Below are 51,056 nucleotides of genomic sequence, written 5' to 3'. Positions count from 1 at the left end.
AATCACTTCATAAACCTGACTTACTTTAGTGTGAGACTCTTGATACTTTCGCTATCTGATCCGAGGATCAGCTCGCTGCCATCAAGCGCCCACACTTATCGGCTGTTAATTTTTAAAGAGCATTTCTGCGAGAAACCTTCTGTTTCTCAGCAGCGCTGCGTTTTCAGCAGCAGAGAAGCGAGATTATGAGGTGTTTTTTTCAACTCGTCAACAACTTATTTAACTAATTCGTTGCGACGGTTGGGATTCAACTCAATGTGCGCCGAGATCGCTAAAACCAATCTCAATAGCACCGCTTCCCTTCTTTCTTCCCGCGCCGTGTTTCCGTTAGCGCGAAAGAGGCGTGATTCTATGCACCCGCCCTCGTCTCTGCAACCCTTTTGTGAAAATTTTTTTACAAGCGGTGCCGCGGGCCCGTTGAGCCGCCCCCGATCCTTATAGAAGCGACTCGGCAGAAGCTGCCTCGGTAGCCCGTGAACAGCCTCGCCGCATGCAACGCGCCATCCTCCGTCGTTCAGCGCCCCACCATCGCCCTCACCACTCCATCCCTCCGGATCAACCCGTGATACAGCGCAGCCGCAAAGTGCGCGACGAACGTAGCGAAGAACAGGTAAGCCAGCAGCCGATGCGCGACCCGGAGCCAGGCAAACGCCACCGGATCCGCCGAAACCAGTGCCGGCAACTGCACACCGCCGCCCAGCGTCACCGGATACCCGCCAGCCGACAGCATCGCCCAGCCGATCAGCGGCATCGCGACCATGAGCGTATACAGCACGAGATGCGACCCATGCGCGGCCACCTTCTGCCAGACGGGCAGATCCGCGGGCAACGCCGGCGGCTTCGACACGAAGCGCACCACGATCCGCACACAAACCAGTACCAGCACCGCAACCCCCAGCGGCTTATGCAAAGCCACCAGGAAATCATGCCGCCCGGAAACGGACGCCACCATTCCCACCCCGATAAACAGCATCGTGAGAATCATCGCGGCCATCACCCAATGCAGCACCCTCGCCGGCAAGCTAAACGTCGTCGTCGCCTTCATCACCGTCCCTCCGCACTCAACCGCGCCGCGCCGGCCACGCTGGCCTCTTCACTCGTCCTGCGCAGATACGAATCCGCATACGCCGCCGACCGCGCCGCCAGCAACGGATCCCCCGATACCTGAATCCCCTGCGGCAACACCGTCGGGTCGTAATTCACATCGCGGCACGGCCCGCTGTCCTGCGGCTCCACGCGATCGAGCACGAGCGTGCCTGCGTCGATCGTCGTGCGCTGCGCGGGCCAGACCTTCGTCGCGTCGTCCACCGGATCGCCGGGCGCCGCCAGCGTGACCAGCAGCTTCCACTTCTGCGCACCGTCCGCGATGCGACGCGTCAGGTCCTGCTGCAACACGTTCGGATCCGCGGCCGTCGCGACGTCGCCGGCGCCGGCCGTCTGCTCCGGTACGACGCGCCACCGCACCGCCTGACGCTTGCCCGCTGCGTCGACGAAGTAGAACGCGTTCAGCCCGTAATAACTTTCGGTGACGTAGCTCGCGCTCGGCTTCGCACCCTTCACCCACTCGCGGAATGCAGCCGTCTCCGGATGCGCGCCGAAAAACGCCTTCACCTTCGCCGGATCGGGCTTGCCCGTGGCCGGATCCGGCCGGGTCGCGAGCAACTGCGCGTAGAACGCCTTCGGCGTCGCCACCGGAAACACGGGCATCGCGTTCATCCCGGTCCGCCATTGCTGGCCGTCCGGCGCGGTGAGTTTCAGCGCAAGGCTGCGGATCGGCACGCTGCTGTCGGGCGCATACGGATTCCCGCCGGGCAGCGCGAACCGCCCGACCACCGGTGTGCGCACCGCCTTGAAGAACGGCGCGACCGAATATGCGCTCGCGGCGCCGTTGCTTTCGAAGTAACCGGTCACGCACACGCCCTTCGCGTGATTGCGCCGGAAACCCGGATGCGCGCCGCCGCCGGCCGTCTGCAGCGCGTCGACGATTCGGTGCGGGGTCAGCCGCGTCGGCGCGAGCCAGCCGCCGACATACCCGAACGCCACGGTCACGCCGGCCACCGCGCCGCCGATCACGGCCCAGCGCCACCACCCGCGCCCGGGTTCGCGCGGCGGCGAAGAAGAGGAAGATTGCTTCATGGATGCACTCCCGATCGTCAGATCATTGTCGAACAGGCATAGGACGCCGCACGCGCCGCTTTATTCCATGAAGAAATTTTTCGTATGCTGACGGAATAAGCGGCGCCGACCGGCGTCCTACGCGCAATCTCCACGCTTATCGGCTAGCGCCCGGCCATGCCCCCAAACGCCCCCGACGACGACGCGTTGCGCGAACTCATCCCCAGGCTGCGACGCTTCGCGCTCTGGCTGGCGCGCGACGTTCATGCGGCAGACGATCTCGTCCAGTCGACGCTCGAGCGCGCGCTGTCGCGCTGGACGAGCCGCCGCGACGACGCGTCGCTGCGCAGCTGGCTCTTCACGATCCTTTACCGGCAGTTTCTCGACGGCAAGCGCAGCGCGAAGCGTTACGCGTGGATGCTCGGCCGCATTCGCGACGACGACGAGCTGCACTGGCCGTCCGCCGAACGCGAGGTCGCCGCGCGTGCGACGCTCGAAGCGTTCGGCCGCCTGTCCGACGAGCAGCGCAGCCTGCTGCTGCTCGTCGCGGTCGAGGGCTTCACGTATCAGGAAGTCGCCGACCTGCTCGACGTGCCGATCGGCACCGTGATGTCGCGACTCTCCCGCGCGCGTCAGGCGCTGCGCCAGCTCAGCGACGGCGAGCTTCCCGCTCCTTCTCTCCGGTTGATGAAATGAACGACCTCCGTCCCGACGAACACGATCTCCAGGCCTATGTCGACGGCCAGCTCGACGACAATGCGCGTGCCGCGGTCGAGCGATATCTCGCGCTGCATCCGGAGAGTGCGGAACAGGTGAAGCGCTGGCAGCAGGACGCGCAGCGGTTGCGGGCCGCGCTCGAGAGTGTGCGGATGCCGGGCGAGAATCCTGAACTCGATCCGGCGGCGATTCGTGCGCGGCGTGCGGAGCGCTCGCGGATGCGGTTCGCGATCGCGGCTTCGTTCGTGTTCTGTATCGGGCTCGGGACGTTCGGCGGGTGGCAGGCGCGCGGGTGGAACGCGCCGCCGCCGATCGCGCCGATGAGCGATGCGCTCGAGGCTTATCGGATGATGGTGGTCGACCAGGTCGCGAAGGTGGATTTCCGGCCGACGAGTGCGGGCGATTTGCAGGGGTGGCTCACCAGACGCGTGGGCGCTTCGGCGAAGCTGCCGGATTTGAGTGCGGCGGGGTTCAGGCCGGTTGGGGGGCGGTTGTTTACGACGGACAGCGGGGCCACGGCCGCGATGGTGCTCTATGAGGACAATGCCGGGCGGACGCTCAGCTTCTATCTCCGGCCAGCGGAATCGAAACATCGGCTGCTGCCGGCCGGGCAACGCGTGGATGGGTCATTGCTAGCGCGGTATGGGTCGGTGAACGGGATTAACTTTGCGGTGGTCGGGCCGGCGGTCAATCTGGGCGAACAAGCCGTTGTGCGGGCGCTCGATCGGCAGATTTGACTGGTACGATGCGCGGCTTCGCAGGCCCGGCATTGCTGATGCGCCGTCTGACCATCTGATTATGCGGGCGGCCAATCATCGGTGCGCTTACTCCCCATTCGAGCGCACAGAGTTTGGAGTCGATTCGGCGTCGGTTATCCACATCCAGGGCTGCTGCGTTCGATTGCGCTCATCGATGCGGCGCACAGAGTTTCGAGTAAATTTGCCGGCGGGATATCCACACCCTGACCGTTACAGCGATCAATTGTCCGCCTGTTGATCGAGTCAATTCTTCAAAACGCTCGAAGCCATGTCACAAGGGCCTCGTGGCGCGATGAAATCATCCGTCTACGGAGCGCTCACCCTTTCGTCGCACAGCATTTTGATTGATTCTGGTGCGGAATTATCAACAATCTTTTCAACATAAGGCGGGGCTCGAACAAGCGAACACGTCGAGTCTGCGCGTAGCGTGACGCGCGCCACGCACACCGGCCGCGAGTGTGCCACCGCGTTTTCGATCTGGTTTGCGGCGTTTGTCCGCATCCATTGCCTGGCTCACACGATCTGATGGTCCTGTATATACGTCAGTAGTTCGGTAGCTTCGTCCGCCCCGCCACCAACAAATGTCCGTGCCGCTCGCAGAAACACTCGTCGTGCCATCCGTAATGCGGATCGGTGCAGACCGAGTGCCGCACATGCGGCGGCAACGTGAGTGCGTGCAGATGGAGACCGTCACGCAATGCCGCGAACACGCAGCCCTTCGTCGGCCAGTCGGCACGTACGGGAAACTCCGGCAAAACATTGCCAAGCCGCAACTCGCCACGAACGATCGCATCGAGGTCTTCGCACAACCGTGCCGACTGCATGAATGTCATGATCGATTCACTCTGCTTACATCCGTTCGATCACGCAGTGACTGGTACCGTGCCACGCGATCGAACAATATTGCCCTTGGGTATTACCGATCTCGCGGTAACTCGACGAGCGCTTATTGGCCGGCGTGTTTATTGAAGGTGCACTTCGCCAAACCGCACCTCCAAACTCAAATCCCCTTGCCTGGGATCGTAGCGAAACTCCGCCACGCCCCATGAACACGGCTCGAGTCGCGCTTCTGTGGGATGCGCGCTCACCACAGCCAGTCCCGACGCCTTCGCGATCGACCGAACGATCTTCGACTCTGTGATGCTCGCGTTGAAGAAGCGAATCGCATCGAACAGGATCGTCACGCTCGTCAGGCGCGCTTCGACCATGTCGATCAGGCATTCGCCCGTATGTCCCCCGAAGGTGATCTTCTGCGATATGCGATAGCGCACCGCACCGTTCTCCAACCGCTCCACCGGCGAACACAAGCGCCGGACGCCTTCGCTCAATCGCTCGTCATCGCCGACCTCGATACGCACGCGGTCGGCGTGGACCACGCCGCTTTGCCAGTCAACCCGGATCGCCAATGTCATGTCGACAACTCGTCGCATCGTGAATGCCCGCGATTCTACAGACCTGACCGTTCTCACATTGACTGCAGGCCTCACAGCCCGCCGATTTGGTTGTCCTGCTCGCTGCACGCAGTGCATCGCCTGCCCGGATCACAGTCGCCGGACTGTGCTTATCCAATGGTGTTAACAGAGTTCGTATACATACGTAGTGATAGTTAACAAGCACGCGGCCTCACAGTGGATAACCACCGTAACGTCCTGAATTTTCAGCGCTAAGCGGAATGCATAACCATAGGCAATGCACACTCGAAGCTCTGTGCAGCACAGAACAACTTTTCGTCGATTCACAGCCGCGCCGACATATCCTCAATCGTTCCACTGTGAATCCAGAGGCTTGCCGGATGGTTATCCATAGAGCGCTGTGGATAAGTTGCGCCGCAATTCCGCCCTCTATCGAACCACGGCGATCAGGTACAGGCCGCCGAGGATCATCGCGACGCCGCCCCATTGCGCATACGACACGCGCTCGCTGAAGAACACGATTCCGGCCAGAAAGACGAGCACGAACGTGAGTGCGGTAAACGGATAGACGACCGTGAGCCCGGCCTTGCTCAACGCGAAGATCCAGAGCACCGTGCCCGCGCCGTAGCAGAGCAACCCGAGCGCGACCCACGCATTGATGAATTCAGCTAACGCGTGGCGTCCGTCGGCGCCGAGCTTGAACGCGATCTGACCGGTTGCCGCGAGGAATACGCCAGCCAGAATGAGAACGTAGACGGAGAGTTTCACCTGTCTCCCTCGTTGCGCTTTAATCGGTTTGCGACCATGCGGCTCTTCAAGATGGCGATCCAGGTCTTCGCGCGCACCGGCAGCCAGCGCAGCACGAACTTGCGGGCCTTGTAGCCGCGCGGCGATACGTCCGGCACGCCCGAACGGCGGTCGATGCGGTGTTGTCTGATGGCGTCCGGCAGCCGCTCCACTTCGTCGGCGGCAACGAAAAAGAGGAGGTTGTAGCGGTACCACGGCTCGATGCGCGTATCCGCCGCAATCAGCGGCCGTACGAAATCGAACAGCTGGTAGCCGTGGCGTGCGAACAGGTCGCGCCAGAATTCGTAGCGCTGCTCGTTGATGTGGTTTTCGCCGCCCTGGCCGGGCACGGCGGCAGAAAACAGCACGTGTTTGCCATGCCGGACGAGATTGTCGACGAGTACCTCGCTGGATGCCTTCGGTACGTGCTCGCCGACTTCAAGGCACTGGACGAGATCGAACGCTCGCCCGAGATCGAAGCGCTTCGAGATATCGGCCGGCACGAAGCGGGCGGGGTCGAACATCAGCACCGAACGATCCACATAGTCGCCATCGATGCCGGTGAAGTCCTGCACGCCGAACTCGCGATGCACACTGAGCCATGCTCCGGCGCCGCAACCGACGTCGAGAATGCTCGCCGGTCTCAGCACTGCATTGACGCTTGGCAGTACGCCGCGCGCGGACCGTACCGATCCTTCGCGCTGGTACCGGTAGAACGTCTCGTCATACGGCCGCGGCGCGTCGTCCGCTATGAATCCAGGTGACATCGCAATCTCCCGATGGCGCGATCGGTGCATGTCGCGTGGCGCGATGCAACGCAACGCACCTCATGTGACGGCAGTGCAATCAATCGCTCCGACAAGCCTGCTTCTCATACACCGACCATTCGCCCGCTGTCTTCACGCGCACGACGCGACAGTCCGGATTGGCGAAAAACGCGTCCGGCAGCGGTGTCTCGGCACGGACGAAAAAATACCGGTACAAGCGCCCCTGGTGCCGCTGCCAGTTGAAATGCCGGTATAGCGGCAACGGCGAGACGTCGGACGGCCCGACGCCGGGCAACTGGTCGAGCCGAAAACGGACGATCTGCGGCGGGAACCGCGCGGCATTGAAATCGACGAATCCGCCGTGCTCGGCCTGATACCAGACCGGAAAGTTCTCGTAGACAAACGGGTTGTCCGCGGCCACGCTCTCCCGGTCGACGATGATCCCGAGGCCGCGCTGCGCCGGTTCGATCGCGTTGGCGACCACGTCGAAATCTGCGCTCTCGTGGGCGAAGCGCACCGCACGCACGCCTTGCTGCGCGACGAAGCCGGCGCAGATCCCGGCAAGGATCAGTTGCGTCGTCAGCACGAGCCACGGCGTACCCGCTCGACCCGATTCGGCCCGCACGGGCGCCCGGAACATCAATGCATAGAACGGCAACAGGAACAGCGCGAAGCGCGGAAACAGGAAGAACGTGTTGATCGCGAACAGCGGCACACCGAACCAGACGAGGGTCACAACGAGCGCCGGTACATAGGCGGTGACGTGTCGGTTTGCCTTCGACGCCATCAGGAATGGTGCGGCGACGATCAGCAGAAAGGCCAGCAGTGAACCGTTGTCGGCGGTGATACCCCACGGATAGAACACGGCGGCAAGTATTCGGGCCAGTGGATTGATGGTCCAGATCACGGTGAACGGATACATCCGCGCCAGATCGACGTCACGATGCAACAGCGCGTACAGCACCGTGACAAGCACGAGCACCGCATACGGCCACGCGGCGAGCAATGCGCGCGAAAACGTGCGGGGCCGGCGCACGAGCAGGAATAATCCGCCGATCGCGTTCGCGAACACGAAGATGAGCCCGTGCGAGAAAAACAGCGCAAGATTCACGAGCGCGAGCACGACGCCGCGGCGAAAGGTTTGCCGCTCGGCATAGTCGAGCGCGAGCGCGAGGAAGACCATCGCGACCGGCGTGGCGACGAGGTACGAATAAAGGCCGAATTCATACGCGAAGCCGAAGAACCCGGGCACGCACAGCCAGTCGAGGCGTGGGTCCGTACCGAGACGCCGGCGCAGCGCGACGTACGCGGCGACGAAACCGTAGAACGACAGCGTCAGCATGACCTTGAATGCGGCAGTGACAGGCATTACGAACGACAGTGCGGCCGCCGCGCCATAGCCGAGCAGGTAGGGCGTAAACAGATTGATCCGCAGCAATGGCGCCCATGGCGACTGGCCGCGCAGCATGTCGTGCAGCGTGGCGACCTGCGCCGCATGTTGCGGAAGATCGACCATCGGCGGGTGCGGCGCGAGCCAGAACAGCAGCCCGGCCGCCGCGACCGTCGCAATGAACAACGCGCGCAACGCGCGATCGGCTGCGCGATACGGCCACGCGCGCGGCAGGCGGCCGCTTACCGTGCTGTCATCCATTGCACGAGCCCCCGCGTGAGACCGCCGCCGGCCTCGTGCCGGATCGTTGCGCTACAGGACCGATTGCCCGTCATAGCGTCTTCTCGACGATGAAACGCGGGCGTTGCTTCGTCTCCGAATAGATCTTGGCGACATAGCCGCCGATCACGCCGAGGAACAGCAACTGCAGGCCGCCGAGAAAGTACATCGGGATCACGGTGGACGCCCAACCGGGCACCGAGCGGTCGGTGAAGAGCCGGATCGACAGCGCCCAGACGCCGCACACGGTCGAGGCCAGCGCAAGCATGGCGCCAACGTACGCGCTCCATTGCAGCGGCTTCGTCGAAAACGACGCGACGCCGTCCGACGCGAGCAGGATCATCCTCGCCAACGGATATTTGCTCTCGCCGGCGAAGCGCGGTTGCCGGTCGTAGTGGACGATCGCGGTACGGAAGCCCAGCAGCGGCACGATGCCGCGCAGGAACAGATTGACCTCGCGGAAGCCGCGCAACTCCTCGATCGCCCGGCGGCTCATCAGGCGGAAGTCCGCGTGATCCGGCAAGATATCGACGCCGAAGCGGCGCAGCAGCCGGTAGTAGCCGCGCGCGCTGACGCGCTTGAAGAAGCCATCGCTGTCGCGCCGCTGCCGCACGCCGAATACGATCTCGGCGCCGGAGCGGTATTCGCCCAGCATGCGCGGGATTGCGTCGAGGTCGTCCTGGAGATCGGCGTCGAGACTGATCAGCACGTCGCCGTTCACTTTCATGAGACCGGCCAGCAACGCATTCTGGTGTCCGTGGTTACGCGACAGCTTGAGACCATGGATACGCGGATCGGCGGCATGGAAGCCTTCGATGAGCGACCAGGTCCGGTCGTGCGAACCGTCGTCGACGAACGTCACACCGCTTGCGCCGTCAATGATGCCGTCGCGGCTAAGCCGGTCAAGCAGGATCGTGAGCCGGTGTACGGTTTCCGGCAACACGGCTTCTTCGTTGAAGCAGGGAATCACGAGATTGAGCGCGACCATACCCACCCCGATATCGTTACGCGTACGTTGCGATCTACGTCGTCACGAGGCGCTACTGATCCGTGCATTGTGGCGGGCGGTTCGTGCATCACGCGCGCCTGTTCCCCGTGACCGGAACGGGCCGGTTCCTGCTCTTGATTGTCGTTCGCAACCCCGGCCCCGGATTCGCGACGAATCCATTATGACGGAACGAGCTCCGGCTCGGTGAGGCGTCGCAGTGAGGATGAACCCGGATGCGATTGCGGTTTGCCTCGAGCGCCGGACAATCCCCCAAAGCGTCATCCCCGTTTCAAAAAATTTTCCCGAAGGGGCTTGTGCTCCTCCAAAACCCTCTCTATAATTCGCGGCTTCTTAGGCTCGTAGCTCAGTTGGTTAGAGCACCACCTTGACATGGTGGGGGTCGTTGGTTCGAATCCAATCGAGCCTACCAACGAACAAAATGAAGGGGTCCGGCAGCGCGAATTGCCTACAGGCAATCCGGCTCGCCAAACATACAAACGCCACGCGGCAACTTCGCGTGGCGTTTTTCTTTTTGCGGCCGAAACTGCGCATGCATGTGCAAGATGCATCGTGCGATCCACGCGCCACAAGAGCAGGGCAATCGACAAGGCAAGCCGGCGCAACGCGCCCACCCGCGCACCCTCAATGCAGATGCTTCAATTTGTCAGGATTGCGCACGACATAGATCGCGACGATCTTCCCATCGTCGATCTCGAGCGCGGTCGTCTGCAACTCGCCGTCGGCCTCCAGCGTGACGAACCCCGGCAGCCCGTTGATGAACCCCGCACGCACGAGTTTCGATGCATGCGTGGTGAACAGCTCGGCCAGGTATTCGTGCACCTTCATCACACGTTCGAAGCCGAACACCGGCTTGCCCGCGGCCGTGCGCTTGCCGCCGCCGTCCGAATGCAGGCTCACGTCCTCGGCGAGCATCGCGCCGAGCGCGCGCATGTCGCCGCTGCGGGACGCCGCGAAGAACGCCTCGGCAAGCTCGATCCCGCGCTGCTTCTCGACATGGAACCGCGGCCGCGCCTCGCGCACATGCGTGCGTGCACGCGCGGCAAGCTGCCGGCATGCGGCCGGCTCGCGCTGGATCGTCGTCGCAATCTCGTCGAACTCGAGGCCGAACACGTCGTGCAGCAGGAACGCCGCGCGCTCCAGCGGCGACAGCCGTTCGAGCGCGAGCATCAGCGGCAGCGTGACGTCCTCCTGTTCATCTTCTTCGACGACCGGCTCGGGCAGCCACGGGCCAATATAGGTCTCACGCTGGTGCCGCGCGGACTTCAGCTGATCGAGGCACATGCGCATCACCATGCGGCGCAGGAACGCCTCGGGCACGCGCACCTCGGTGCGATCGACGTCCATCCAGTGGATGAACGCCTCCTGCACCACGTCCTCGGCGTCCGCGACGGAACCGAGCATCCGGTACGCGACGCGAATCAGCGTGCGACGCAGCGGGTCGAAGCTCGCCGCTGCATCGGCCCGGTCTTCGGCACTGCCCGTGGCCGGATCGACGCTCGTCATCAGGCCACCATCTTCGCGGCCGCGGCCTTCGCTTCGGCGGGATCGACCCACAGCCCGAAGCCGACGGCAAGCCGGTTCCAGCCGTTGATCACGTTGATCATCAGCGTGAGTTTCACCTGTTCCTCCTGGCTGAAGTGGTCGTTCAGCGCCGCATACGCGGCTTCGTGCGCGCCGTGGCCCTCCGACAGCCGCGTGAGCGCGTCGGTCCAGCCGAGCGCCGCGCGTTCGCGGTCGGTGTAGCAGGGCGCTTCGCGCCAGGCGGCCAGCAGGTTGATGCGCTGCTCGGTCTCGCCTTGCTCGCGCGCCTCGACGGTGTGCATGTTAAGGCAGTTCGCACACGCGTTGATCTGCGATGCGCGGATCTTGACCAGCTCGATCAGCGTCGGCTCAAGGCTCCCGGCAGCAGCGACCGACACGGTCATCCAGCTCTTCATCAGCGCGGGGGCGGCGGCAAACGGATTGAGTTTCGCAGTCATGGTTCCTTCTCCTTTCGTGTGGGTTCCGGTGATATGACGAGCGAGCACCCCGCGCGTGTGACATCGACGCAAAAATTTTTCAAAGACCGGGCGCTTGCGGAGTTCGAACGTGGCGCCGATGCCCGCGACACCCGCGCGCGGATCGGCATCCGACATCGCCCGCATGACGCCGTTGCTCCAGCGAAGCTGCGCCATCGAGCTTTCATCCGCGCCGCATGGCTGTCATGAGGCGTCGGTAGCGCGCATGCGCAGGCATGCACATTGCGTTAGAGTGGCCGAGCCCCGTGATGACGGGCGTTGACGGTTCGTCATGCCGCCGAGCCGGACGGGGCAAATGCTTTCATTTTTCTTTCGCCTTTGTTTCGCCCGAAATCCGATTCGCGACGTTCACATTTCTGGCCCATACTTGTTCTGCACGGGCAGAAGAAGTGATGCCGCATCAGCGGCCCGGCGCGCGCGCCGGCTGCCCGACGACGCAGCAATGAAGGTCGCACGTCAGCCGCGCGCATTCGAGCGCAAGGCTTTCCTTTTTCCGGCAACGCAACGCAGCGAATCGCGACGTGAACGGTAAACCGATGAGCCTCCTTGCATCCCAGCTTCAGCGCCGTTACGAGGACGTGCGCGCCCATAGCATCGCGTTGACCGCGACGCTATCCGCCGAAGACCAGGCCGTGCAGTCGATGCCCGACGCGAGTCCGGTGAAATGGCATCTCGCGCATACGACATGGTTCTTCGAAACCGTCGTGCTGATGCGCCGCGTGCCCGGCTACGCGCCGTTCGACGCGGCCTTCCAGTTCCTCTTCAATTCCTATTACGAAGCGCTCGGTCCGCGCCATCCGCGGCCGCAGCGCGGGCTGCTCACGCGTCCGTCGCTCGATGACGTGCATGCATACCGGCAGTACGTCGACAAAGCGATGCTGCGTGCGCTCGATGATGCCGATCCGGCGTTGCTCGCCGCGATCGCACCCGAGATCGAGCTGGGCCTGCATCACGAGCAGCAGCATCAGGAACTGATCGTCACGGACATGCTGCATGCGTTCTCGTGCAACCCGCTCAAGCCTGCCTTCCGGCCGCGCAACGCTGCTGCCACGCACGCCGCGCTGGCCGCGGGCGACGCCGGCCCGTTGCGCTGGCTGCATCAGCCGGGCGGGCTCGTCGAGATCGGTCACGACGGCGACGCGTTCTCGTTCGACAACGAACGGCCGCGCCATACGGCGCTCGTGCGACCGTGCGAGATCGCGAACCGTCTCGTGACGAATGCGGAATTCGCGGCCTTCATCGCTGACGGCGGCTACGAACGCCCCGAATACTGGCTGTCCGACGGCTGGGCAACGGTGCAGCGGGAAGGGTGGTCGGCGCCCCCGTACTGGATTCCCGACGACGACGGCGATGCAAAGGCCGTACATGCATGGCGCGCGTTCGGCCTGCATGGCGTGGAGCCGCTCGCGCCCGATGCGCCCGTCTGTCATGTGAGCTTTTACGAAGCGGCCGCCTACGCGGAATGGGCCGGCGCACGCTTGCCGACCGAGTTCGAATGGGAAGCCGCGTTCGGCACGGACGGCATGCAGCAGATGCTCGGGCACGTTTGGCAGTGGACGCGTTCGTCCTACGAGCCGTACCCGGGCTTTCGGCCGCTCGCCGGCGTGGCTGCCGAATACAACGGCAAGTTCATGGTCGGCCAGCAGGTCCTGCGTGGCAGCAGCATCGCGACGCCGCCGGGGCACGAACGGCCGACGTACCGCAATTTCTTTCCGCCGGCCGCGCGCTGGCAATTCACGGGGGTGCGACTTGCGCGAGACGTCTGATCTGACGGCCACGAGCGGTGGCCTGCAACCCGCCCGCGATTCGCGGCCGAGCGCGTTCGAGCGCGACCTGATCGACGGACTGTCGCGCACGCCGCGCAGCATTTCGCCGAAATACTTCTACGATGCGGCCGGCTCCGCGCTGTTCGACCGCATCTGCGAGCTCCCCGAGTACTACCCGACGCGTACCGAGCTCGGCATCCTGCGCGATCGCGCGGCGGAAATCGTGCGGCGCGTCGGCCCGCATGCGGACATCGTCGAATTCGGCGCGGGTTCGCTCGAGAAGATTCGCGTGCTGCTCGATGCATGCGCGGACAACTACGCGAACGCGCCGGCGCGCTACGTGCCGATCGACATCTCGGCCGACTACCTGCACGACGCCGCGGCGCGGCTGCGTGCCGCGTATCCGTGGCTCGACGTCGCGCCGATCGCGGCCGACTACACGAAGGCCGAACAACTGGCCGAGCTGACCGAAACGCCGCGCCGTCGCATCGGCTTCTTCCCAGGCTCGACGATCGGCAACTTCTCGCCGGAGGAAGCCGACGCGTTCCTGCGCGACGCCGCGCGGCTGTTGCGCGGCGGCGGCCTGCTGGTCGGCGCGGATCTCGTGAAGGACGAACGCACGCTGCACGACGCGTACAACGACGCGCAGGGCGTGACCGCGCAGTTCAACCTGAACCTGCTCGCCCGCGCGAATGCGGAACTCGGCGCGAACTTCGATCTCGACGCGTTCTCGCACTGCGCGTTCTACGATCGCGAGCGGCAGCGCATCGAGATGCATCTCGTCAGCGATATCGCGCAGACGGTGCACGTGCGCGGCCATGCGTTCCGCTTCGACGCCGGCGAGCGCATCCACACGGAGAACTCGCACAAGTTCACGATCGACGGCTTCCATGCGATCGCACGGCGTGCGGGCTTCGAGCCCGACACAGTGTGGACCGACGCGGACAACCTGTTCAGCGTGCACTGGCTGCGCAGCGTTGACGATATCCGCGCTTGACGTCGTTGGGTCGTTGCGGACCGCTCGCACGGCGTGCCGGCGGTGCGCGTGCTGCCCGCGTCGCCGCCACGCGAACCGGCAAAAATTCCCGCCTTCACCGATTCGACGCGCCTTTGCAACGGCGTGTCGAATCACGCGTCATTCTTGTTCCGTAAGGCTCCGCGGCCATCCGTAATCGCCCGTTACCGCTCTCGCAGACCGGTTTCACCTGTGTCGGCGCAGGGTGCCTAGACTCCGAACCGTATTCACATGAAGCACGACACGTGCAGGGAGTCGCGAGATGAGCAAGAAACTTATTCTCGGTGCAGTTCTCGGTGTAGCGGCGCTGGCAGCTTCGGGCGTCGCATCGGCCCACGTCGACCTGTCGGTCGGTATCGGCGTGCCGGGCGCCTATGCGGCGCCAGCGCCGGTCTATGTGGCGCCGCCGCCGCCGGTCGTGTACGCGCCGGTGGGTTACCGTGACGACGACTGGCGTGCGCGCGAATGGCGCGAACACGAATGGCGCCGCCGTGAATGGCGTGAGCACGAGTGGCGTGAGCGCCGCTGGCATGACCGCGACGGCTGGCGCGGCGGCTGGAACTGAACCCGCCAACCGGTTCACGAGAGCCCGATCACGACGACACGAGGAGCTGATCGCATGACGCCCGTTTGATGACGGCCGGCCGCATGGTTCGCCCATGCGGCCGACACCGGGCCACTGATGTGACGAATGGGCGCCGCGCGTATCGTTACGATCATTTACAACGTCGAGCACCGCGGAAACTGCGCGTTCGTAGAATGCAATCACTCGAACGCGCTCCAGGGAGCCAACAATGAAAACCCAACGATATCTGTCCGTGCTGGCGGCCGCGCTGCTCGCACTCGGCGCCGTTTCCGCGCATGCGGCGGCCGGCGGCAATGGTGGTGGCAACGGCGGCGGTCATGGCGCGGGCGGCTCCGGCGGCAACGCGGGCGGCATGTCCGGCAGCCACATGAGCGGCGAAGCGCTCGGCAACTCGAACGGCTTCCGCTCGGGCGACCGCGACAAGGGCCTCGCGCGAGCCGCCGATCGCTCCGACACGATCGCCGATCGTGCGGGTACGCAGCCGGGCCACGCTCGCGGCCAAACGCACGGCCATACCACGCATGCATCGACGTCCACGCATCACGCGCATCGCAAGGCATTCGGCCACACGCTGTGAGCGCAGCGCGACACGGCATGGAAGGGCGCTTCGGCGCCCTTTTTCATGCCGGCTGCGCCCAGCATCGACCCCGATTTGCAACCAGCCGTAACCATGCGCACGAATGCGCGAGGATACACATCGCTTTCATGGGAATGACCAGCGGATCGGCACCCGCAAGCGATGAGCATCGCAGCAGCGTCGTCGCCCCACCCATGAAAAAAGGGCGGCTCATCGCCGCCCTTCGTTTCAGCGTCCCGCGCCCGCCAGCGGCGCGACGGTCGCAGCCGGCTCGAACAACGCATCCGCCTGCCTGACGCGCACGAATCGCGCGGCATCGTCCCCATCCACCAGCGCACGGAAATGCGCTTCACCGCACGCGAGCTTCGCACGCTCGTGCTCGCTCGTCACGTCGCCATCGGCATTCGGCGTATCGACGACGAAATACAGCCGCTCGCCGCCATCCTGCTCCGCGAGCACCGCCCAGTCCGGGTGATAGCTGCCGAGCGGCGTCGGCACGCGGAACCACGCGGGCAGCTTCGCATACAGCTTGACGCCGTCGTGCGCCTCCAGCGCATCGGCGAACGCGCGCTCCGCGTCGGTCTCGCACACGACGGCCTCGTGGATCGACTTGCGCGCATCGGGACGCAGGTTGCGCAGATAGCCGGTTAGCGCCTCGCTCTCGAACGATTCGAGCGCATGCACGTTGCGTTCACCGAGCCTGCGGTAGGCGATGCCCGCGACCAGCGCAAGCCGCTTGCAGCGATTGATCGCATCGGCGGCCAGCGCGATGAACTGCTGCGGATTCACGCGGAAATCGTCGAGCCGGCCGCTGTCGGCCAGGATCGTCGCGAGCGAGCGGCGCGTGAGCTGCGTGCGGTCCTGCAGCTCGGTGAGCAGGTCGGGCAGCGGCAGCTCGCCTTCGTCGATCAGCACCGTGCCCGCGCCGGCCACTTCGACCGCCTCGATGCCGGCCTTGCCGATGTCGATCTCGGCCTTGCGCCACTGCAGCCGGGCGCGCGCGATCTCAGGCGCGTCGCGCAGCGCGGCCGTGCAGTCGCGCACGAGCTTCGCGTTGTCGAACGCGACGCTGTACACGGTGCGGTGGCGGATACGGTCCCACAGTGCGCGGAAGTCGTCGCCGAACACGACCGCCTTGCCTGACGCGTCGCGCCGCAACGCGATCGCGCGCCGCTCGTCCGCATTGCGGACGGCGAAGCGGCCCGACAGCTTGCGCAGCGTCGCGACGATCGGCGCGCGCAGCGTCTCGAACACTTCGGGCAGCACGAGCGCGCTCTGGCGCAGCGCATCCTTCAGCCGGTCGAGCACCTTGCCCTGCGCGTCGACGTAACCCTGCTCGTGCAGATGCGCCCACAGCACGCGCGACAGCTCGATGCCGAGCGCATGCGCGGGCCCGTCGCCTTCCTGCACCGGCAGCGCCGCGAACTGGTGTTCGTCGACGATCCCGAAGCGGATCCCCGTATCGGCCTCGATTTCCTTCTGCAGGTTCTCGGCAAACGACTCGTAGCGCTCGGTCGCGATCACGGTCAGCGTGTTCACGCCCGGGTCGCGCACGCGCTCGCCGTCCTGGTCGACGGCGAGGCGCAGCCCGCGGCCGAGCGTCTGGCGACGCTCGCGTTCGGTCTGGATGTCGCGCAGCGTGCAGATCTGGAACACGTTCGGGTTGTCCCAGCCTTCCTTCAGCGCCGAGTGCGAGAAGATGAACTTCAGCGGCGTGTCGAACGACAGCAGCGCTTCCTTCTCGCGCATGATGAGGCCGTACGCGCGCTCCGCGTTCTCGCGTGCGACGGCGCTGCTCTCGCTCGTGTCGGTCCAGCCGCCTTTGCGGTCGATCGAGAAGTAACCGTTGTGCGCGCGCTCGACCTCGAGCGCGACGTCGACGCCGTCGAACAGCGCACGGTAAGCCGGCACGCGGGCCGCGCGCGCATATTCCTCTTCGAAGATCAGCGCGTAGTCGCCCTTCACGGGCATCCCGTTCTCGTCGTAGCGGCGATAGCGTTCGACCGAATCGACGAAGAACAGCGACAGCACCTTCACGCCGCGCTCGGCCAGGCGCAATTCCTTGTCGAGATGCTCGCGGATCGTGCGGCGGATCATCTCGCGCTGCACGGCGAGCGTGTCGATGTCGCCGAACGCCTCGCCGAGCGACAGGAACGCCTCGCCTTCCGGATGGCGCAGCTCGACGTACTCCGCGCCCTTCACCGCATGGACTTCGCCGACGCGCAGCCCCGCATACAGTGCGCGCTTCGTCAGGCGCTCGAGATCGTCGCCGTCGGTCGCCGACACGATCTGGCGTTTCACGCCGGCCGCGGTCGCGACGTCCAGCTCGATGCGCGCGCTGATCGCGCCGCGCCGGTTCGACACGCCGACGAGCCGCACGTACGGCTTGTTGTGCGCATCCTCGACGATCGCCGACGCGATCTCGATCTGCTTGACGAGCTTGCGCTCGTACGCATCGACCGCATCGAGCCGGTACACCATGTGATGACGGTCGACGTGCGTGGCCGAATAGCGCAGCGTGCAGAGCGGCGCCATCGCGGCGAGCGCTTCGCGCCCGCGCCCCTCGAGCCCGCCGTCGACGCTCTGCGGCTCGTCGACGATCACGATGGGCCGCGTCGCGCGGATCAGGTCGATCGGCTTCTCGCCGCCGGTCTTCTCGCTGTCCTTGTAGAGGTTGTTGATCTCCTTCTTGTTGATCGCGGCAACCGTCATCACCATGATCTGGATCGCCGCGCTCGCCGCGAAGTGGCGCACCTGGCCGAGCTTCGCGGAGTCGTACAGGAAGTAGTCGTACGGCACGCCCGCATACAGCGCGCGGAAATGGTCCTCGGTGATCGACAGCGTCTTGTGCACGCCTTCCTTGATCGCGATCGACGGCACGACGATCACGAACTTCGTGAAGCCGTAGCGGCGGTTCAGCTCGAAGATCGTGCGCAGGTACACGTAGGTCTTGCCGGTGCCGGTCTCCATCTCGACGGTGAAGTCGCGCGAGCCGGGCTGGCCGGACGGCGGCAGGCCGCCGCGCAGCTGCACGTCGGCGAGATTGCGCGCGAGCGCGTCGTCGGTCAGCGACAGCCGGTTGCCGACGCCTTGCTCCGACACCGCGAAGCCGAGCGAGCCTTGCGCGGCGGCCGTCGTGCCGGGCGCGGCGTTCGCGAGCACGCTGAAGTCGCCGCGATACGATTCCTGGCCGCGAAACAGGTCGCAGACGGCGTCGATCGCCTCGCGCTGGTAGTCGAGATCCGCTTCGAAATGCAGCCGCATCACAGGCTCCGCACGCGCTTCACGCCGTGCTGCTCGAGCAGCGCGGCGAGATTGAGCTTCGCGACGTCGTCGACGAAGCCGCTGTCGCGGAACAGGCACGTGACGTCGCGCGTCGCACCGGTCGCATCGAGCAGCTCGACGATGCCGTCGGAGAGCGGGCCCGCGTCGTCGCGCGAAATGCGCGCATCGAAGCACGCGACGATCGAGCGGCCGATCAGGTGCACGGTCTTGCCGGCGATCGGGTGATGCTCGACCGGCGTGCACAGATCGAGGCCGAGCTTCAGCGTCAGCTCGGCGAGCAGGTCGTCCTCGCTGCGGCCGGTCTTCACGTGCTCGACGGACGCGAACAGCGCGTGGTCGAAGTCGTCGCGGCGCGGATCCCATTCGATCACGTTGGTCGTGTCGAGCCGGTACACGCGGAAACCGAGGTCGCCATAGCTTTCCGGATAGTCGCGCGCGACCTGCTGCGCGGCGCGGCGCAGGCGCTCCTTCGTGATCTCGGCGAGCGTCGTCGGCTTCTTCAGCTTCGCGCAGAAATCGGCGGCCGCGAGCTGCGTCTTGTCGCGCCGGTCGAGCGTCTCAGGCAGCTGCACGAGGATGTAGCGGCGCGCGCCGCCGTCGGTCGCGTTCACCTGCATCACCGCGTGGCCGGTCGAGCCGGAGCCCGCGAAGCAGTCGAGCACGATGTCGTCGCCGCGCGTGCACCAGCCGATCACGGCCGCCGCGAAATCGACCGGCTTCGGCTGGTCGAACGGGATGCCGAGCGTCTTCAGCAGCGCGTCGTCGGAGCCGGCGAACGGGAGCACCGACGGCACGTTCTCGTACATGTTCTCGTCGAGGTAGTAGATCCGTTGCGGCTGCGTGGTTTCATCCGGGCCGAATTCAATCTGGCCGCGCTCGATCAGCGCCTGCATCGTCGCGGGCGGATTGCGCCAGCCGCGCGCCGGCATCGCGCACGGCTTGCCGGTGACCGGATGGATCAGCGGCGTGAAATACTCTTCCGGCGCCTTCTTCTTGTTCGGCCACGCCATCGACACGAGGCGGTACACGCGCCCGTCGGCCGACAGCCGGTCGTACATCACCTCGCCGCCGGACAGGTTGGTCTGCGCCTTCATCCACGCGCGGTACGCCTTCTGCGCGTCCTTCGCGTTGCCGCTGCGATACACCGCGTCGTGCGCGGCGTCGAGCATGCGCTGCGCGTTGCGCTTCGGGCGCTTCAGCGGCGCCTGTTCGAGCAGCGTCTCGGCGTTGCGCGCGAACAGCACCAGCGATTCGTGCTGGTACGCGACGCCGCGCGCATCGCCCTTCGGATTGCGCTTGTCCCACACGGCCACGCCGAGCTCGTTCTCCTCGCCGAAGATCTCGCGCAGCATCAGCACGAGCGCATGCACCTCATGCTCGTCGATGTGCACGGCGATCAGCCCTTCGTCGGACAGCAGCGCATGCGCGAGCTTCAGGCGCGGATACATCATGTTCAGCCAGTCGGTGTGGAACCGGCCGTTCGCCTCGGTATTGGTGCTGCGCTTCACGCCGCCGTCGGTCTGGCCCGTCATCGCCAGGTAGTGGCGGATGCTGTCGCTGAAGTCGTCCGGATAGACGAAATCGCTGCCGGTGTTGTACGGCGGGTCGATGTAGACGAGCTTCACCTTGCCCGCGTAGCTCTTGTGCAGCAGCTTCATCACGTCGAGGTTGTCGCCCTCGATCACGAGATGGCGCGTGTCGTCCCACGCGACGCTGTCGTCGGGGCAGGGACGCAACGTGCCTGTCGACGGCGTGAGCGCGGCCTGGCGCGCGCTGCGCTTGCCGTGCCAGTGAAAGCCGTAGCGTTCGTCGGCGGCGCCGACGGTGCGCTCGCCGACCAGCGCCTTCAGCACGTCGACGTCGACCGACGCGCCGTCCGGGCCTTCGGTCACGAGTTCGGGGAACAGCGCCTTCAGGCGCGCGACGTTGTCGGCGGTGAAATCCGTCGACATCGCCTGCGGGCTCGCCGCATCGAGTTTCTGCATCGTTTTTTCCATCGGAGCCCGGCCGCGTGCGCCAGGGCGTCGGGCGCACTCGCGGCACCGGCGGCAATGGCCGCCCGGGCAAACCCGAAACGCTAGCGAGTCGGTCGGCGCAGGTCAAGCACCGATGCGAGGCGAGCGTGCGCGCATCGGCCGCGATCGCCCGCCACACGGGCCGCAAGCGGCTTCGGACCGGTTGTCGCGGCGGTGGCCGGCGGGCGTCTGACGGGGGCTGCCCGCGCGGGCCGAAAACGAGGGCCAAAAACGAGGGCCATAAACGACGAAAAAAGGGCACGGTCGGCGCAGTGCGCCGGCGTGCCCGCATGGAGAATCCCGGGTGGAGGGTACGGCGGGGCCCGACGGCCCCGGCCGGACGGTCGTCCCGAGGTCAGAAGCGCGTGCGGATACCCGACGTGAGTTCCAGCTGATTTTTCGCGCCGAACGTCGACGACACCGTGTAGCCGCCGTGCAGGCGCATGTAGTCGCCGGCCAGGTACAGTTCGGTGCGCTTGCTCAGGTGGTAGAACACCGACCCGTAGATCGTCTCCTTGAAGCCGTTGCCGACGCCGTTGGTCAGGCTGAACGCGCCGAGGTTCGCGTTCGGCGTGAAGCCGTCCGCGTTGTACGCGGCGTTCTTGACCCGCATCTGCTGGTAGCCAAGCTCGTAGTCGAGCGCGCCCTTCGGGGCAATCTTCATCGACACCGTCCACGAATCGTCGTGACGCTGGCCGAGCGAGCCCTGATCGCCGTTGTAGCGGAAGTAGCCGGCATTCAGGCGCACGATGCTGAACGTATAGTTGCCGCCGACCGAGAACGTCTGGTTCCGGAAGCCGCCGTGGTTCACGTGGTTGTAGAAGCCCGACACGTTGAACGGCCCGCCGTTGTAGCCGAGCGCGAGCTGGTAGGCGGAGCCCGTCGCGAACTGCGTCGAGTTGCTGAACTGGTAGCCGGCGCTCGCGAAGATGCCGTTGCTGAACAGCTTCTTCCACGCGAGGCCGTTGTTGTAGCGCGTGCCGGTCGGGCCGGCCGCGTAGAAGATCATCTGCTTGAAGTTGTTCGAGTTGGTCCAGCCGCCTTCCTCGGTGGTCAGCTTCGCGGAGCCGTACGCGTCGCCGTAGATCGCCGCCGAGTCGCGCGCGATCGTATTCTGGAAGCCGGCCGTCAGCTTGCCGAAACGTTCGTCCTCGACGCCGACCCAGGCGTCGCGGTCGAAGATCTGGCCTTCGTCTTCCATCTGGCCGTTCGCGACCACGAATTCGCTTTCGAGGCGGAAGATGATCTTCGTGCCGCCGCCGATGTCTTCAGCACCTCTCAGGCCCCAGCGGCTGCCGCTGAACCACGGCTCGCCTGCGTTGCCCATCCCGATCACGTGTTTGCCGTTCGCGTCGGCGTGGGTCCGGTAGGTCGGAAAGCTTAGGTCCATCAGGCCGTAGAGCTGCACGCTCGATTGCGCCTGCGCGTGGGTGCCGGCGCACAGGCCAGCCGCCGCGATGGAAAGGGCAAGGGTTGTTCGTTTCAAGATCGTCTCCTCCGAGCTGCCGCATTGAAATATATTCGTTGGCATTACGTAATGTATGCCGGATGTTGCCGACCACAGCGAGAGGGCCGACGCCTAGCATCGTAGAGGGTGCAATCCTTCACGCCGCTTTCCCGGAGGAAAGAATCGGATCGGTGAAAACACCGAACGCGCAATAATCGCGGCTCGGGGGCGGGCGGGCGCGAGCCCGACGGACAGCCGGGCGGGGTGGCGATACGTTTCGTGCTACGAATCGGTTTTCAGCGGCAGCGGGGCAATAGCCCCCGTCAGTCCTGCGCGCTCTTCGCGCGCAGGATATAGCCGAGCCCGCGCAGCGTGATGATCTCGGCCGTGCTGAGCGCGAGATGCTTGCGCAGCCGATGGATGTAGATGTCGATCGCATCCGCGCTCGGGTCGTCGTCGAGCGCGAACACGCTGTCCATCAGCCGCGCCTTCGACACCGTCTTGTTCTGCTGCAGCATCAGCGTTTCGAGAATCGCGTGCTCGCGGCGGCGCAGTGCGAGCACCGTGTCGCCGCAGCGGAATTCGCGCGTGCCGAACGCGTAGACGAGATCGCCGCACACGAGCTGCGTCGTGGCGACGCCGGCCTGCCGGCGGATCAGCGCGCGGATGCGGGCCACCAGCTCGCGCGACTCGAACGGCTTCACGACGTAATCGTCGGCGCCCGCGCCGAAGCAGTCGACCTTGTCGTCGACCGAACCGTGCGCGGTCAGCATCAGCACCGGCACGTTGTCGCTGCGGCGCCGCAGCCGCGCGAGCACTTCCTTGCCGCTGATGCCGGGCAGCCGCATGTCGAGCAGCACCGCGTCGTAGCGCTCGGTCTTCAGCACCGTGTCCGCGCGTTCGCCGTCGCCGACGCAGTCGACCGCGAAATCCTCGCCGCGCAGCAGGTTCACGATCCAGTGCGCGAGTTCGGCGTTGTCTTCGACCAGCAGGAGTTTCATGACGGCATCTCTTCAATCAAAGGCGGGCAGCCGCACAGTCACGACGATACCGCGATTGCCGGGCCCCGGCGCGAGCATCACGCTGCCGCCGTGCGCCTGCGCGATCTCGCGGACGATCGCGAGGCCCAGGCCCGAGCCTTCGGTGTCGGCCGCCACGCGGTAGAACCGCTTGAACACGTGCGGCCGCGCTTCGGCCGGAATGCCGGGGCCGTTGTCGACCACGTCGAGCACGACCGCGTCGCCGTCGCGCCGCGCGACGACGGTCACGCAGCCGCCCGGCTGCGTATAGCGCACCGCATTGTCGACGAGGTTCATCACCAGCGCGGTCAGCAGGCTGTCGCTGCCCGCGACGTCGAGCCGTTCGCCGAGATCGGCGCCGAGGTCGATGTCGCGCCGCTGCGCGAGCACGATCGTTTCTTCCAGCACGCTCGACACCACCGCGGCGAGATCGACGCGATGCGTGAGCAGCGTCGGCGGGGTCGCTTCCGCATGCGCGAGGAGCAGCAGCTTGTCGGTCACGTCGGCCATCTTGCGGCTGCTGCGCTGCATGCTGTCGAGCACCGACGCGAGGTCCGGATCGCCGTTGCCGCGCTGTTGCGCGTACTGGATCTGCGTGTCGAGCACCGCGATCGGCGTGCGCAGCTGGTGCGCGGCGTCGGCGATGAAGCGGCGCTGCGTGGCTGTGTGCGTATTGAGCCGCGCGATGCACTGGTTGATCGCGTCGACGATCGGCCGCAGCTCATGCTGCAGCCGCTCCGGGCGAATCGGCTCCAGCTCCATCGGCCCGCGGTCCGCGACGTCGTCCTTCAGCTTCATCAGCGGACGCAGCTCGAGCGTGAGGCCGAGATAGACGAGCACGATCGCGAGCACCAGCATCAGCGACAGGCGCACGAGCTGCGGCCGCCAGATCGTCGCGACCATCGCGTCGTACGAGCGCGTCGTCTTCGCGACGACCACCGTGACCGTCTCGACCTGCCCCTCGTCGTACAGCTGCCGATCGTAGGCGGCCGCGCGCAGCGGCAGGTCGTCGAGCGTCGTGGCGTACAGCGTCGGGTCGACGCCGTGCCGCGCAGGGCCCTCGAGCGCCGGGTTGCCCGCGAGCAGCCGGCCGTGGCCGTCGATCACCTTGTAGAACACCGAGTCACGCGACGGCGATTCGAAGATCTCCAGCGCGGCCGGCGGCACGTCGGCCGCCGGCCGCCCGTTGCGCCATTCGACGTCCTCGCCGATCGTGCGCGCCGACGCGACGAGCGCACTGTCCTGCACGAGCGCGGCCGTGCGCCGCGCGGTGTCGTACGACATCGCGCCCGCGATCAGCACGAAAGCCGCCAGCGGCAGCAGCAGCCACCACAGGAGCCGCCCGCGCAGGCTGTGCGCCATTCCTTCTCCTCAATGCCGAACCGCGCCGGGGCAACCGGCGCGGTTCGGGCGTGTCATCCGATGCGTGCGCGGCTCAGAACGCGGCGGGGCGCCATTTCAGCAGCCGCTTCTCGACCCAGGTCAGCAGGTAGTCGGCGGCCAGCGCGACCACGGCGAGCACGATCATCGCCGCGAACACGCCGCTGGCGTTGAATGCGCCCTGGGCGGTGGAGATCAGCAGGCCGATGCCCTGCTTGGAACCCAGGAATTCGCCGACGACCGCACCGACCAGCGCGAAGCCGAAGCTCACGTGCAGGCTCGCGAGAATCCAGCTCAGCGCGGACGGAATCACGACCGCCGTGGTGATCTGCCGGCGCGACGCGCCGAGGATCTGCGCGTTCGCGATCAGGTAGCGGTCGGCTTCGCGCACGCCCTGGAACGCGTTGCCGAACACGACGAAGAACACCATCACGACGGCCAGCGCGATCTTCGACGCCATCCCGAGGCCGAGTGCGATCACGAATATCGAACCGAGCACGACGCGCGGAATCGAGTTGGCGATCTGGATGTACAGGCCGAACACGTCGGCCATCAGCTTGTTGCGGCCGAGCACGATCCCGCAGATCACGCCGGCGACCGAGCCGATCACGAAGCCGATCCCGGTTTCCTCGAGCGTGACCCATACCTGCGTGAGCAGCGGGCCTTGCGACGTGCCGTTGACGAACCAGTCCTGGATCTGCTCGAAGATCAGCGACGGCATCGAGAAGAAGAACGGGTCGATCCACTTCAGCCGTGCGGCGAGTTCCCAGCCGCCGAGCACGACGACGAGCACGGCGATCCGCAACGTGACGATCAGGTTGCGCCGGCGGCGCAGCCGGCGTTGCGCGGCGCGCTCGTCGTCCTCGAGCGTCGTCGCCGTAAGGGCGGTAGTGGGAAGCGTCATGTCGGTCATGCTCCTGTCCTTGCTGTTTGTTGCCATGGCTGCCGTGCGGTCAGCCGATCTGCACTTCTTCGCGCAGGTCGTGCCAGATGTCCTTGGAGATTTCGATGAAGCGCGTGTGGTAGCGAATCTCCGACGTGACGCGCGGGCGCGGCAGGTCGATCTCGTACACGCGCTTGAGCGTCGCGGGGCGCGCGGTCAGCACGAACACGCGGTCGGCGAGGGCGATCGCCTCCTCGAGATCGTGCGTGACGAACACGACCGAGCCCTTGTTCGCGGACCACAGCTGCAGCAGTTCGTCCTGCATCAGCGTGCGGGTCTGCATGTCGAGCGCGGAGAACGGCTCGTCCATCAGCAGGATTTCCGGCTGGTTGATGAAGGTCTGCGCGAGCGCGACGCGCTTGCGCATCCCGCCGGAGAGCTGGTGCGGGTAGTGCTTCGTGAACTTGTCGAGGCCGACCTTGCGGATCCATTCCTCGGCTTGCGTGTAGGCGACGTCCTTCGAGCGGCCGCGAAACAAGGGGCCTGCCGCGACGTTGTCGATCACGTTGCGCCACGGGAACACGGCGTCGGCCTGGAACACGAAGCCGATGCGCGGGTCGATCCCGTCGACCGGGCGGCCCATCACGCGCACCTCGCCCGACACCGGCTTGAGCAGCCCGGTGATCAGGTTCAGCGTGGTCGACTTGCCGCAGCCGGTCGGCCCGACGATCGCGATGAACTCGCCGCGCGCGACGCTCATGCTGAAGTCGCGCAGCGCGACGGTGGCCTTGCCTTCCGGCGAAATGAAGCGGCACGACACATTGCGAAACTCGATCGCCGGCGTGCTCGGGGAAACTGCCTGGTTCATCGCATTTGTCCTGCGGGTGAAGAGGGCGCCGCATCGTGGCGACGCCGGGCCGGTCAGCCGGGCCGGAACGGGGAACGCACGGCGGCGGGATCGCCGCCGCGGGCGCCTGTACCGGGATCGATTACTTCGCGTTGACGAAATCGTTGGTGTAGGTGCGCGCCAGGTCGATGTGCTTGCCCTTCACCGACGGGTTGAACGCCGACAACACCTTCAGCACGGTCGCCGGGCCGTCGGCCGGCATCTTCGCGTCGGCGGTATACATCGGCAGCGACGCCTTCAGCGCGGACACGTACAGGCCCTTGTCCTTCTGGTAGTCGGCCGGCATCTTCGCGGCGATTTCCTCGGCGCTGTGCGTGTGGATGAACTGCATCGTCTTCGCGAACGCGTGCGCGAGCTTGGTGGCTTCCGCCTTGTGCGAATCGGCCCAGGCCGACTGCACGTACAGGCTCGCGGCCGGGTAGGTACCGCCGAGCGCGGCGCGCGTGCCCTCGAGGGTGCGCATGTCGACCAGCACCTTCGCGTCGCCCATCTTCTCGAGCGCGGACACGGTCGGCTCGGTCGTCATCCCGGCGTCGATCCGGCCCTGCTTGATCGCGGCGATGAAGCTCGCGTCGGCGCCGACCGGCAGCATCGTGTACTGGGTCGACGGCACGCCGCGCTGCAGCGCCAGGTATTGCGTGAGGAAGCTGGTCGACGAGCCGAGGCCCGTCACGCCGAGCGTCTTGCCCTTCGCGTCGGCCATCGACTTGAAGGTCGGCGCGGCCTTGGTCGACACCATCTCGACTTCGCCCGGCACCTGGCAGAACACGGCGATCGCCTTCACGTCCTTGCCCTTGCTCTGCAGGTCGACCGTATGGTCGTAGAAGCCGACGACACCTTGCACGGCGCCTGCCAGCAGCTCGTTTTCGGCGTCGACGCCGGCCGGCTGCGACAGCAGTTCGACGTCGAGCCCTTCGGCCTTGAAGTTGCCGAGCTCCTGCGTGAGCCGCGCGGGCAGGTAGATCAGCTTCGCGATCCCGCCGACCATGATCGTGATCTTGCCGCCGTCTTCGGCGAGCGCGGGGTGAGCGGCGAGCGCGCAGCTCAGGCTGGCCGCAACGGCGAGGGTGCGCAGGATGGGTCGCATCGGGTTGTCTCCGTTCGTTTTCGGTGTGGCGCGATGCTTCTTGCATCGTTGAAAGGAGTATAGAGACGTGAAACCTTCGGCAACCTTTCGCGGGCCAACTGTTCCTTTAGGGGTTTTCCACGAATCCGACGCGAATGCTCGAAGAGCGCCCCCCCAGCCGGATTACGCCGCAGGTTGGAATGGCAACAGGCCTATCTATGCTGATTTCTCGGCATTACGCTTTGGCAAGCACGAAGAGAATCATCCATTGCGCCCAGACCAACTACGGAAGCATGACATCACGACAGAAGCGTTGGTCGACGAGGACGCATCGCGTTGCGCAACGTGCCGACTCTGATTTCTCGTAATCTGTTCGGTTCGCTTTCTGACTTGATATTTCATTTCGACGATCCAATGAGTCTAACCACCATCGCCATTGCCGACGACCATCCGGTCGTGATCGAAATGCTGAAGCGCCTGCCGCAGTGGGAACCGGATTTCCTCATCTCGTATTGCTGCAATAGCGGGGAGGGGCTGATCGACGCATTGACGCGCTCCCCGGTCGATCTCATCGTCGTCGACTATTCGATGAATCGGGGCGACAAACCGATCGACGGCCTGAGGTTGCTGCGCAAGCTGCGCGACGTCTCGCCGAGTGCGCAATGCGTGATGCTGACCGCCCAAAAAAATCCGAGCATCTTCGCGGCTGCGCTGCGACTGGGTGTGAAAGCCATCGTCAGCAAGGAAGACGGGATCGACGAGATCGTGCGTGCGTGCCGGCACGTGCGCGCCGGCCGACCGCGGTATTTTTCGCCGACGGTCCACGCAATCGTCGAGCAATCCGGCGCGAGCGGCCGCGATACACTCCCAAGGCTGACACAGAAGGAGCTTGATGTCGTGCGCCTGTTCGCGTTAGGCCACTCGCTCGCGAGCATTGCAGAGAAGCTCGGCCGCTCCGTCAGTACTGTGTCGACGCAGAAATACACGGCGATGAAAAAGCTGCAGGCCGATACGAATACCAACCTGATCCGCTACGCGTACGAAAGCGGGCTGATTTGACGAGGTTTACTGCCGGCAGGTGACCGTGAACGTCGACGTGCCTTTGGCGCGACCTGTCTCAATCGTCGCGGGGGGCTGAATGGGAAGCTCCAAGGATTCGATGACGCGCCCGATTCGCCGATTTCTCACGGTATGCCAAGCAGTGCCGGCTGGACGTCGCAACTGCGTAGTTGAATGCCAACGATGCCCGGATTTCGATTGGTATACCGCGCGCCTATTCGGTTCTGGCCGGTTCCGGCGCTTGCCGTCATTGCATCGAGAATTCTGCCGTCCCCGTTGGGCACGTCCGCGCCCCTTCAGCGACGTTGCCTCCCAGCTACGAAAGCAGTCGATGATTGCGAAGACGGAGATCGCTCCGCCCGGCGCCGACATGCAGTCGATACAGCCTCTCAGACCTTCGGTGTCGGCGACAGCCAGTCGAAGATCGATCCCATCAGGTCGTTGAAAGCCTTGACCGTCTGTTGCGCGTCGTTGATCGCCCCCGTGGACGCCGCCGATCACGGTGCCATTGGCTTTGCCCGAGATTGGTCCAACCTGCCGAGTACGGACGAGCCGACACGACTGACAACGCTGCCTCCGCTCACCGCGGTGATTTCCATCGTTGTCAATTCATGCATTTACATTCTCCATGAAGTTGCATGTTGCCGATCGTCACGGGCTTGATCGGCATCGGCCATCCGTCCGCGCCGCACGTAGAGAGCATTCGTGTCGCATATGCTATGCGCGCTGTGTCGGGAACAAGGCGTCGATATCTAGTTCGCGTGTGCAGCCATATGCAATTTCGATCGCGCGATCCGCACTCCGGATCGTCTCGGACCTGTGCGCGATGATGATTCGCGTGACGTTCATGCTGCGCACCGCGTCGTTGATCAGGGATTCGCGGTCGGTGTCGAGATGACTCGTCGCTTCGTCGAGCACGAGGATCGCGGGCCGGCGGTAGAAGGCGCGGGCGAGCAGCACGCGCTGCCGCTGCCCGCCCGACAGCGACGATCCCATGTCGCCGACGAGGCTCCGGTACCCCATCGGCATCGCGACGATGTCGTCGTGAATCTGCGCGTGCCGCGCGGCTTCCTCGATTCGCGCGTCGTCGGGCTGCGGATCGAAGAAGCCGATGTTGTCGGCAATCGAGCCGGCGAACAGGATGTCGTCCTGCATCACGCAGCCAATCCGGTCGCGATATGGATGCAGGCCGACTTTACGGATGTCGATGCCATCGACGTGCACACTGCCGTGCTCGGGCGTCAGCAGGCCGAGCAGCAGCTTCGCCATCGTCGTCTTGCCCTGGCCCGACGGACCGATGAGCGCAACCGACTCGCCGGGGGCGATCGAAAACGAGCAACCGTCGAGTACCCACGGCTCTGTTTCCGCATAACGGAAACGCACGTCGCGTACATCAATCGCGGGCGGTGCCGCACCGCTTACATCCGTCGATCGGCCGATCTTTGCCTCCATGTCGTCCTCGACGTCAGTGAGCACGATGTCGGCGAGACGCTCGCCGTGCAGGCGCAGCATTCTGAAGTCGATCAGCGTACCGATCAGCCCGGCGCCGCGCGCCATGAACTGGTCGGCAAAACTGACGAACGCGACCAGCATCCCGGCCGAGAACTGCCCGTCGAGCACCTGCTTCGCCGCGAGCCAGACGAGCACCACACGGCCCGCACCGGAAATCACGCCATGCAGCGTTGAGAAGCCGATCGACAGCCGATCGATCGCGACGTGCTTGTTGGTGGTATTGACTACCGCGTTCGCATAGGTGGCGACGCGCGCTTCCTGCTTGTTCGCGAGCTTGATCGCCTGCACGCCGCGGATCGATTCGAGCAGGTTCGTCTGGGCGCGCGCCGCATACACGATCTGTTCCTCGTTCGCCTGCCGGAACGGCCGGTACGCGATGCACCGGATCGCGCCGTACACCGCGAACAGGCCGAGCACGAGCCACGAGAGCGCCGGACTGTAGACGAACAGCATCGCAAGCGTTGCGATCGCCATCACGCCGTCGAGCAACGCGCCGATGAACTGGGTGGTCAGCGTCGCCTGGATCGTATTGATCGCGCTGAATCGCGACACGACGTCGCCGATGTGGCGCTGCTCGAAATACGCCATCGGCAGCCTGAGGAGGTGCGCGCAGACGTTGGAGGTCCACTGCACGCAGAGCAGGCTCGAGAACCACGTCACCACCCATGAGCGCAACGCCGACACCGCGTTTTGGAACAGCACGACGAGCAGGAAGCCGATGCCGAGCAACGTCAGCAGGTCCGCATCAGCCGACACCAGTACTTGGTCCATTACCCACTGCATGTAGAACGGCGTGACGATGCCGAACACTTCCAGCGCTGCGGACAGCAGCAGCACCTGCGCGAACGTCGCGCGGATGCCCGTGACGTTGCCGACGAGCTTCGCCATCGAGATGGCTTCGCGCGCCTGGGTGCGCTCGAACGACGGCGACGGCATCAGCTCCAGCGCGACGCCGGTGAAGTGTTGGGACACTTCGGAGAGCGGCACGTCGCGACGCCCGCGTGCCGGATCATGGATCGTTATCCGGCCGCGCGACACCGACTTCAGCACGACGAAGTGATTCATGTCCCAGTGCAGAATGCACGGGCGGTGCAGCTTGCTCAGTTCGCCGAGTTGGAGCCGCAACGCACGCGAAGCGAGGCCGAGCCGGTATGCGATCAGCATCACGTCGTTGAGGGTCGTCCCCTTCAGCGACGGGCTGAAGCGCCGGCGCAAGCTGACGAGGTCGAGGTCGTGGCCGAAATGGCTCGCGACCATCCCGACGCACGCGAGCCCGCACTCGGCCGCCTGCGTCTGCAGGATCATCGGCAGGCGGCGGCGCCAGCCGAATTGCAGCGCATCGATCCATTTCATGAGTGAACGGGCTCCGTAATGAATGCATTGAGGGCGCGCATCAGTTCGACACGCGGCTGCCGAGCGCATACAGCGGCTCGAGCACCCACTCGACCAGCCGGCGCCGGTCAATCAGCACGTCGGCCTCGAGCGCCATCCCGGGCCGCAGCGCCTCGTGCTTGCCGTACGCGACGATGTCCTGGCGATCGAGCGCGACGACGACGCGGTATAGTTGCTCCGGCACATTGGTGTGCCCGGTCAGGTTCGCGACTTCCTGCGGTGACAGCGCGGTACGCGACATCTCGGTCACGCGCCCGAACTGCTGGCCGAATTTCTGGAACGGATACGCTTCGTAGCGCAGCACCACGCGCGCGCCGGCGCGCACGAAGCCGATCGCGCGGCTCGGCACCATCAGTTGCGCCTCGAGCGGCGCACCTTGCGGCAACAGCGACACCGCAGACTGGCCCGCGTTGACGATCTGCCCGGGCTTCGCGAGCACCGCGGCGACGACGCTTGCCTGCGGTGCGCGCAGGACGACCGTGCGACGCGCTTCGTTCTCGGCTATCGACTGATCGACGTCCGCGAGCTTGCGCTGGATGTCGTTCTGCTGGTTGCGGGTGGTGAGCGGCAGCTCGCGTAACTGCTGGCGGGTCTGGTCGAGTTGCTGGCCGACGTCGAGGCGCTGGCGGGCGAGTTCCTGCAGCCGCGCCTGCGCGTCGAGCAGCACGCCTTCCTGCTGCTCGACCTGGCTGTTCGACGCATAGCCCAGCTCACGCATCGACTGCAGCTTGTCGAGCTGGCGTTGCGCGAGTTCGGCTTGGCGCAGCCGCTGCGCGTTCTGCCGAGCGATCTGTGTGAGCTGGTCGTCCAGTGCCGCCGCGCGCGTCCGCAGGCCGCGCTGCGCTTCGCCGCTCAGTTGCGACTGGCTAGTCAGATCGGTCTCCAGGCGCGAGCGCTGAAACTTCAATTGCCGGGCGACCATTTCGCGCGTGCCGCCCAGCTCCGTCGCCACTTCGGCCGAGATCGCCAGCAGCTCCGCACCGGCCGCCACTGGCTGGCCTTCGCGGACCCGCGTGCTGACCACGGTGCCCGTCAACGGAGGTGCCACCGTCAGCAGCCCCGTCGCCGGCAACAGCTGACCGGTCACGCGCTCGCGTTTCGTGTAGCTGCCGAATACGAAAAACGCGACGACCACCAACGTCAACGCGGTCGCGACGCCGATCATCAGCCAGCGCCAGGGCGGCGAGTACAGGCTGACGGTACCCATCAGCTTGTGCCGGGTCGCGTCGAGCGCTTCCTGGCGGAACAAGGAATCTGTCATGATCGGATCCCCGCGGCAGGCGCTGGGCCGTCAGCGCGGCAGCCGATGCCTGCCACGTCGTCGTCCCCGAGCGTGCCGAGCGCGGCGGATAGTTGCAGCCGCGCACGCAGGTAGCGGTAGCGGGCGTCGGCGAGATCGCGGATCGCTTCGAAATAGCGCTGCTGGGCATTCAGTTCGTCGATTTGCGTGCGCAGTCCGACTTCGCGCCCGAGGCGGGTCGATTTCATCTTGCTGTCGGCCGATGCGAGCACGCGTTCCTGCGCGCGGATCAGCGCGACGCCGTTGGTGATGCCGAGATAGGCCGCACGGGCACGCTCGCGGGCCTTGCGGCGCGCATCCTCGAGCGCGTCGCGTGCCTGGTCGCGCCGGCGGTAGGCTTCGCGGCTCGCCGAGAGCGGGCCGCCGCCGGCGAACAGCGGGATCGTGACCGTCACGCCGATCATTGACGAACGGGTTTTCGACGTCGTGCCGAACACAGTGTCGAAACCGTTCTCGTTGGCGCCGCGGCTCCAATTCGTGCCGTAGCTCGCCTGCAGGTTCACGACCGGCAAGTGCGCGCCCGTCGCGGCGACGATGTCGGCCTGCGACTGGTCGAGCTGCTTGCCCGCGATCCGGACGTCGACGTTGTCGCGGGCTGCGTCGTCCATCGCGGTCGCGAGATCGACCGGCGCGGCCTGCGGCGCGCATTGCCACGAGATCGGCGACAGCTCTGTCGCCGTCAACCCGGTAATCCGCTGCAGCGTGCCGCTCGCGATCGCCAGATCGGTTTGCGCGCTCACTGTGCGCGCCAACGCTTCGTCGAGATTCGCGCGCGCCTCGTCGACGTCAGTCCGCGTGCCGTCGCCGATCCTCAGCGCGGCCTGCGCCTGGTCGAGTTGCTTATGGAACGCCTGCTGCGCGGCTTCGGCGGCCTGCAGCACTTCGCGTCCGAACAGGACGTCAAAATAGGCGCTGGCGACATCGGTGATCAGGGATTGCGACGCTTTCTCGTACTCGATGTCGGCCTGATCGGCGAGCGTGCCGCCGCGCTTGAAATTGGCGACGCGGGACAGATCCAGCAGCGGCTGCGTGACGGTTGCGGAAGCGCTGTGACGGCGGACCGCCGCGGCATACGCCGCGGTGGGCTGGTCCTGCTTCGTGTAGCCGCCGTTGAGCTCGACGCGCGGCAGCAGCCCTGCAAGACCTTGCCAGCGCTTCTCGCGGCCGGCGAGCTGCGCGTTGCGCGCCGCGCCGATGCCCGCATCGAAGCGCCGCGCCGCGTTCAACGCGTCGAGCAGGTTGGCTGCGTGCGCCGGCCATGCGGCACCGAGCCAGCCGAGAATGGCCGTCAGCAGGAAGGATCGTGTCGAGATCATTTGCTAGTGCGCGGCGCGACCTGTCCGTAGGTCGCCGGAACCGCGGCGAGGTTATGCCGCAAAAGTAGAGGATTATTCCGAGGTCCGTGACGGCGCGATATCGTCGTTCATCCAATTTCCAGCCGATGTCCGCACGGTTGCGAATGGTGGAATGCGTCTGAATGCAGAGCGGAAATAGCGGCACGCTGCGCAAATTACAGGTATGCGCGTCTCCAAGGGGAAGGCCGAGGAAGCCAGGCCGGACCTGGATGTCGTTACCAGCTAACCAATCGATCGTTTGACCAACCTCGTCCGTCGCGACGGCAAGACGAATGTTTCCATGTTGGCGGTTTCAGACACCCGCCCGTTTTCCGCAAGCGGCGACATCAGAAAATTGGACGTTTCACTATAGATTTGATTTTTATGGTGAGATTTTATTCAAAGACTTTTCTCTGAATCGGGGACGAATCGCAATGAATGACAGCCCTGATATCGGCATGATTCGCGTTATCTCGCATAGTCCGGTGCTCGTTTCCGCACTTCTGACTTGCGTTTTGACTTACCTCGCCAGCATTTTTGTCTGGGGTGGCCAATTTGTATTCGGACTTCCATTCGGCGTCTCCTCGGGTGCGCTGCCTGAAATAGTGAAATACGACCTATTGACTCGCCTGTTTGTTGGTTCGATCGCTGTACCGATGGTGGAAACATTTCTCTTCCAGTGGCTTCCCATTCGGTTGATTCGCCGCACATCTGGGGGAAGCGTTTGGTCAGCGATCGGTGTTTCCACTCTTATGTTCGGTGCAATGCACGCCTACAGCATCCTGTACATAGCAGTTGCTTTATGGGGCGGGCTGACTTTCGCAACGGTATTCGTGCTGCGTGATTACCCCGGTGGCCGTCCCTTTTTGGTTATCGCCACCGCCCATGCCGCCCGCAACACGCTGGCAAGTATCCTCATCTGACGACGCGAACGCATCATTCCCGGCTCAATCAACAGATTCGTCGCCAATTGGCCGGATGAATAGCCCGCGTGAGCACCACCGCAGCAGTGTGTGCCCCATCGCATCGATCTCCATATCGATAAGATCGGAATGTCGTCATCGGTTCGGGAAGCGAGATCCCTACTCCCTCTACGGCAAACAGAGTAAACCACAATTGGATGTTTTGCTATAGACGGAATGCACTGGCAAGTGCTAATTTTTGCAAGAGGTTGAGGCAAATACATATTCGCGATTTCGTCATTGAAACCATCTTGCGACCGGAATTAAGCTAATGAATAAAAAAATTTCCGCATTTTTAATTTTCGTGAATTTATTTGTATCGCCTACGCATCATTCAAAAGCGGAGTCCACCAAAGATTTCGAGAAAACAAGCGTATTTTCTCTGGGTTTGATCGGGTTTGCTGGCCACATCAGTCCACAAGAGGAGATGTATAGAAGGATAATGCAAACCTCGAATGCAAAATCATATTTCGAGGAAATATTGGAATCAAAGGACGCGACCATTGAGGCAAAAATGTATGCCATGTGTGGTCTGCGAGAAATGGACCGTCAATCTTTTAAAAAGCACAAGGGCGAATTCCCGTCATCGCTCAAGGTTTCAATTATGCGGGGAGATATTTTATTAAAAGAGGATGTTTCCGATGTATTGTATGTGATAGGTAAATTCGGGTGCAAAACCAAGGAAAACTCACCGTGAGAATTATTTCAAAATCCGACGCAGCGCAAATTTTTGGTGGCCTGGACTTGTCCGGGGAGGAGGAGTCAAGCAATGTAATTGACTTACGCGGCACGAAAATGAACGGCTGGGTAGATGCAAACGGGACCTGTTGGGCGCCCGACTCTTCATCGTCAACCATGTATCCCAACTGGGGCGAAGACGGTGATGGCTGACCAGTTGACGCAACATGAATGCATCAGGTCGTCTAATGGATCTGATGTATCACTTATATAAATTACCTCTTGCAATGATCAATTTCCCAATCGAAAAAGAAGAGTTTCTGGAGAATTTCTTTGAAAAAAAGCCAGGGTTATTTCGAGGCGCCGCATCCGACTGCAAATTCGATTGGCTTGGTATTGACGAGGCAATATATGCCAGCCAATCTAGCCCACTAAAAATCAAGATTCATTCCGGAAAGGAATATCTTTCTCCGGAGAGCTACGAATGGAAATGTGTTGAGGTTGGTGTTTTAAAAAGCCAGTTGAACGCCGTCGAAATTCATCGCCACCTCGACAATGGTGCCACATTGGTTTTTAATAGAATGGAGTCGCTGTCCCTCAAAGTCAGAAATGTATGCAGACAAATTTCCGATTTTTTGTCAATGAGCGTTGTGGCAAATGGCTACATCTCCTTCGGAAAACAAGGATCCTTTGGTGATCACTGGGACACGCACGATGTTTTTGCGGTGCAGCTGATAGGAAGGAAAAATTGGAAAATTTACAATTCAACCTTCAAACTACCGATTGAAGGTCAAACCAGCAGGGACCAAAAGCACCTACGCCCTATTCATCCCGAGTTAGATTTCACTCTGGAAGAGGGGGACGTTGCCTATATCCCGCGCGGATGGTGGCATTCGGCAACCGCCATTGGCGAGCCAACATTTCATATTGCAGCTGGAATTCACACGAACAAATACTTAGACTACATCGATTGGATAGTGAGAACCAAATTGAAGAACCGTGAGTCTTTGCGGACTTCATTGCCTCTTCACGATATGCAGATTTTTAATCTCGATAAAATTATTGAAGATGTAAATCAAGAAATTCGCAGCCTCAAAAATATCACTGAATATATCGAAGGCATGAAATCGCAAACTGTTGTGGCATCCGACATGGGAATGGCCGAATACGCAAAAAGATTGCGAGAAAGGAATTCGCTTTGACAATCGCAGGGTTATTGCACCTTGGCAGCAATGACGGCTCCACGCCTTACCGCCACCCGAGCAACACCCGCCCCATCGCATCGAGCCCCATGTCGAACAGATGCGACACGAACGGCACGAGGTTCGGGATCATCAGTTGCACGAGCAATAGCCCGACCAGCATCGTGACCGGAAAGCCGATCTGGAAGATGCCGATCTGCGGCGCCGCGCGGTTCAGGATCCCGAGCGCGAGGTTCGCGATCAGCAGGGCCGCGACCACCGGCAGCGCGAGCAGCAGCCCCATCTCGAACACCGTCGCGCCGAACGCGGCGAGCGTGCGCCAGCCGGGCGCGTGCAGCAGGTCGCCCGACACCGGCAGCGTCTGGAACGACGCGGCCAGCGCCGCGAACACCTGCAGGTGGCCGTCCACCGCGAGGAACGCGAGCATCGCGATCGCGTTCAGGAAGCGGCCCATCACCGGCGTCGCGCCGTTCGAATGCGGGTCGAAGAAGGTCGCGAAGCCGAGCCCCATCGACAGCCCGATGAAGTCGCCGGCCGCCTCGACGGCCGCGAACACGAGCTGCATCGTGAAGCCCAGCGCGATGCCGATCAGGAACTGCGTGACGACGATCCAGATGCCCTGCGCGGAAAACACGGTGACGTCCGGCATCGCGCCGAGCGTGGGCGCGACGACCAGCGCCATGAACGCGGCGATGCCGATCTTCACGCGCACCGGCACCGCCGCATGGCCGACCACGGGCGCCGTCGCGACGAGCGCGAGCATCCGCACGAACGGCCACAGGAAGGCGGTCAGCCAGCCGTTGAGCTGCGCGTAGGTAACCGAGAACATTGCGACGGGACGGAGCCGGGCGCGCCGGTCAGCCGGCGCCGAGCGTCGCGACGTGCAGCAGCGTCTGTCGCAAGTAGTCGAGCATCGTCGTCAGCATCCACGGGCCGGCGATCACGAGCGTCGCGGCCACCGCGAGCAGCTTCGGGATGAACGACAGCGTCGATTCGTTGATCTGCGTCGCGGCCTGGAACAGGCTCACGACGAGGCCGACCGCGAGCGCGACCAGCAGCAGCGGGGCGGCGAGCAGCAGGCCGACCATCATCGCCTGGTGCGCCAGCGTCATCACCTGTTCGGGCGTCATCGCGCGTTTCCTCCGCTTAACCGAAGCTCTGCGCGAGCGAGCCGATCAGCAGCTGCCAGCCGTCGACCAGCACGAACAGCATCAGCTTGAACGGCAGCGACACGGTGGACGGCGACACCATCATCATCCCCATCGACATCAGCACGCTCGCGACGACCATGTCGATGATCAGGAACGGGATGAAGATCGTGAAGCCGATCTGGAAGCCGGTCTTCAGCTCGCTCGTGACGAACGCGGGCACCAGCAGCGACAGCGGCACGTCTTCCGGGCCCTGCATCGGCGCGGCCTTCGAGATTTTCGCGAACAGCGCGAGATCGGTCTCGCGGGTCTGCTTCAGCATGAAGGTCTTGAACGGCGCGACGCCGCGCCGCACGGCCTGCTCCATCGGCATCGAGCCGTCGGAGAACGGCTTGTAGCCGTCGGCGTAGGCGCGGTCGAGCACCGGCGACATCACGAAGAAGGTGAGGAACATCGCGAGGCCGACCAGCACCTGGTTCGGCGGCGTCGTCGCGGTGCCGAGCGCCTGGCGCAGCAGCGACAGCACGATGATGATGCGCGTGAAGCTCGTCATCATCAGCAGCATCGCCGGCAGGAACGACAGCATCGTGAGCAGCAGCATCGTCTGCACGCTCAGCGAATAGGTGGTGCCGCCGTTCGGGCCCGGGCTCGTGTTGAACGCGGGCAGGCCGGCCGCCTGCGCGCAGGCGAGCGCGGGGGCGAGGCCGAGGATCAGCGCGGGCGCGAAGCGCGTCGCGCGACGCAGGAATTCGTGTTTCATCGGAATGCAGATACGGAAAGAGGGCGCGACGCCATGTCAGCGGTTGTCCTTGCCGCGCCCGAAGCGCTTCGCGGCTTCGCCCGCGAGCGCGTCGCGAAACCGCGCGCCGAACGTGCCGGGCTGGCCCCGATCGGCGGAGGCCGTGCCGGCGGGAAGGTCGGCCGACGCCGCCGCCACCGCCGAGCCGGCCGGCAGCGTATGCAGCAACCGCACGTTGCCCGGCGCGACGCCGAGCACGAGCCAGGTGTCGCCGATCTCGACGATCGTCGCGCTTTCCTTCGCGCCGAGCCCGACGCTCGACACGACCTTCAGCGGGCCGCCGCGTCGTGCGGGCTGGAACCCGAAGCGGCGCGCGAGCCACGCGCAGCCGAACACGAGGCCGATCACGACCGCGAGCCCGACGAGCGTCTGCAGCACCGCGCCGACACCGAGCGACGGCGCGGCCGAGCCGACCATCACGCTCGACGCGATGGAACCGGCGTTGTTCACCGCGTTCATGTCGGCGGCGCCGGCCGGCGCGCATGCGAGCGAGGCCGCAATGGCGACGGCCGCCGCCACCGAGGTCGCGACGCGCACGCGGCGGCCGGGCGTAACTACGTTCACCGATTCAGCTTCCGGATGCGTTCGGCCGGCGTGATGATATCGGTCAGCCGGATGCCGAACTTGTCGTTGACGACCACGACCTCGCCCTGCGCGATCAGGCAGCCGTTCACGAGCACGTCCATCGGCTCGCCGGCCATGCCGTCGAGCTCGACGACCGAACCCTGCGCGAGCTGCAGCAGGTTGCGGATCGCGATCTTGGTGCGGCCGAGCTCCACGGTCATCTTGACCGGGATGTCCAGAATCATCTCGATGTCGTTGTGCGTCGAGCTGGCCGCGGCCTTCGACAGCGGCTGGAACACGCCGGCGCCGGTCGCGCCCGCCTGCACCGGCTGCAGGTTCTGCTCGGCAAGCGCGGCAGCCCAGTCGTCCAGGCCCTGCTCGTCTTCCGCCGCGGCCGGCGCTGCCTGCGCGTCGGCGGCCGATGCCGCGAGGGCCGCGTCGGCGAGGGCCTGCGCGTCGAGTTCGGGCGTCTGGTTCAGCTCACTCATATCCACCTTCCTTCATCGTGTCGCTCGCGCTAATCATCTTCTGCACGCGCAACGCATATTGACCATTGAAAATGCCGTAGCCGCATTCCATCACCGGCACGCCGTCGACCTTCGCGGTGATCGTGTCGTCGATCTCCAGCGGCAGCACGTCGCCCGCACGCAGGTTCAGGATCTTCTCGAAGGTCGACGGAATCTCCGCGAGATTCGCGCTCAGCTCGACCTCGGCCGACTGCACCTGCTGCGACAGCACGCGCACCCAGCGGCGGTCGACCTCGAGCGCCTCGCCCTGGATCGGCGAGCTCAGCACGTCGCGGATCGGCTCGACCATCGAGTACGGCATGCAGATGTGCAGCGTGCCGCCCGTCGGCCCGAACTCGATCGAGAACTGCGTGACGATCACGATCTCGTTCGGCGTCGCGACGTTCGCGAACTGCGTGTGCATCTCCGAGCGCACGAATTCGAACTGCAGCGGCCGCACGCTCTTCCAGGCGGTCGCGTAGTGCTCGAACACGAGGTTCAGCAGCTTGCCGATGATCCGCTGCTCGGTGGCCGTGAAGTCGCGGCCCTCGACGCGCGTGTGAAAGCGCCCGTCGCCGCCGAACAGGTTGTCGACGACGAAGAACACGAGGTTCGGGTCGAACACGAACAGCGACGTGCCGCGCAGCGGCTTCACGTGCACCAGGTTCAGGTTCGTCGGGATCGGCAGGTTGCGGGTGAACTCGCTGTACTTCTGCACCTTCACCTGGCTCACGGAGATTTCCGCCGTGCGCCGCATGAAGTTGAAGATGCCGATCCGCAGCAAGCGCGCGAAGCGGTCGTTGATGATCTCGAGGCCGGGCATCCGGCCGCGGACGATCCGCTCCTGCGTCGCGATGTTGTAGGGGCGGACGCCCGACAGGTCGCGCTGCTCGTCGACCGCGTCGGTTTCGCCCGTGACGCCCTTGAGGAGGGCATCGACCTCCTCCTGGGACATGAACTCCTGGTGGCCCATGCGCGCTCCTTTTGCGGCCGCGTTACTGGACGACGAATTCGGTGAACAGCACGTCGTCGACCTTCGCGCGCTGGTTGCCCGGCTGGGTCGGCTGCTCGATCAACTCCCGCAGTTCCTTCGCGAGCGAACGCTTGCCCTCCGGTGTCGCGAGATCCTCGGGATGCTTGTTCGACAGCGCGAGCAGGATCCGGCTGCGGATCTCCGGCATGCGCGCGGTGAGCTGCTCCTGCGCCTTCGGGTCGGTGAGCTTCAGCGACAGGCCGACACGCAGGTAATGCTGCATGCCGTCGTCCGACTGCAGGTTCACGGTCAGCGGGTCGAGCGGGAAGAACACCGGCGCGGCGAGCGGCGCCGGTTCGGCGGGCGCGCTCGCGTGGCCGACGCCCGCCTTGCTCAGGAACACGTACATGCCGCCCGCGGCGGCGGCGGCCGCGCCCAGCGCGATGACGGCGATGAGCGCGATGCGCTTGAACTTGCCGGACGAAGCGGGCTTGTCGGCAGTCGGGTTTGCGGTCGTGGAGGCCATGTGAATGCGTGCGTGATGTCTCGTAGCATGCATTGTTCGGCATCCGGGCCGAGCCCGATGGGCGGAAAAGAGGGGGGAATTGCGGCTATCTCAGCCGATTGTCGCTGGATGCGGGCGCGAGGCAGGGCCGGAATGGCGGGACCACGACCGGGCCGCGATGGGCACGCCGTGGGGAGAGCGGGCAGCCGCGCCCGCCCGTACGGCGTCAGATCGGCAGCAGCGACAGCAGCGGCGCGATCAGCACCATCGCGACGCCCGCGATCATCATCGTGAGGCTCGACACGACGCCTTCCTCGCTGCCGATCTCGCGTGCCTTCGCGGTGCCCACGCCGTGGGCGGCCGCGCCGAACAGCGCGCCGCGCGCGAGCCGCGTGCGCATCGGCACCAGCGCGAGCACGATCTCGCCGAGCAGCATCCCGCAGATGCCGGTCGCGATCACGAAGAGGGCGGTGAGGTCCTTCGGCGCATGGATCTTGTCGGACACGGCGAGCGCGAACGGGGTCGACACCGAGCGCGTCATCAGCGAGCGCTGCAGTTCGGGCGACAGGTGCAGCAGCTTCGCGAGCAGCAGCGACCCGCACACGCCCGCGCCGATCCCGACCGCGACGCCGACCGACAGCGACAGCCAGTGGCGGCGGATCAGCTCGCGATATTCGTAGATCGGCACCGCGAACGCGATCGTGGCCGGGCCGAGCAGCCACATCAGCCAGCGCGTGTCGCGGAAGTAGACGGAATAGGGAATGCCGGTCAGCAACACGAGCAGCACCAGCACGCCCGGCACGAACACGAGCGGCGAGAACAGCAGCGTCTTCTTGTACGCGTAGAGCCGCTTCGACGCGAAATACAGGACGACCGTCAGCACGAAGCAGCCGACGGAGATCGCCGTATTCACGTGGTCGACGGACAGGTTCGACAACAGCGCGGGCATCGCGGGCTCCGGCTCAGTGGGCCGACACGGTGGCGAGGCGCGCGCGGCGGCGTTGGGCGAACACGCGCTGCGCGGCCAGCCGGCGTTCGAGCTTCGCGGCGAGGTCGACCGCGACGGCCACCGCGACCATCACGAACGCGGTGCCGGCGAGCATGACCAGCGCGATGCGCCAGCCGTCCTCGCGGAACAGCCCGCCGTACTGGACCGCCGCGACGGCGGCCGGCACGAAGAACAGCAGCATGTCGGACAGCAGCCAGTTCGCGCCGTCCTTCACCCACGCGGGCGCGACACGGCCCGAGAACAGCAGCACGAGCAGCACCGCGAGGCCGATCACGCCGGACGGCACCGGCAGACCGACCGCGCGCACGGCCCAGTCGACCACCATCCACAGCACGCCGAGCGCGGCGGCCTGCAGCACGATCCGGCCCGTGCGCGCAACGTTGCCCGCAGCGGCGGGGCGGGCGGCGGCAGTGGTGGTCGGGTGGGTCATGGCAGGCTCCATACAGATGTTCCGTTGATGGTGTGAGTATAGGGTTTCCCCTAACCATAAATAAAATGACTTGTCTCTATCCTTGTCATTCCAATTCGGAATTCGCTTTGGGTTCGCCGCACCAAACTGGGGAGTGATCGATGGAATTGCGCGCACTGCGGTACTTCGTCGAGGTCGTGCGTCAGCAGAGCTTCACCGCGGCCGCCGACCGGTTGTTCGTCACGCAGCCGACCATCAGCAAGATGGTGAAGGCGCTCGAGGACGAGATCGGCTCGCCGCTGCTGCTGCGCGACGGGCGGCAGATGGTGCTGACCGACGCGGGGCGGATCGTGTTCCAGCGCGGCCAGGACGTGCTCGCCGCGCAGGCGCAGCTGCAATCGGAGCTGAACGATCTCGGCACGCTCGGGCGCGGCGAGCTGACGATCGGCATTCCGCCGCTTGGCGGATCGCTGTTCACGCCCATCATCGCCGCGTACAAGCAGCGCTATCCGAACATCGAGCTGAAGCTGTTCGAGCAGGGCGCGCGGATGATCGAGGCCGCGCTGATGTCGGGGGAACTGGAACTCGGCGGGCTGCTGGAGCCGGTCGATCCCGGCACGTTCGAGCGGCTGCCGATGGTGCGCGCGCCGCTGTGGCTCGTCGCGCCGCGCGAGTCGCGCTGGGAGGATGACACCGCTGTGCCGCTCGCCGATCTCGCGCGCGAGTCGTTTGTGTTCTATGCGGAAAGCCTCGCGCTGCACGATGCGGTGCTCGACGCGTGCAGGCAGGCCGGCTTCACGCCGTCGATCGTGAGCCGCAGCGGTCATTGGGACTTCATGGCCGCGCTGGTGCACGCGGGCGTCGGCATCGCGCTGTTGCCGGAGCCGTACTGCCGGCGGCTCGATGCGCGGCAGTTCACGTGCCGGCCGATCGTCGAGCCGGAGATCACGTGGGCGATCGCGCTCGGCTGGCTGAAGAAGGGCTACCTGTCGCATGCGGCGCGGGCCTGGCTCGACGTCGCGCGGGCGACGCTGCCGATCGCGTCGGGCGACGACCTGGCCTTCGGGGGATTGCGGGCACGGGAGTGACGCCGGATCGAGGCCCGGCGATCAGACGTGCTGAATCGGGCAGGCGGGAAACTCGGCCGCACCAGCAGCCGTCGAGAACAGCCGGTGTATGTCGAGCAGCAACTTCATGCGTCGCCCTCGAACAGCTTGCCGATTTTGTCACTGCCCATCGAGTCGAAGTCGTTCGGGACTCGCATCTGTCCCTTCATGAACCCGATCCGGCTCGGCCGAACCGGATCCGGTGTATCGATCGGCACAACTTTGACCAGCGGCTTGCCGGCTTTCGTGATCACGAACGGTTCGCCAGCATGAACGGCTTCATCGATCAACCGCGACAGGTGGGTTTCCGCGTCATGCATGTTGTAGGTATGCATCGCATTCTCCAATTGAACCAGGTTCAGATCGCCCTAGCTTCGTTCAATTGGGCACCCGTCGCAAGGTTCTACCGTCCACCGAGGGTACCGGCGCCCATCCTGCTGGCCTCAATGCCCCATCGCCGGTCCCGCTCCCTTCCTCGGCTTCGTGATCCAGACCAGCGCCGCGAGCGCGATGAACACGCCGGCCGACAGGTGGAAGAAATCGTTGGTCGCCATCATGAAGCCCTGCTGCGTGACGAGCTGGTTGAGCTGCGCATTGGCCGTCTGCCCGACGATCCCGAGCTGCGCGAGCGCGCCCTGGTAGTCGGTCGTGTTCTGCGCGTAGACGCTCACCGATTCCGACAGCCGCGCGTGGTGGTAGATCGCATCGTTTTCCCAGAACGTCGAGCTGGCCGCGGTGCCGATCGCCCCGGACAGCGTGCGCAGGAAGTTCGACAGCCCCGACGCGCTCGCGAGCCGCTCGTCGGAAATGCTCGACAGCGTGATCGTCGTCATCGGCACGAAGAAACACGCGACGCCGATCCCCTGCACGAGCCGCGGCAGGATCACGTGGTTGAACGGCACGTCGAGCGTAAACGTCGAATTCCAGACCGACACGCCCGCGAACACGATGAACGCGAAGCTCGCGACCATCCGCAGATCAAGCCGGTGCATGTTGCGCCCGATCAGCGGAGACAGCACGAGCGCGAGCAGCCCGACCGGCGCGGTCGCGAGGCCGGCCTTGCCGGCCGTGTAGCCCATCACCGTCTGCAGCCACAGCGGGAAGATCACGACCGAGCCGAAGAACGCCATGAAGCCGAACGAGATGATCAGCGCGCCCAACGCGAAATTGCGATCCTTGAACAGCGACAGGTCGACCACCGGCTCCTTCTCGGTCGCCTCCCACACGAGCATGAACGCGAGCGACACGACCGCGATCAGCGCGAGCGCGACGATGAAGGTCGAGTTGAACCAGTCGCGGTCCTTGCCGAGGTCGAGCATCATCTGCAGGCACGACACGCCGATCACGAGCAGCGCGAGGCCGACCGCGTCGATCCGCTGCCGGCTCGTCTTCGTCTCGCGGCCGCGCAGCAGGAAGTACGCGCAGGCCGCCGAGAAAATGCCGATCGGCAGGTTGATGTAGAAGATCCACGGCCACGTGTAGTTGTCGCTGATCCAGCCGCCCAGCAACGGGCCGAAGATCGGCGCGACGATCACCGTCATCGCCCATAGCCCTAGCGCGAGCCCGCGCTTCGCCGGCGGGTAACTGCGCATCAGGATCGTCTGCGACAGCGGCACCATCGGGCCCGACACGAGGCCTTGCAGCAGCCGGAACGCGATCAGCGTCTCGAAGTTCGACGCGAGGCCGCACAGCGCCGACGCGATCGTGAACGCGAGCACCGACAGCGTGAACAGGCGCACCTCGCCGACCCGCCGCGCGAGCCAGCCGGTCAGCGGCACCGCGATCGCGGAGGCGACCGAATACGACGAGATCACCCACGTGCCTTCGCTCGTCGCGACGCCGAGGCTGCCCGAGATGGTCGGCACCGCGACGTTCGCGATCGACGTGTCGAGCACTTCCATGAAGGTGCCGAGCGCGAGCCCGACGGTGAGGAGCGCGAGCGCGCCGCCGGTGAGCGGCGCGGGTTGGGCGGCAGGCGGCGCGGCGGATGCCGTGGTGGCGGACATCGGAATCTCCTAGACGCGGCGCGCGCGACGCGCCGACACAACGCACGGGCGCGCGATACCGCGCGGCCCGGCCGGGTGGAACGGATGAGGGGAGAGGCGGAGCATGTGTCTTGTCATCTTCTGCTCAGACAGAGAAATATGCGAATGCTTAACCTGGACATCGGGCCTCCCGCGCTCAGCGGTCCGGTTCGTCGGGTTTCGGACAGCCGGCGTCGCCGGGCCCGTTGGCGATGAACCGCTGCAGCAGGCCGGTGAGCGTCGCGAGTTCGTCGGCCGAGAAGCCGGCGAGCTGCGCGTTCAGCGCGGTCGCGATCAGCGACGGCAGCGCGCGGGCCGACTCGGCGCCGCGCTCGGTCAGCGTCAGCTCGATCATCCGGCGGTCCTGCTCGCTACGCGAGCGCGCGATCAGCCCCTTGCGCTCGAGACGGTCGAGCATGCGCGTCATCGAGCCGCTGTCATACGACATCTTGCGCGACAGCTCGAACGGCGTGCGCGCATAGCCGCGCGACAGCAGCAGGATCACGCCGATCTGCTGCGCGGTGAGGTCATGCGGCTCGAGTGCGCGGTCCATTCGCTCGACGAGCGCCTGCCGGGCCTTGGTCAGGTAATAACCGAGGCTCGTTTCCAGCGCGATGGTGTCGGGATCGTAGAGGCCGCCGTTCATGCGATTGCGCCCACAGCAATAGTGCGTTTCAGGTCAAAACGCGCCCAGTATCTTGAAAAATGATTGCTTAGTCAATATTATTTCAGTCAACCAGTTACGACGTGCATGTTGCACTGCCGGAGACTATGTTCTGACCGCTTTGCCCGCGCTGCCGGGCCCCCGAGGATGTTCGCGATGCTGTTCCTGAAAAATGCCGCCGGCGCGCTGCGCCGCAACCTGACCGATACCGCTCATCATGTGTTCTCCGGGCCGCACCGCGGCTGGAAGATCGCGCTGTACGTGACGATGCTGGTGGTGCCGGGCGGGTCGCTCGCGGCGCTCGGGTTCGCATGGTTCGATCATCGCCGGCAGCGCAACGCGAAGGACGCCGCGCGCCGCACGAGCCAGCCGGCGGCAACAACGGAGCCGTCGACATGGCGGTCCGCCGCCGATCCCGTCCCGGTGCCCGTGCGCTGCCACTGAAGCCGCGCCGCTTTCGCCATCCCGACCGAACGCCGGCCGCGCCCCTCGCGGCCCGGTGTGGTCCGCGCTGCATTGCCTGTCTGTCTCGTCCGCAAGCGGTCCGTAATGGCCGGTAAACCGGCCGTCCGCGCCGGTAACACATGCGTGCCGCCGCGCACCGTACCCTTAGGGCTGCGCGGCTTTCCCGCCGTCAGTTACCATTTGTCCGCCAGCGGCACAACGACCGCATCGCGCGACGCCGCTCGCCGGCCGTTGCGCCCAGACAGGAAAACCACGATGCCGTACGCTCCCCTCCCGCGCGCCTTTCGCCCGCTGAGCGCCGCCGTCGCCGTTGCGACGGCCGTGCTGCTCGCCGGCTGCGCCGTCGGGCCCGACTATCACCGGCCCGACACGTCGATCCCCGCCGCCTTCAAGGAAGCGCCGGCCGGCTGGAAGGTCGCGCAGCCGGCCGACCGGGCCGACCGCGGCCCGTGGTGGACCGTCTACGACGATCCGCAGCTCGACGCGCTGATCGGCAAGCTCAACGCATCGAACCAGACCATCGCGCAATCGGCCGCCGCGTACCGGCAGGCCCGCGCGCTCGTCACCGAAGCGCGCGCCGCGTATTTCCCGACCGTCGGGCTGACCGCGTCGGGCTCGCGCTCACGCTCGGGGCGCACGTCCACGTCGTCGAGCGCGTCGGGCTTCGGCAGCAGTTCGTCGATCGGCAACAGCTACAGCGTCGGCCTCGATGCGAGCTGGGAGCCCGACCTGTGGGGCAAGGTGAGCCGCAGCGTCAGCGCGCAGCGCGCCGGCGAAGCGGCCGCCGCGGCCGATCTCGCGAATGCGCGGCTGTCGCAGCAGGCGCTGCTCGCGCAGACCTACTTCCAGCTGCGCACGTCCGATGCGCTGCAGAAGCTGCTCGACGACACCGTGAAGTCATACGGCGACTCGCTGAAGCTCACGCAGAACCAGTACGCGCAGGGCGTCGCCGCGCGCGCGGACGTGATCCAGGCGCAGACGCAGTTGCAGAGCGCGCAGGCCGCATCGATCGACAACGGCGTCGCGCGCGCGCAGTACGAGCATGCGATCGCGACGCTGATCGGCGAACCGGCATCGACGTTCTCGCTGCCGCCGAATCCGCTCACGGCGCAACCGCCGATCACGCCGGTCGACGTGCCGTCCGCGCTGCTCGAGCGCCGGCCCGACATCGCGGCGGCCGAGCGCCGCGCGGCTGCCGCGAACGAGCAGATCGGCGTGGCGATCGCCGCGTTCTTTCCGACGCTCACGCTATCGGCCACCGGCGGCTTCCAGAGCTCGGTGTGGTCGCAACTGTTCACGCTGCCCGCGCGGTTCTGGACGGTCGGCCCGCAGCTCGCGGCGACGCTGTTCGATGCCGGCCTGCGCGCCGCGCAGACCGATGCCGCCCGCGCGACCTACGACCAGGACGTGGCCGCGTATCGCCTCGCGGTACTCACCGCGTTCCAGGACGTCGAGGACAACCTCGCGTCGCAGCGCATCCTCGCGCAGGAAGTCGACGTGCAGCGGCAGGCCGTCGACAGCGCCGAGCACGCGCTCGCGATCGTCACGAACCAGTACAAGGCCGGCACGGTCGCCTATCTGAACGTGCTGAGCGCGCAGACCACCGCGTTTACCGCGCAGCAGAAGCTCGCGACGATCGCCGGCCAGCGGATGGTGTCGTCGGTCGGGCTCGTGAAAGCGCTCGGCGGCGGCTGGGATGCGTCGGACATGGCGCGTGAAACGGGCGACATGGCGGCGCCGGTGCCAGTGCCGGCGTCCGGTGCGGCGGCGCCGTCGGCTGCCGCGCCGCTCGCGCAGAAGTAATCGGGGAAAGGGAGAGAGCGACGCGCGCGTTCAGCGCATCGCGTCGCCGAAGATCAGCGACACCTCGTTGTTGCCGATCGGGCGGCCGAGCAGGTTCAGCAGCCCCGCGAGGTTCGCCTGCTGCTCGGGCGCCGCATGCGCGGTGCCGCGAAACGATCCGCGGCCGGGGCCGAAGCTGCCGTGCCCGTCGAGGAACAGCGGGCCCTGCGTCGTCGACAGGTCGAGATCGGCGTCCGCCCCCTTCGCCTGCAGCACCGCGCGGTACGACCCGAGCGGCTTCACGCGAGACACGCGCGAACTCATCGAATCGATCGTCACCGTCAACTGGCCGAACGCGTTGTTGCCGATCATCCGCCAGTCGGTCCAGCCGAGCCGCACGTCGCCCTGCAGATCGAGCGTGTTGAACGGCGTGCCGAGCCCCGCGAGCAGCGACGCGGGCACGGCCATCGAGCCCGCCGACAGCACCGCGCCGCGCCAGGTCGCGTCGAGCGTGACGGCGTCGGGCATCGCCTCGGTCTGCCGCATGCGCATCTGCACGCGCCCGGTCAGCAGCGGCCAGAAGCGCGTGGTCCACTGGACCCGGCCGGGCAGCAGCGTCGCCGCGCTCTGGTCCGCACCCGGCGCGAGCATCAGCGTGCCGGAACCGTGCCACAGCGAGCCTTCCGGATCGACGAGGTTCACGTGAGCGCCGGTCGCGCGCGCGACTTGCGGCGCGATCCACGCGGCCGGCGCGAGCGCGACGAGCGTCAACGCCGTCGCGAGCCCGCCTGCCGCCACCCACGGCACCGCGGCGGCAAGCCGCCTGATCCCTGGCCTCATCGGCCGACCGTCGCTGGTTTCATCCACTGCGTCATTTCTGCGTCGAGGGTTGCATCACGGCCGTCAGGTCGACCTGGCCGTCTTCCTTCAGCCCGGTCACGTGCGCTTCGCCGACCTGCACCTTGAACTGCCGGCGCGCGTCGTCGAGCCACTGCGTCCACACCGGGAACGGCACGTTCTTCATCTGGATCTGCACGCCGTTGCCGACCACCTGCACCTGCGCGCCCTGCAGCCCGTGATCGGACAGCGACGCGGTGAGCGCGTCCTTCAGCGCGAGGCCGGTCGGCGCGACGCCTTGCGCGGCGGCCGTCAGCGACTTCGCCTCGTTGGCCTGCGCGGTCATCTGCGCAAGCTCGCTGCGCATCGTCGGCAGCTCGCGCCGGATGCGCGCGCGGCCTTCCTGCGCGGGCGACCACAGCACCGAATACGCGATCGCGACGGCCAGCACGGCACCGCCCCAGCCGAGCAGCGTCCGCTCGCGCGGCGAGCGCTCGCCCCAGAACTGGGCCAGCGTCTGGTTCAGTTGTTCCATCTTCATGGGCGGCTCCGGATGGTCCATTTGCCGGTGCTGCTGTCGACTTCGCCAGCCAGCCCGTTGCGCGCGAGACGCTGCGGGAAATCGGGGTCGACCTTGACCTCCGGCTTGAAGCCGACGTCGAGCCGCCGGTCGTGATAATCGAGCGACGCGATTCCGTTCAGCGGCAGCGCGCCCATCGAACGCGACAGCCCGCTCGACAGCGCGAGGAAGTCGTTCGGCGACAGCTCGCCCGCCGCGAGGCGCAGCTGGTCGAGCTGGCGCTGCATCTGCGCGGGCGGATCGAGCACCGTCGTGGTTTTCGGGAAGGCGGACAGGAGCGTCTCGGTGATCTGCGCGGACAGCGCATCGCGCTCGCGCGACAGCTTCCACCAGTGCAGGTTCATCCCGATCACCGCGACGCCGAGCGTTGCCGCGACGAGGGCGATCGGCACGCGCAGGCGCTTCATCGTCGCGCGGTCGAAGCGCCACGGCTGCGACTCGAATTCGAACTGGCACAGATCGAAGCGCTCGGCGAGCGCACGCCGCGCGAACGTGTCGAACGGCAGCGGCTGCGCACCCGGCAGCAGCGGGCCGTCGGCGCGGCCGACCGAGGCGAGCCGTGGCTCCGCGCCCGGCTCGCCGAGCTCGTACAGTTCGACGTCGCCGCCGCCCGCGAGCGCGGCCAGCGTGCCGGCGGCCCGCGACGCGGGCGCCGCGAAGCCCTCGCCGAGCGCGCCGCGCGCGATCGCGAGTTCGAGACGCGGCGCACCGGCCGCGACCGGCAGCGCGCCGGCTTCGACGAGCGCCGGTTCGACCGTGGTCGCCAGCCCGAGCACCGCGGCCACGGCCGTGGGGCGGGCGGCCGGTGCGGTCGCGATCGTGATTGCGCCGGCCTTGACGGCCTCACCGTCGACAGGCGCATCGAGCGGCGCTTGCGCCGGCTCGCGCGGCGCCGGCAGGCAGCGCGTCGCGGGTACCGCGCTCAGGCGCCGGTGGCCGGCCGCGGCGAACGCGTCGCAGATCGTACGGAACCACGCGCGGTCGACGACGGCCAGCACGCGACGGCCATCGGGCAGCGCGACCGGATCGAGCGCGACATGGCAGCCGAG

The 51,056-nt window shown here is 65.5% G+C and carries 50 protein-coding genes and 1 tRNA gene (1 of these 51 only partly in view); 15 read left to right on the top strand and 36 right to left on the bottom strand.

Annotation, left to right across the window (positions count from 1 at the left end):
- Positions 1–514: 514 nt before the first annotated feature.
- The gene (locus SB786_RS09220) at positions 515–1,045 is read right to left on the bottom strand and encodes a cytochrome b (protein ID WP_410727187.1); all 531 of its coding nucleotides are present in this window, start codon (positions 1,043–1,045) and stop codon (positions 515–517) included.
- The gene (locus SB786_RS09215; protein WP_410727186.1) at positions 1,045–2,136 is read right to left on the bottom strand and encodes a catalase family peroxidase; all 1,092 of its coding nucleotides are present in this window, start codon (positions 2,134–2,136) and stop codon (positions 1,045–1,047) included. Before SB786_RS09215 ends, SB786_RS09220 begins: the two co-directional genes overlap by 1 nt.
- Positions 2,137–2,292: 156 nt before the next feature.
- Here SB786_RS09215 and SB786_RS09210 point away from each other — a divergent pair, with 156 nt between their 5' ends.
- Positions 2,293–2,811 carry a sigma-70 family RNA polymerase sigma factor gene (locus tag SB786_RS09210; protein ID WP_105830786.1) on the top strand — a complete coding sequence of 173 codons (519 nt, stop codon included), beginning with the start codon at positions 2,293–2,295 and terminating at the stop codon, positions 2,809–2,811.
- The gene (locus SB786_RS09205; RefSeq protein ID WP_410727185.1) at positions 2,808–3,569 is read left to right on the top strand and encodes an anti-sigma factor family protein; all 762 of its coding nucleotides are present in this window, start codon (positions 2,808–2,810) and stop codon (positions 3,567–3,569) included. The genes SB786_RS09210 and SB786_RS09205 overlap by 4 nt, the downstream gene beginning before the upstream one ends.
- A gap of 563 nt (positions 3,570–4,132) precedes the next feature.
- Here SB786_RS09205 and SB786_RS09200 read toward each other — a convergent pair.
- The 6 genes from SB786_RS09200 to SB786_RS09175 all read right to left on the bottom strand — a co-directional run bounded on the left by SB786_RS09200 (position 4,133) and on the right by SB786_RS09175 (position 9,212).
- Entirely contained in the window at positions 4,133–4,423 is a 291-nt protein-coding gene (locus tag SB786_RS09200) for a hypothetical protein (RefSeq protein ID WP_410727184.1), read from the bottom strand.
- 129 nt (positions 4,424–4,552) lie between these two features.
- A complete protein-coding gene (locus tag SB786_RS09195) occupies positions 4,553–5,002 on the bottom strand; it encodes a hypothetical protein (protein WP_410727183.1) in 450 nt (149 codons plus the stop codon).
- Positions 5,003–5,431: 429 nt separating this feature from the next.
- Positions 5,432–5,770: an EamA family transporter gene (locus SB786_RS09190; protein ID WP_006750400.1), complete on the bottom strand. Its 339-nt coding sequence runs from the start codon at positions 5,768–5,770 to the stop codon at positions 5,432–5,434.
- Complete coding sequence (locus SB786_RS09185) at positions 5,767–6,585, bottom strand: methyltransferase domain-containing protein (protein WP_410727182.1); 819 nt, start codon at positions 6,583–6,585, stop codon at positions 5,767–5,769. The genes SB786_RS09190 and SB786_RS09185 overlap by 4 nt, the downstream gene beginning before the upstream one ends.
- Positions 6,586–6,634: 49 nt before the next feature.
- Positions 6,635–8,206 (bottom strand): hypothetical protein, encoded by a 1,572-nt coding sequence (locus tag SB786_RS09180; protein ID WP_410727181.1) that lies wholly within the window; start codon positions 8,204–8,206, stop codon positions 6,635–6,637.
- Positions 8,207–8,276: 70 nt separating this feature from the next.
- The gene (locus tag SB786_RS09175; RefSeq protein ID WP_410727180.1) at positions 8,277–9,212 is read right to left on the bottom strand and encodes a glycosyltransferase family 2 protein; all 936 of its coding nucleotides are present in this window, start codon (positions 9,210–9,212) and stop codon (positions 8,277–8,279) included.
- A 353-nt stretch (positions 9,213–9,565) separates the two neighbouring features.
- Here SB786_RS09175 and SB786_RS09170 point away from each other — a divergent pair.
- Positions 9,566–9,642, top strand: a tRNA-Val gene (locus SB786_RS09170).
- 212 nt (positions 9,643–9,854) lie between these two features.
- Here the strand turns inward: SB786_RS09170 and SB786_RS09165 are convergent.
- Positions 9,855–10,736, bottom strand: a complete 882-nt coding sequence (locus SB786_RS09165) for a sigma-70 family RNA polymerase sigma factor (RefSeq protein ID WP_410727179.1) — start codon at positions 10,734–10,736, stop codon at positions 9,855–9,857.
- Positions 10,736–11,212, bottom strand: a complete 477-nt coding sequence (locus tag SB786_RS09160) for a carboxymuconolactone decarboxylase family protein (RefSeq protein ID WP_124663878.1) — start codon at positions 11,210–11,212, stop codon at positions 10,736–10,738. The genes SB786_RS09165 and SB786_RS09160 overlap by 1 nt, the downstream gene beginning before the upstream one ends.
- A 33-nt stretch (positions 11,213–11,245) precedes the next feature.
- Here SB786_RS09160 and SB786_RS09155 point away from each other — a divergent pair, with 33 nt between their 5' ends.
- From SB786_RS09155 to SB786_RS09135, 5 genes are all read left to right on the top strand, one after another.
- The gene (locus tag SB786_RS09155) at positions 11,246–11,440 is read left to right on the top strand and encodes a hypothetical protein (protein WP_410727178.1); all 195 of its coding nucleotides are present in this window, start codon (positions 11,246–11,248) and stop codon (positions 11,438–11,440) included.
- A gap of 347 nt (positions 11,441–11,787) precedes the next feature.
- Complete coding sequence (egtB, locus tag SB786_RS09150) at positions 11,788–13,017, top strand: ergothioneine biosynthesis protein EgtB (protein WP_410727177.1); 1,230 nt, start codon at positions 11,788–11,790, stop codon at positions 13,015–13,017.
- The gene (gene egtD, locus SB786_RS09145; RefSeq protein ID WP_410727176.1) at positions 13,001–14,014 is read left to right on the top strand and encodes an L-histidine N(alpha)-methyltransferase; all 1,014 of its coding nucleotides are present in this window, start codon (positions 13,001–13,003) and stop codon (positions 14,012–14,014) included. The genes egtB and egtD overlap by 17 nt, the downstream gene beginning before the upstream one ends.
- Before the next feature lie 280 nt (positions 14,015–14,294).
- Positions 14,295–14,597, top strand: a complete 303-nt coding sequence (locus tag SB786_RS09140) for a hypothetical protein (RefSeq protein WP_006757424.1) — start codon at positions 14,295–14,297, stop codon at positions 14,595–14,597.
- Between the two features lie 229 nt (positions 14,598–14,826).
- Positions 14,827–15,195: a hypothetical protein gene (locus SB786_RS09135; protein ID WP_410727175.1), complete on the top strand. Its 369-nt coding sequence runs from the start codon at positions 14,827–14,829 to the stop codon at positions 15,193–15,195.
- A gap of 228 nt (positions 15,196–15,423) precedes the next feature.
- On the opposite strand, the gene SB786_RS09130 is transcribed toward SB786_RS09135, so the two are convergent.
- The 8 genes from SB786_RS09130 to SB786_RS09095 form a co-directional block, all read right to left on the bottom strand.
- Positions 15,424–18,459 carry a type III restriction-modification system endonuclease gene (locus SB786_RS09130; protein WP_410727174.1) on the bottom strand — a complete coding sequence of 1,012 codons (3,036 nt, stop codon included), beginning with the start codon at positions 18,457–18,459 and terminating at the stop codon, positions 15,424–15,426.
- Positions 18,459–20,477 carry a site-specific DNA-methyltransferase gene (locus SB786_RS09125; RefSeq protein ID WP_410727173.1) on the bottom strand — a complete coding sequence of 673 codons (2,019 nt, stop codon included), beginning with the start codon at positions 20,475–20,477 and terminating at the stop codon, positions 18,459–18,461. Before SB786_RS09125 ends, SB786_RS09130 begins: the two co-directional genes overlap by 1 nt.
- 373 nt (positions 20,478–20,850) lie before the next feature.
- Positions 20,851–22,026, bottom strand: coding sequence for a porin (locus SB786_RS09120; RefSeq protein WP_410727172.1), 1,176 nt, complete (start codon positions 22,024–22,026; stop codon positions 20,851–20,853).
- A gap of 239 nt (positions 22,027–22,265) precedes the next feature.
- Entirely contained in the window at positions 22,266–22,943 is a 678-nt protein-coding gene (locus SB786_RS09115) for a response regulator (RefSeq protein WP_410727171.1), read from the bottom strand.
- A gap of 12 nt (positions 22,944–22,955) precedes the next feature.
- Positions 22,956–24,323, bottom strand: coding sequence for a sensor histidine kinase (locus SB786_RS09110; protein WP_410727170.1), 1,368 nt, complete (start codon positions 24,321–24,323; stop codon positions 22,956–22,958).
- Positions 24,324–24,396: 73 nt separating this feature from the next.
- Positions 24,397–25,245 carry an ABC transporter permease gene (locus SB786_RS09105; RefSeq protein ID WP_012362717.1) on the bottom strand — a complete coding sequence of 283 codons (849 nt, stop codon included), beginning with the start codon at positions 25,243–25,245 and terminating at the stop codon, positions 24,397–24,399.
- 49 nt (positions 25,246–25,294) lie between these two features.
- A complete protein-coding gene (locus SB786_RS09100; RefSeq protein ID WP_410727169.1) occupies positions 25,295–26,092 on the bottom strand; it encodes an ABC transporter ATP-binding protein in 798 nt (265 codons plus the stop codon).
- 121 nt (positions 26,093–26,213) lie between these two features.
- A complete protein-coding gene (locus SB786_RS09095; protein ID WP_006757432.1) occupies positions 26,214–27,218 on the bottom strand; it encodes an ABC transporter substrate-binding protein in 1,005 nt (334 codons plus the stop codon).
- Positions 27,219–27,542: 324 nt separating this feature from the next.
- On the opposite strand from SB786_RS09095, the gene SB786_RS09090 reads away from it, so the two are divergent.
- Positions 27,543–28,256: a response regulator gene (locus tag SB786_RS09090; protein ID WP_410727196.1), complete on the top strand. Its 714-nt coding sequence runs from the start codon at positions 27,543–27,545 to the stop codon at positions 28,254–28,256.
- A gap of 717 nt (positions 28,257–28,973) precedes the next feature.
- On the opposite strand, the gene SB786_RS09085 is transcribed toward SB786_RS09090, so the two are convergent.
- Genes SB786_RS09085 through SB786_RS09075 form a run of 3 tightly spaced genes read right to left on the bottom strand, consistent with a single transcriptional unit; the run spans position 28,974 to position 33,776 of the window.
- The gene (locus SB786_RS09085; RefSeq protein ID WP_410727168.1) at positions 28,974–31,121 is read right to left on the bottom strand and encodes a peptidase domain-containing ABC transporter; all 2,148 of its coding nucleotides are present in this window, start codon (positions 31,119–31,121) and stop codon (positions 28,974–28,976) included.
- Between the two features lie 40 nt (positions 31,122–31,161).
- Positions 31,162–32,421 (bottom strand): HlyD family secretion protein, encoded by a 1,260-nt coding sequence (locus SB786_RS09080; RefSeq protein ID WP_410727167.1) that lies wholly within the window; start codon positions 32,419–32,421, stop codon positions 31,162–31,164.
- A complete protein-coding gene (locus SB786_RS09075; RefSeq protein WP_410727166.1) occupies positions 32,418–33,776 on the bottom strand; it encodes a TolC family outer membrane protein in 1,359 nt (452 codons plus the stop codon). The genes SB786_RS09080 and SB786_RS09075 overlap by 4 nt, the downstream gene beginning before the upstream one ends.
- 452 nt (positions 33,777–34,228) lie before the next feature.
- On the opposite strand from SB786_RS09075, the gene SB786_RS09070 reads away from it, so the two are divergent.
- From SB786_RS09070 to SB786_RS09060, 3 genes are all read left to right on the top strand, one after another.
- Positions 34,229–34,717: a type II CAAX prenyl endopeptidase Rce1 family protein gene (locus SB786_RS09070; RefSeq protein ID WP_410727165.1), complete on the top strand. Its 489-nt coding sequence runs from the start codon at positions 34,229–34,231 to the stop codon at positions 34,715–34,717.
- Positions 34,718–35,027: 310 nt separating this feature from the next.
- The gene (mchS3, locus tag SB786_RS09065; protein WP_410727164.1) at positions 35,028–35,453 is read left to right on the top strand and encodes an MchS3 family protein; all 426 of its coding nucleotides are present in this window, start codon (positions 35,028–35,030) and stop codon (positions 35,451–35,453) included.
- 229 nt (positions 35,454–35,682) lie between these two features.
- The gene (locus SB786_RS09060; protein WP_410727163.1) at positions 35,683–36,636 is read left to right on the top strand and encodes a cupin domain-containing protein; all 954 of its coding nucleotides are present in this window, start codon (positions 35,683–35,685) and stop codon (positions 36,634–36,636) included.
- Between the two features lie 46 nt (positions 36,637–36,682).
- On the opposite strand, the gene fliR is transcribed toward SB786_RS09060, so the two are convergent.
- The 9 genes from fliR to SB786_RS09015 form a co-directional block, all read right to left on the bottom strand.
- Positions 36,683–37,465, bottom strand: coding sequence for a flagellar biosynthetic protein FliR (fliR, locus tag SB786_RS09055; protein WP_105830774.1), 783 nt, complete (start codon positions 37,463–37,465; stop codon positions 36,683–36,685).
- 28 nt (positions 37,466–37,493) lie between these two features.
- Positions 37,494–37,766 carry a flagellar biosynthesis protein FliQ gene (gene fliQ / locus SB786_RS09050; protein ID WP_006750427.1) on the bottom strand — a complete coding sequence of 91 codons (273 nt, stop codon included), beginning with the start codon at positions 37,764–37,766 and terminating at the stop codon, positions 37,494–37,496.
- 16 nt (positions 37,767–37,782) lie between these two features.
- Positions 37,783–38,544, bottom strand: coding sequence for a flagellar type III secretion system pore protein FliP (gene fliP / locus SB786_RS09045; protein ID WP_410727162.1), 762 nt, complete (start codon positions 38,542–38,544; stop codon positions 37,783–37,785).
- Between the two features lie 36 nt (positions 38,545–38,580).
- A complete protein-coding gene (fliO, locus tag SB786_RS09040; RefSeq protein WP_410727161.1) occupies positions 38,581–39,147 on the bottom strand; it encodes a flagellar biosynthetic protein FliO in 567 nt (188 codons plus the stop codon).
- The gene (fliN, locus tag SB786_RS09035; RefSeq protein ID WP_410727160.1) at positions 39,144–39,635 is read right to left on the bottom strand and encodes a flagellar motor switch protein FliN; all 492 of its coding nucleotides are present in this window, start codon (positions 39,633–39,635) and stop codon (positions 39,144–39,146) included. The genes fliO and fliN overlap by 4 nt, the downstream gene beginning before the upstream one ends.
- On the bottom strand, positions 39,628–40,626 hold the full coding sequence (fliM, locus tag SB786_RS09030) for a flagellar motor switch protein FliM (protein ID WP_410727159.1): 999 nt from the start codon (positions 40,624–40,626) through the stop codon (positions 39,628–39,630). Before fliM ends, fliN begins: the two co-directional genes overlap by 8 nt.
- Positions 40,627–40,648: 22 nt before the next feature.
- Positions 40,649–41,185 carry a flagellar basal body-associated protein FliL gene (fliL, locus tag SB786_RS09025; RefSeq protein WP_105785922.1) on the bottom strand — a complete coding sequence of 179 codons (537 nt, stop codon included), beginning with the start codon at positions 41,183–41,185 and terminating at the stop codon, positions 40,649–40,651.
- Between the two features lie 172 nt (positions 41,186–41,357).
- A complete protein-coding gene (locus SB786_RS09020; RefSeq protein WP_006757441.1) occupies positions 41,358–42,080 on the bottom strand; it encodes an LrgB family protein in 723 nt (240 codons plus the stop codon).
- A gap of 13 nt (positions 42,081–42,093) precedes the next feature.
- The gene (locus SB786_RS09015) at positions 42,094–42,570 is read right to left on the bottom strand and encodes a CidA/LrgA family protein (RefSeq protein ID WP_410727158.1); all 477 of its coding nucleotides are present in this window, start codon (positions 42,568–42,570) and stop codon (positions 42,094–42,096) included.
- Positions 42,571–42,710: 140 nt separating this feature from the next.
- Between SB786_RS09015 and SB786_RS09010 the strand changes: the two genes are divergently transcribed.
- Complete coding sequence (locus SB786_RS09010) at positions 42,711–43,637, top strand: LysR substrate-binding domain-containing protein (RefSeq protein ID WP_410727157.1); 927 nt, start codon at positions 42,711–42,713, stop codon at positions 43,635–43,637.
- Between the two features lie 104 nt (positions 43,638–43,741).
- On the opposite strand, the gene SB786_RS09005 is transcribed toward SB786_RS09010, so the two are convergent.
- The 3 genes from SB786_RS09005 to SB786_RS08995 all read right to left on the bottom strand — a co-directional run bounded on the left by SB786_RS09005 (position 43,742) and on the right by SB786_RS08995 (position 46,325).
- Positions 43,742–43,990 (bottom strand): type II toxin-antitoxin system Phd/YefM family antitoxin, encoded by a 249-nt coding sequence (locus tag SB786_RS09005; protein ID WP_410727195.1) that lies wholly within the window; start codon positions 43,988–43,990, stop codon positions 43,742–43,744.
- Positions 43,991–44,098: 108 nt separating this feature from the next.
- Positions 44,099–45,661, bottom strand: a complete 1,563-nt coding sequence (locus SB786_RS09000) for a DHA2 family efflux MFS transporter permease subunit (RefSeq protein ID WP_006757445.1) — start codon at positions 45,659–45,661, stop codon at positions 44,099–44,101.
- A gap of 175 nt (positions 45,662–45,836) precedes the next feature.
- Positions 45,837–46,325 carry a MarR family winged helix-turn-helix transcriptional regulator gene (locus SB786_RS08995; RefSeq protein ID WP_410727156.1) on the bottom strand — a complete coding sequence of 163 codons (489 nt, stop codon included), beginning with the start codon at positions 46,323–46,325 and terminating at the stop codon, positions 45,837–45,839.
- Positions 46,326–46,499: 174 nt separating this feature from the next.
- On the opposite strand from SB786_RS08995, the gene SB786_RS08990 reads away from it, so the two are divergent.
- On the top strand, positions 46,500–46,787 hold the full coding sequence (locus tag SB786_RS08990) for a multidrug ABC transporter ATPase (RefSeq protein WP_410727155.1): 288 nt from the start codon (positions 46,500–46,502) through the stop codon (positions 46,785–46,787).
- A 276-nt stretch (positions 46,788–47,063) separates the two neighbouring features.
- A complete protein-coding gene (locus tag SB786_RS08985; RefSeq protein WP_410727154.1) occupies positions 47,064–48,611 on the top strand; it encodes an efflux transporter outer membrane subunit in 1,548 nt (515 codons plus the stop codon).
- Positions 48,612–48,641: 30 nt separating this feature from the next.
- On the opposite strand, the gene SB786_RS08980 is transcribed toward SB786_RS08985, so the two are convergent.
- The 3 genes in view from SB786_RS08980 to gspL are tightly spaced (at most 31 nt apart) and all read right to left on the bottom strand, a layout consistent with a single transcriptional unit that may run on beyond the window.
- Entirely contained in the window at positions 48,642–49,430 is a 789-nt protein-coding gene (locus SB786_RS08980) for a type II secretion system protein N (RefSeq protein WP_410727194.1), read from the bottom strand.
- A gap of 31 nt (positions 49,431–49,461) precedes the next feature.
- Entirely contained in the window at positions 49,462–49,968 is a 507-nt protein-coding gene (gene gspM / locus SB786_RS08975) for a type II secretion system protein GspM (RefSeq protein WP_410727153.1), read from the bottom strand.
- Positions 49,965–51,056 carry the 3' portion of a type II secretion system protein GspL gene (gspL, locus tag SB786_RS08970; RefSeq protein WP_410727152.1) on the bottom strand. 279 nt of this gene lie beyond the right edge of the window, so 1,092 of the gene's 1,371 nt are visible here — the last part of the coding sequence; its start codon lies beyond the right edge, outside the window — the gene reads right to left on this strand; its stop codon occupies positions 49,965–49,967. Before gspL ends, gspM begins: the two co-directional genes overlap by 4 nt.

The sequence above is a fragment of the Burkholderia sp. SIMBA_062 genome (assembly GCF_046534765.1).
In the GTDB taxonomy this organism is placed as follows: Bacteria; Pseudomonadota; Gammaproteobacteria; order Burkholderiales; family Burkholderiaceae; genus Burkholderia; species Burkholderia ambifaria.
Note: the sequence above shows the minus strand (reverse complement) of the source record. Positions and strands in the feature narration are given on the sequence as shown.

What these genes read in the sequence shown, in the direction of transcription:
- SB786_RS09100 (WP_410727169.1), bottom strand. Translation starts at nt 26,092, where the DNA reads ATGAACCAGGCAGTTTCCCCGAGCACGCCGGCGATCGAGTTTCGCAAT.
- SB786_RS08985 (WP_410727154.1), top strand. Translation starts at nt 47,064, where the DNA reads ATGCCGTACGCTCCCCTCCCGCGCGCCTTTCGCCCGCTGAGCGCCGCC.
- SB786_RS09095 (WP_006757432.1), bottom strand. Translation starts at nt 27,218, where the DNA reads ATGCGACCCATCCTGCGCACCCTCGCCGTTGCGGCCAGCCTGAGCTGC.
- fliR (WP_105830774.1), bottom strand. Translation starts at nt 37,465, where the DNA reads ATGTTCTCGGTTACCTACGCGCAGCTCAACGGCTGGCTGACCGCCTTC.
- SB786_RS09070 (WP_410727165.1), top strand. Translation starts at nt 34,229, where the DNA reads ATGAATGACAGCCCTGATATCGGCATGATTCGCGTTATCTCGCATAGT.
- fliP (WP_410727162.1), bottom strand. Translation starts at nt 38,544, where the DNA reads ATGAAACACGAATTCCTGCGTCGCGCGACGCGCTTCGCGCCCGCGCTG.
- fliM (WP_410727159.1), bottom strand. Translation starts at nt 40,626, where the DNA reads ATGGGCCACCAGGAGTTCATGTCCCAGGAGGAGGTCGATGCCCTCCTC.
- SB786_RS09205 (WP_410727185.1), top strand. Translation starts at nt 2,808, where the DNA reads ATGAACGACCTCCGTCCCGACGAACACGATCTCCAGGCCTATGTCGAC.
- SB786_RS09215 (WP_410727186.1), bottom strand. Translation starts at nt 2,136, where the DNA reads ATGAAGCAATCTTCCTCTTCTTCGCCGCCGCGCGAACCCGGGCGCGGG.
- SB786_RS09165 (WP_410727179.1), bottom strand. Translation starts at nt 10,736, where the DNA reads ATGACGAGCGTCGATCCGGCCACGGGCAGTGCCGAAGACCGGGCCGAT.
- SB786_RS08995 (WP_410727156.1), bottom strand. Translation starts at nt 46,325, where the DNA reads ATGAACGGCGGCCTCTACGATCCCGACACCATCGCGCTGGAAACGAGC.
- SB786_RS09135 (WP_410727175.1), top strand. Translation starts at nt 14,827, where the DNA reads ATGAAAACCCAACGATATCTGTCCGTGCTGGCGGCCGCGCTGCTCGCA.
- SB786_RS09010 (WP_410727157.1), top strand. Translation starts at nt 42,711, where the DNA reads ATGGAATTGCGCGCACTGCGGTACTTCGTCGAGGTCGTGCGTCAGCAG.
- SB786_RS09220 (WP_410727187.1), bottom strand. Translation starts at nt 1,045, where the DNA reads ATGAAGGCGACGACGACGTTTAGCTTGCCGGCGAGGGTGCTGCATTGG.
- fliN (WP_410727160.1), bottom strand. Translation starts at nt 39,635, where the DNA reads ATGAGTGAGCTGAACCAGACGCCCGAACTCGACGCGCAGGCCCTCGCC.
- SB786_RS09085 (WP_410727168.1), bottom strand. Translation starts at nt 31,121, where the DNA reads ATGAAATGGATCGATGCGCTGCAATTCGGCTGGCGCCGCCGCCTGCCG.
- SB786_RS09175 (WP_410727180.1), bottom strand. Translation starts at nt 9,212, where the DNA reads ATGGTCGCGCTCAATCTCGTGATTCCCTGCTTCAACGAAGAAGCCGTG.
- SB786_RS09115 (WP_410727171.1), bottom strand. Translation starts at nt 22,943, where the DNA reads ATGAAACTCCTGCTGGTCGAAGACAACGCCGAACTCGCGCACTGGATC.
- fliL (WP_105785922.1), bottom strand. Translation starts at nt 41,185, where the DNA reads ATGCATGCTACGAGACATCACGCACGCATTCACATGGCCTCCACGACC.
- SB786_RS09210 (WP_105830786.1), top strand. Translation starts at nt 2,293, where the DNA reads ATGCCCCCAAACGCCCCCGACGACGACGCGTTGCGCGAACTCATCCCC.
- SB786_RS09105 (WP_012362717.1), bottom strand. Translation starts at nt 25,245, where the DNA reads ATGACGCTTCCCACTACCGCCCTTACGGCGACGACGCTCGAGGACGAC.
- SB786_RS09015 (WP_410727158.1), bottom strand. Translation starts at nt 42,570, where the DNA reads ATGACCCACCCGACCACCACTGCCGCCGCCCGCCCCGCCGCTGCGGGC.
- SB786_RS09125 (WP_410727173.1), bottom strand. Translation starts at nt 20,477, where the DNA reads ATGGAAAAAACGATGCAGAAACTCGATGCGGCGAGCCCGCAGGCGATG.
- SB786_RS09195 (WP_410727183.1), bottom strand. Translation starts at nt 5,002, where the DNA reads ATGACATTGGCGATCCGGGTTGACTGGCAAAGCGGCGTGGTCCACGCC.
- SB786_RS08990 (WP_410727155.1), top strand. Translation starts at nt 46,500, where the DNA reads ATGCTGTTCCTGAAAAATGCCGCCGGCGCGCTGCGCCGCAACCTGACC.
- SB786_RS09080 (WP_410727167.1), bottom strand. Translation starts at nt 32,421, where the DNA reads ATGACAGATTCCTTGTTCCGCCAGGAAGCGCTCGACGCGACCCGGCAC.
- SB786_RS09180 (WP_410727181.1), bottom strand. Translation starts at nt 8,206, where the DNA reads ATGGATGACAGCACGGTAAGCGGCCGCCTGCCGCGCGCGTGGCCGTAT.
- SB786_RS09005 (WP_410727195.1), bottom strand. Translation starts at nt 43,990, where the DNA reads ATGCATACCTACAACATGCATGACGCGGAAACCCACCTGTCGCGGTTG.
- SB786_RS09130 (WP_410727174.1), bottom strand. Translation starts at nt 18,459, where the DNA reads ATGCGGCTGCATTTCGAAGCGGATCTCGACTACCAGCGCGAGGCGATC.
- SB786_RS09160 (WP_124663878.1), bottom strand. Translation starts at nt 11,212, where the DNA reads ATGACTGCGAAACTCAATCCGTTTGCCGCCGCCCCCGCGCTGATGAAG.
- SB786_RS08980 (WP_410727194.1), bottom strand. Translation starts at nt 49,430, where the DNA reads ATGAGGCCAGGGATCAGGCGGCTTGCCGCCGCGGTGCCGTGGGTGGCG.
- SB786_RS09060 (WP_410727163.1), top strand. Translation starts at nt 35,683, where the DNA reads ATGGATCTGATGTATCACTTATATAAATTACCTCTTGCAATGATCAAT.
- fliQ (WP_006750427.1), bottom strand. Translation starts at nt 37,766, where the DNA reads ATGACGCCCGAACAGGTGATGACGCTGGCGCACCAGGCGATGATGGTC.
- SB786_RS09120 (WP_410727172.1), bottom strand. Translation starts at nt 22,026, where the DNA reads ATGCCAACGAATATATTTCAATGCGGCAGCTCGGAGGAGACGATCTTG.
- SB786_RS09075 (WP_410727166.1), bottom strand. Translation starts at nt 33,776, where the DNA reads ATGATCTCGACACGATCCTTCCTGCTGACGGCCATTCTCGGCTGGCTC.
- mchS3 (WP_410727164.1), top strand. Translation starts at nt 35,028, where the DNA reads ATGAATAAAAAAATTTCCGCATTTTTAATTTTCGTGAATTTATTTGTA.
- SB786_RS09110 (WP_410727170.1), bottom strand. Translation starts at nt 24,323, where the DNA reads ATGGCGCACAGCCTGCGCGGGCGGCTCCTGTGGTGGCTGCTGCTGCCG.
- SB786_RS09155 (WP_410727178.1), top strand. Translation starts at nt 11,246, where the DNA reads ATGACGAGCGAGCACCCCGCGCGTGTGACATCGACGCAAAAATTTTTC.
- SB786_RS09020 (WP_006757441.1), bottom strand. Translation starts at nt 42,080, where the DNA reads ATGCCCGCGCTGTTGTCGAACCTGTCCGTCGACCACGTGAATACGGCG.
- SB786_RS09185 (WP_410727182.1), bottom strand. Translation starts at nt 6,585, where the DNA reads ATGCACCGATCGCGCCATCGGGAGATTGCGATGTCACCTGGATTCATA.
- SB786_RS09140 (WP_006757424.1), top strand. Translation starts at nt 14,295, where the DNA reads ATGAGCAAGAAACTTATTCTCGGTGCAGTTCTCGGTGTAGCGGCGCTG.
- egtB (WP_410727177.1), top strand. Translation starts at nt 11,788, where the DNA reads ATGAGCCTCCTTGCATCCCAGCTTCAGCGCCGTTACGAGGACGTGCGC.
- SB786_RS09000 (WP_006757445.1), bottom strand. Translation starts at nt 45,661, where the DNA reads ATGTCCGCCACCACGGCATCCGCCGCGCCGCCTGCCGCCCAACCCGCG.
- gspM (WP_410727153.1), bottom strand. Translation starts at nt 49,968, where the DNA reads ATGAAGATGGAACAACTGAACCAGACGCTGGCCCAGTTCTGGGGCGAG.
- SB786_RS09200 (WP_410727184.1), bottom strand. Translation starts at nt 4,423, where the DNA reads ATGACATTCATGCAGTCGGCACGGTTGTGCGAAGACCTCGATGCGATC.